At 72.0% G+C, this 56,803-nt stretch carries 52 protein-coding genes, 1 tRNA gene and 2 pseudogenes (1 of these 55 only partly in view); 19 read left to right on the forward strand and 36 right to left on the reverse strand.

Annotated elements, in window-relative coordinates; all coding sequences use genetic code 11:
• The 17 genes and pseudogenes from ABD161_RS12750 to prmC all read right to left on the reverse strand — a co-directional run.
• Positions 1–786: pseudogene (locus ABD161_RS12750) on the reverse strand (FtsK/SpoIIIE domain-containing protein); the annotation flags it as partial.
• Between the two features lie 57 nt (positions 787–843).
• The gene (locus ABD161_RS12755; RefSeq protein ID WP_425560902.1) at positions 844–1,755 is read right to left on the reverse strand and encodes a PP2C family protein-serine/threonine phosphatase; all 912 of its coding nucleotides are present in this window, start codon (positions 1,753–1,755) and stop codon (positions 844–846) included.
• 127 nt (positions 1,756–1,882) lie between these two features.
• Entirely contained in the window at positions 1,883–2,860 is a 978-nt protein-coding gene (locus tag ABD161_RS12760) for an aldo/keto reductase (protein WP_344003532.1), read from the reverse strand.
• A gap of 65 nt (positions 2,861–2,925) precedes the next feature.
• Positions 2,926–3,618, reverse strand: a complete 693-nt coding sequence (locus ABD161_RS12765) for a magnetosome magnetite crystal formation protein family (protein ID WP_344003535.1) — start codon at positions 3,616–3,618, stop codon at positions 2,926–2,928.
• Positions 3,619–3,716: 98 nt separating this feature from the next.
• Entirely contained in the window at positions 3,717–4,478 is a 762-nt protein-coding gene (locus ABD161_RS12770; RefSeq protein WP_344003538.1) for a YaaA family protein, read from the reverse strand.
• Positions 4,479–4,559: 81 nt separating this feature from the next.
• Positions 4,560–4,823, reverse strand: a complete 264-nt coding sequence (locus tag ABD161_RS12775) for a F0F1 ATP synthase subunit epsilon (protein ID WP_135114792.1) — start codon at positions 4,821–4,823, stop codon at positions 4,560–4,562.
• A 2-nt stretch (positions 4,824–4,825) separates the two neighbouring features.
• Complete coding sequence (gene atpD / locus ABD161_RS12780) at positions 4,826–6,262, reverse strand: F0F1 ATP synthase subunit beta (protein WP_344003542.1); 1,437 nt, start codon at positions 6,260–6,262, stop codon at positions 4,826–4,828.
• A 28-nt stretch (positions 6,263–6,290) separates the two neighbouring features.
• Positions 6,291–7,187: a F0F1 ATP synthase subunit gamma gene (locus tag ABD161_RS12785; RefSeq protein WP_135114794.1), complete on the reverse strand. Its 897-nt coding sequence runs from the start codon at positions 7,185–7,187 to the stop codon at positions 6,291–6,293.
• 21 nt (positions 7,188–7,208) lie between these two features.
• Positions 7,209–8,846, reverse strand: coding sequence for a F0F1 ATP synthase subunit alpha (atpA, locus tag ABD161_RS12790; protein ID WP_344003547.1), 1,638 nt, complete (start codon positions 8,844–8,846; stop codon positions 7,209–7,211).
• A gap of 84 nt (positions 8,847–8,930) precedes the next feature.
• Entirely contained in the window at positions 8,931–9,713 is a 783-nt protein-coding gene (locus ABD161_RS12795; RefSeq protein ID WP_344003550.1) for a F0F1 ATP synthase subunit delta, read from the reverse strand.
• Positions 9,713–10,270 (reverse strand): F0F1 ATP synthase subunit B, encoded by a 558-nt coding sequence (locus ABD161_RS12800; RefSeq protein ID WP_135114797.1) that lies wholly within the window; start codon positions 10,268–10,270, stop codon positions 9,713–9,715. Before ABD161_RS12800 ends, ABD161_RS12795 begins: the two co-directional genes overlap by 1 nt.
• Before the next feature lie 27 nt (positions 10,271–10,297).
• Positions 10,298–10,546 (reverse strand): ATP synthase F0 subunit C, encoded by a 249-nt coding sequence (atpE, locus tag ABD161_RS12805; RefSeq protein ID WP_344003555.1) that lies wholly within the window; start codon positions 10,544–10,546, stop codon positions 10,298–10,300.
• 43 nt (positions 10,547–10,589) lie between these two features.
• On the reverse strand, positions 10,590–11,384 hold the full coding sequence (atpB, locus tag ABD161_RS12810) for a F0F1 ATP synthase subunit A (protein ID WP_344003558.1): 795 nt from the start codon (positions 11,382–11,384) through the stop codon (positions 10,590–10,592).
• Between the two features lie 175 nt (positions 11,385–11,559).
• Positions 11,560–12,045: a Cg1360 family ATP-synthase-associated protein gene (locus tag ABD161_RS12815; protein ID WP_344003560.1), complete on the reverse strand. Its 486-nt coding sequence runs from the start codon at positions 12,043–12,045 to the stop codon at positions 11,560–11,562.
• Positions 12,046–13,212, reverse strand: a complete 1,167-nt coding sequence (locus tag ABD161_RS12820; protein WP_344003563.1) for an MraY family glycosyltransferase — start codon at positions 13,210–13,212, stop codon at positions 12,046–12,048.
• Positions 13,209–13,952: an L-threonylcarbamoyladenylate synthase gene (locus ABD161_RS12825; protein WP_344003565.1), complete on the reverse strand. Its 744-nt coding sequence runs from the start codon at positions 13,950–13,952 to the stop codon at positions 13,209–13,211. The genes ABD161_RS12820 and ABD161_RS12825 overlap by 4 nt, the downstream gene beginning before the upstream one ends.
• A gap of 517 nt (positions 13,953–14,469) precedes the next feature.
• Entirely contained in the window at positions 14,470–15,339 is an 870-nt protein-coding gene (prmC, locus tag ABD161_RS12830; protein ID WP_344003794.1) for a peptide chain release factor N(5)-glutamine methyltransferase, read from the reverse strand.
• Between the two features lie 292 nt (positions 15,340–15,631).
• Here prmC and cysK point away from each other — a divergent pair, with 292 nt between their 5' ends.
• From cysK to ABD161_RS16000, 5 genes and pseudogenes are all read left to right on the forward strand, one after another.
• Positions 15,632–16,570: a cysteine synthase A gene (gene cysK / locus ABD161_RS12835; protein WP_135114804.1), complete on the forward strand. Its 939-nt coding sequence runs from the start codon at positions 15,632–15,634 to the stop codon at positions 16,568–16,570.
• Between the two features lie 30 nt (positions 16,571–16,600).
• Positions 16,601–17,164, forward strand: coding sequence for a serine O-acetyltransferase EpsC (gene epsC / locus ABD161_RS12840; RefSeq protein WP_344003570.1), 564 nt, complete (start codon positions 16,601–16,603; stop codon positions 17,162–17,164).
• Positions 17,165–17,239: 75 nt separating this feature from the next.
• Positions 17,240–18,640 (forward strand): amidase, encoded by a 1,401-nt coding sequence (locus ABD161_RS12845; RefSeq protein WP_344003573.1) that lies wholly within the window; start codon positions 17,240–17,242, stop codon positions 18,638–18,640.
• 88 nt (positions 18,641–18,728) lie between these two features.
• A complete protein-coding gene (locus tag ABD161_RS12850; protein WP_344003576.1) occupies positions 18,729–19,556 on the forward strand; it encodes a WecB/TagA/CpsF family glycosyltransferase in 828 nt (275 codons plus the stop codon).
• Positions 19,549–19,980: pseudogene (locus ABD161_RS16000) on the forward strand (glycosyltransferase family 2 protein); the annotation flags it as partial. The gene ABD161_RS12850 and the pseudogene ABD161_RS16000, both read left to right, overlap by 8 nt.
• Before the next feature lie 305 nt (positions 19,981–20,285).
• On the opposite strand, the gene ABD161_RS12855 reads toward ABD161_RS16000, so the two are convergent.
• The 10 genes from ABD161_RS12855 to argS all read right to left on the reverse strand — a co-directional run bounded on the left by ABD161_RS12855 (position 20,286) and on the right by argS (position 33,674).
• Complete coding sequence (locus ABD161_RS12855) at positions 20,286–20,933, reverse strand: cell wall protein (RefSeq protein WP_344003579.1); 648 nt, start codon at positions 20,931–20,933, stop codon at positions 20,286–20,288.
• Between the two features lie 626 nt (positions 20,934–21,559).
• On the reverse strand, positions 21,560–22,627 hold the full coding sequence (prfA, locus tag ABD161_RS12860; protein ID WP_344003582.1) for a peptide chain release factor 1: 1,068 nt from the start codon (positions 22,625–22,627) through the stop codon (positions 21,560–21,562).
• Between the two features lie 20 nt (positions 22,628–22,647).
• Positions 22,648–24,633 (reverse strand): transcription termination factor Rho, encoded by a 1,986-nt coding sequence (gene rho, locus ABD161_RS12865; RefSeq protein ID WP_344003585.1) that lies wholly within the window; start codon positions 24,631–24,633, stop codon positions 22,648–22,650.
• A 170-nt stretch (positions 24,634–24,803) separates the two neighbouring features.
• Positions 24,804–26,255 carry a threonine synthase gene (gene thrC / locus ABD161_RS12870; RefSeq protein ID WP_344003588.1) on the reverse strand — a complete coding sequence of 484 codons (1,452 nt, stop codon included), beginning with the start codon at positions 26,253–26,255 and terminating at the stop codon, positions 24,804–24,806.
• A gap of 43 nt (positions 26,256–26,298) precedes the next feature.
• On the reverse strand, positions 26,299–27,252 hold the full coding sequence (gene thrB, locus ABD161_RS12875) for a homoserine kinase (protein WP_344003591.1): 954 nt from the start codon (positions 27,250–27,252) through the stop codon (positions 26,299–26,301).
• 2 nt (positions 27,253–27,254) lie between these two features.
• Complete coding sequence (locus ABD161_RS12880) at positions 27,255–28,559, reverse strand: homoserine dehydrogenase (protein ID WP_135114814.1); 1,305 nt, start codon at positions 28,557–28,559, stop codon at positions 27,255–27,257.
• Positions 28,556–30,043 (reverse strand): diaminopimelate decarboxylase, encoded by a 1,488-nt coding sequence (gene lysA, locus ABD161_RS12885; protein WP_344003595.1) that lies wholly within the window; start codon positions 30,041–30,043, stop codon positions 28,556–28,558. The genes ABD161_RS12880 and lysA overlap by 4 nt, the downstream gene beginning before the upstream one ends.
• A gap of 356 nt (positions 30,044–30,399) precedes the next feature.
• Positions 30,400–31,200, reverse strand: coding sequence for a hypothetical protein (locus ABD161_RS12890; protein WP_344003598.1), 801 nt, complete (start codon positions 31,198–31,200; stop codon positions 30,400–30,402).
• A gap of 27 nt (positions 31,201–31,227) precedes the next feature.
• Complete coding sequence (locus tag ABD161_RS12895) at positions 31,228–32,004, reverse strand: LmeA family phospholipid-binding protein (protein WP_135114816.1); 777 nt, start codon at positions 32,002–32,004, stop codon at positions 31,228–31,230.
• 2 nt (positions 32,005–32,006) lie between these two features.
• Complete coding sequence (gene argS, locus ABD161_RS12900) at positions 32,007–33,674, reverse strand: arginine--tRNA ligase (protein ID WP_135114817.1); 1,668 nt, start codon at positions 33,672–33,674, stop codon at positions 32,007–32,009.
• 120 nt (positions 33,675–33,794) lie between these two features.
• Here argS and ABD161_RS12905 point away from each other — a divergent pair, with 120 nt between their 5' ends.
• Together ABD161_RS12905 and ABD161_RS12910 are read left to right on the forward strand one after the other, a co-directional pair.
• The gene (locus ABD161_RS12905; protein ID WP_344003605.1) at positions 33,795–34,613 is read left to right on the forward strand and encodes an SGNH/GDSL hydrolase family protein; all 819 of its coding nucleotides are present in this window, start codon (positions 33,795–33,797) and stop codon (positions 34,611–34,613) included.
• Positions 34,614–34,661: 48 nt separating this feature from the next.
• Positions 34,662–34,734, forward strand: a tRNA-Arg gene (locus ABD161_RS12910).
• Positions 34,735–34,897: 163 nt separating this feature from the next.
• On the opposite strand, the gene ABD161_RS12915 is transcribed toward ABD161_RS12910, so the two are convergent.
• From ABD161_RS12915 to ABD161_RS12935, 5 genes are all read right to left on the reverse strand, one after another.
• Complete coding sequence (locus tag ABD161_RS12915) at positions 34,898–36,331, reverse strand: serine/threonine-protein kinase (RefSeq protein ID WP_344003608.1); 1,434 nt, start codon at positions 36,329–36,331, stop codon at positions 34,898–34,900.
• 100 nt (positions 36,332–36,431) lie between these two features.
• A complete protein-coding gene (locus tag ABD161_RS12920) occupies positions 36,432–38,240 on the reverse strand; it encodes a gamma-glutamyltransferase family protein (protein WP_344003612.1) in 1,809 nt (602 codons plus the stop codon).
• A gap of 33 nt (positions 38,241–38,273) precedes the next feature.
• Complete coding sequence (locus ABD161_RS12925; RefSeq protein ID WP_344003615.1) at positions 38,274–39,125, reverse strand: CPBP family intramembrane glutamic endopeptidase; 852 nt, start codon at positions 39,123–39,125, stop codon at positions 38,274–38,276.
• Position 39,126: 1 nt separating this feature from the next.
• The gene (trmB, locus tag ABD161_RS12930; RefSeq protein WP_344003618.1) at positions 39,127–39,867 is read right to left on the reverse strand and encodes a tRNA (guanosine(46)-N7)-methyltransferase TrmB; all 741 of its coding nucleotides are present in this window, start codon (positions 39,865–39,867) and stop codon (positions 39,127–39,129) included.
• A gap of 291 nt (positions 39,868–40,158) precedes the next feature.
• The gene (locus tag ABD161_RS12935; protein ID WP_344003623.1) at positions 40,159–40,992 is read right to left on the reverse strand and encodes a DUF3097 domain-containing protein; all 834 of its coding nucleotides are present in this window, start codon (positions 40,990–40,992) and stop codon (positions 40,159–40,161) included.
• A gap of 178 nt (positions 40,993–41,170) precedes the next feature.
• On the opposite strand from ABD161_RS12935, the gene ABD161_RS12940 reads away from it, so the two are divergent.
• From ABD161_RS12940 to ABD161_RS12960, 5 genes are all read left to right on the forward strand, one after another.
• Entirely contained in the window at positions 41,171–43,222 is a 2,052-nt protein-coding gene (locus tag ABD161_RS12940; protein WP_344003627.1) for a TPM domain-containing protein, read from the forward strand.
• Complete coding sequence (locus ABD161_RS12945) at positions 43,222–45,135, forward strand: TPM domain-containing protein (protein ID WP_344003630.1); 1,914 nt, start codon at positions 43,222–43,224, stop codon at positions 45,133–45,135. The genes ABD161_RS12940 and ABD161_RS12945 overlap by 1 nt, the downstream gene beginning before the upstream one ends.
• 56 nt (positions 45,136–45,191) lie before the next feature.
• Positions 45,192–45,929 (forward strand): PspA/IM30 family protein, encoded by a 738-nt coding sequence (locus ABD161_RS12950; protein WP_344003634.1) that lies wholly within the window; start codon positions 45,192–45,194, stop codon positions 45,927–45,929.
• 91 nt (positions 45,930–46,020) lie between these two features.
• Positions 46,021–46,845: an arginase family protein gene (locus tag ABD161_RS12955; RefSeq protein WP_344003637.1), complete on the forward strand. Its 825-nt coding sequence runs from the start codon at positions 46,021–46,023 to the stop codon at positions 46,843–46,845.
• 83 nt (positions 46,846–46,928) lie between these two features.
• Positions 46,929–47,327, forward strand: a complete 399-nt coding sequence (locus ABD161_RS12960) for a Fe-S oxidoreductase (RefSeq protein WP_344003797.1) — start codon at positions 46,929–46,931, stop codon at positions 47,325–47,327.
• A gap of 22 nt (positions 47,328–47,349) precedes the next feature.
• Here ABD161_RS12960 and ABD161_RS12965 read toward each other — a convergent pair whose 3' ends face one another.
• The 3 genes from ABD161_RS12965 to ABD161_RS12975 are packed head-to-tail and all read right to left on the reverse strand — an operon-like array spanning position 47,350 to position 49,104.
• Positions 47,350–47,838 carry an SIP domain-containing protein gene (locus tag ABD161_RS12965; RefSeq protein ID WP_344003640.1) on the reverse strand — a complete coding sequence of 163 codons (489 nt, stop codon included), beginning with the start codon at positions 47,836–47,838 and terminating at the stop codon, positions 47,350–47,352.
• Between the two features lie 59 nt (positions 47,839–47,897).
• Positions 47,898–48,602, reverse strand: coding sequence for a tyrosine-protein phosphatase (locus ABD161_RS12970; RefSeq protein ID WP_344003643.1), 705 nt, complete (start codon positions 48,600–48,602; stop codon positions 47,898–47,900).
• Positions 48,603–48,612: 10 nt separating this feature from the next.
• A complete protein-coding gene (locus ABD161_RS12975) occupies positions 48,613–49,104 on the reverse strand; it encodes a carboxymuconolactone decarboxylase family protein (protein ID WP_135114281.1) in 492 nt (163 codons plus the stop codon).
• A 214-nt stretch (positions 49,105–49,318) separates the two neighbouring features.
• Here ABD161_RS12975 and ABD161_RS12980 point away from each other — a divergent pair, with 214 nt between their 5' ends.
• From ABD161_RS12980 to ABD161_RS13005, 6 genes are read left to right on the forward strand one after another with little or no spacing between them, the layout of a single operon-like run.
• A complete protein-coding gene (locus ABD161_RS12980) occupies positions 49,319–50,326 on the forward strand; it encodes an alpha/beta fold hydrolase (RefSeq protein ID WP_344003647.1) in 1,008 nt (335 codons plus the stop codon).
• 50 nt (positions 50,327–50,376) lie between these two features.
• Positions 50,377–51,897, forward strand: coding sequence for an ABC transporter substrate-binding protein (locus tag ABD161_RS12985; RefSeq protein ID WP_344003650.1), 1,521 nt, complete (start codon positions 50,377–50,379; stop codon positions 51,895–51,897).
• A 38-nt stretch (positions 51,898–51,935) separates the two neighbouring features.
• On the forward strand, positions 51,936–52,886 hold the full coding sequence (locus tag ABD161_RS12990; RefSeq protein ID WP_344003653.1) for an ABC transporter permease: 951 nt from the start codon (positions 51,936–51,938) through the stop codon (positions 52,884–52,886).
• Positions 52,883–53,770, forward strand: coding sequence for an ABC transporter permease (locus ABD161_RS12995; protein WP_344003656.1), 888 nt, complete (start codon positions 52,883–52,885; stop codon positions 53,768–53,770). The genes ABD161_RS12990 and ABD161_RS12995 overlap by 4 nt, the downstream gene beginning before the upstream one ends.
• Before the next feature lie 58 nt (positions 53,771–53,828).
• Entirely contained in the window at positions 53,829–54,626 is a 798-nt protein-coding gene (locus tag ABD161_RS13000; RefSeq protein WP_135114285.1) for an ABC transporter ATP-binding protein, read from the forward strand.
• Positions 54,623–55,411, forward strand: coding sequence for an ABC transporter ATP-binding protein (locus ABD161_RS13005; RefSeq protein WP_135114286.1), 789 nt, complete (start codon positions 54,623–54,625; stop codon positions 55,409–55,411). The genes ABD161_RS13000 and ABD161_RS13005 overlap by 4 nt, the downstream gene beginning before the upstream one ends.
• Positions 55,412–55,428: 17 nt before the next feature.
• Here ABD161_RS13005 and ABD161_RS13010 read toward each other — a convergent pair whose 3' ends face one another.
• Positions 55,429–56,397: an aldo/keto reductase gene (locus ABD161_RS13010; RefSeq protein WP_344003663.1), complete on the reverse strand. Its 969-nt coding sequence runs from the start codon at positions 56,395–56,397 to the stop codon at positions 55,429–55,431.
• Between the two features lie 105 nt (positions 56,398–56,502).
• Here ABD161_RS13010 and pdxR point away from each other — a divergent pair, with 105 nt between their 5' ends.
• Positions 56,503–56,803, forward strand: partial view of a MocR-like pyridoxine biosynthesis transcription factor PdxR gene (pdxR, locus tag ABD161_RS13015; RefSeq protein ID WP_344003666.1) — the 5' end (the start) only. It continues 1,085 nt past the right edge of the window; 301 of the gene's 1,386 nt are visible here — the first part of the coding sequence; its start codon is at positions 56,503–56,505; the stop codon falls past the right edge of the window.

The following is a 56,803-nucleotide window of genomic DNA, read 5'->3' on the forward strand; positions in this document are numbered from 1 at the left end:
GAGCAGGGCACCGCAGGCCGTGGGCACCTCACCCCCTGGCGCGGGCACCGCGATCACAACGTCGACGGCCGGCGCCGGCTCATCCGGACCGAGCAGAGCCACCCGCACCGGGGCGTCGCCCGTCGGAGCCCAGTGAGGAAGCGACTCGGCCCACGCCCGCTCCCCCTCGGGCGCGGCCACCAGCGCGAGCTCGCCGACGGGCCTCGCGAGGCACAGCTGCAGCACAAGCGCCCGGGCCACCGCCCGCGCGGCGACGGGGTCGCCGAGCACCGCGACTCCCGCGCGCAGCGGCACGGTCAGCGGTGCGTCCTCCAGCGCCGCGGCATGGGCGCGCAGCGCCCGTCCCTCGTCGTCCTCGCCTCCCGTGACCCGGACGGCGCTCGGCACCCGCCCGCGGCCGACCACCAGCTCGTCGGCGCCGCTGCGCCACTGCCGCCGCACGTCGGCGACCAGCGCGGCGGCGTCCGGCCGCTCACGCCACCGGGTGGCGCGCTCCGCCTCGTGCCGACGGTCGATCTGCTCGCGCGCGTGGAGCAGGGCCTCCGCGCGTTCGCGCTGATCCTCCCGCCGTCGCCGGCGGCCGCCGCGCGCGCCGTCGACGAGGGAGGCGACGGCCATCAGCGGGCCGAGGGCGGCGAAGCACAGGGCGATGAGCGATCCGGTGACCGCCCAGATCGCCACCGCGGCGCTCACCGGGATGATCGACGCGACGATGGGGAACGGCCCGCGCCGGGGTGGGGGCTGCGGTGTGGGAAGCGTGATGGGCTCGTCGAGCAGCGTGCGCATTCCCCGAGTCCAGCGCACGGCAGGACCCGGCGGACGCCCGAACCGGGCGTCCCGGCACTACTCGCGCGCGGCGTCCCCTGTGGACGAGTCTTCGGCCGGCTCCTCGTCGTCGACGATCGGCTCCTCGGCCGTCACGGGGGCAGCGTCCCGGCTCGCCGGTGCCGCATCGGCGGCGTCATCCTGCGGCCCCTGGCCGGGAACCGCCACGTTCAGCACAACGATCGTGATGTTGTCGCGGCCGCCGTTCTCCAGCGCTGCCTCGAGCATCGCCTCGACCGCGTCCTGCGGGTCGTCGTGCAGGCGCAGGAAGTGAAGGATGCCGTAGTCGGTGAGCTCCTTGGTGAGACCGTCGGAGCAGATCACGAACCGGTCGCCGTCGCGCACATCCAGGCGCACGTAGTCGGGCACCGCGCCCTCGCTGGGCCCGACGGCGCGCGTGATCACGTTGCCGTAGGGGTGATTCTCGGCCTCCTCGGGGCTCAGCCGACCCGCGGCCACGAGCTCCTGCACGAGCGAGTGGTCGGTCGTGACCTGCGCGAGGGCGTCGTCGCGCTGGATGTACACCCGCGAGTCGCCGATGTTCAGCGCGACCCAGGTCGCATCCTCTTCCGTGATGTCGAGGTAGACGCCGGTCACCGTCGTGCCGGTGCCCTCGTCGGTCGTCTCGGGGTGCTCGCCGATGTCGCGGACGGCCTTGATCAGCGCCTTCTCGATCGCCTCCGGCGACACCGGGCCCTTGCCGACCATCCGCTGCAGGCGGTCGATGGTGCTCGCGCTGGCGATCTCGCCGCCGATGTGTCCGCCCATGCCGTCGGCGACGACGAACAGCGGGTAGGCGGTCAGCAGCGCGTCCTGGTTGATGTCGCGCTTGCGTCCGCGGTGCGTCACTCCCGCCCAGGTGAGGATCGCGTCGAGACCTGTGGGCAGGGCCACAGTCTGCGACTGCGTCTTCGTGGGGGCATCGGACACGGGCGGGACCTCCGGATCGGGGGAAGCGACGGGTACGCGAACGGCTCGGGCGGGTTGCGTCGCAGGCACTCACATCCTAGCCGGAGGGCCCGTCATCGCCGGGCCACGGCACCCGTGCCCTCGGCGGTCAGATCGCCGGGCGCTCGGGGCCCGGGAAGAACTCGTCGATGCGCGCGAGCTCGTCCTCCGTCGGGCGCCACGCGCCACCCGCGGCGGCGTTCGACGCCACCTGCTCGGGTGACGTCGCCCCGGCGATCACGCTCGCTACTCCCGGCTGGGCGAGCAGCCATCCGAAGGTGGCCTCGAGCATGGTGATGCCGCGCTCGTCACAGAACGCGCGGTAGGCGTCCAGCTCGTCCCACGGCGCCGTCTCCCACAGGTGCGAGCGCTGCGACATGATCCGACTCTCCGCGGGCCCGCCCTCGCGGGTGAACTTGCCGGTGAGCAGCCCGTTGTAGAGCGGGAAGTAGGGGAAGAACCCGAGCCCGAAGCGGCGCACCGCCGGCAGCACCTCGCGCTCGGCGTCGCGACGCAGCAGCGAGTACTCGTTCTGGGAGGACACGAAGCCGGACCGCATCCGGCCGCGCGCGGTCAGGTGCGCCTCGGCGATCTGCCACCCCGTCAGGTTCGAATGCCCGTAGTAGCGGATCTTCCCCTCGCGCACGAGGTCGTCGAGCGCGTCGATCGTCTCCTCGATCGGGGTCTCCGGATCCGGGGTGTGCAGCTGGTAGAGGTCGATCCAGTCGGTCTGCAGGCGGGTGAGCGACTCCTCCACCGCGCGCCGGATGTATCCGCGGGATCCCTTTGCGCCGGCGGGGCCGTATCCGAAGTCGATCGCGTGGTGCCCGAACTTGGTGGCGAGCACAACCCGGTCGCGACGCCCGGAGAGGGCCTCGCCCATCAGGGTCTCGCTGCGTCCCTGGCCGCCGTACATGTCGGCGGTGTCGAGGAACACAACGCCCTGCTCGATCGCCGCATCCAGCACCGCCCGCGTTCCGTCGAGCGTCTCGGTCTTCGTCCCCGGCCTTCCGAAGTTGTTGCAGCCGAGGCCGACCTCCGACACCAGCAGACCCGACTCTCCGACCCGACGCATCGCGACACTCATGCCCCCACGCTACGCCGAACGCCCCCGCCTCGACGGATCGAGACGGGGGCGTGTGCGCGTGAGGTCTACTTCACCCAGTCGGGCGCGAGGTAGAACTTGCCCTCCTGGCCGGCCTGCAGCTGCGGCGGCACGTTCACCGCGTGGATGATGCCGATGATCAGCTGGGCGATCGGGAGCAGGAAGTACAGGATCGACGCGAAGCCGAACGTCACGACCGTGAGGACACCGACCGCCGCGTAGGCGATGACGACGATCAGCTGGTAGTTGAGGTTCTTCGCGTTCGCCCGCTGGTAGTTCGGGGCGACCTTGTCCTTCTCCATGAAGTAGAAGATCAGCGCCGGCACCCAGCTGAAGAAGACCGACAGCCACAGGTTCAGCGTGATGTTGCTCTGCACCTGCTGGCCGTAGCCGTAGGCGGGAGCGCCGTACGGCTGGCCCGCGGGTTGACCGTAACCGGGCTGCGGATAACCGGGCTGGCCGGCGGGCTGGCCGTAGCCGGGGGCGCCGTAGGGCTGCTGGCCCGGGGCGGGCTGTCCCCAGGGCTGCTCGGTGGACGGCTGGCCGGCGGGAGGCTGCTGGCCGTAGGGCTGGTCCGCGGACGGTGCGGCCGCAGCGGGCTCGCCGCCGAAGGAGGGCTGCTCGGGTGCAGCCGGGGTCGCGGGCTCGGCCGGCGGCTCGGGGGCCGACGGCGGGACGGGCGGGGTGCCGGGCACGTCCGGCGTGTTCGGGTCGGCGGGGCCGGTCGAGTCGTTCGACATGAGATGTCCTTCCTCGTCGAGGATCGGCCGAAGCTCGGAATCCTCTGTGTGCCCTCACTCTCCCACACAGCGAGGCTCCCGAGCGAGAGGCGGAGGCCTCACACCACGAGATTCACGCGGGCTTCGCCATCGATCACGAGCGCCTGCCCGTGCGCGTGTCCCCAGTCGACGACCGCCTCCAGCGTCGCATCCCGGGGAGGCGGATCCAGCGCGAGCGCGCGCACGAACTCGCCCTTCGCCTTCTTGTTGAAGTGGTTGAGCGCACGCTGGTGGCCGTCGGCGCCGCGGGTGACGACGTGCACGTACGCCGACGTGATGCCTGACGGCAGCGGCGCGAGGGCGACATACGCCTGCGAGCGCAGGTCGAGCACAAGCTCGGAGCGCACCGCCGGATCGTCCGCGAGCGCGGCGCTCGTCGCATCCGCCCAGTGGCGCCGCAGCGGCGGCACCCCGGGAAGGGCGGTGCCGGCGGCGAGGCGGTATGACGGGATCGGATCGGCCGCGCCGATCGGACCCAGCGGCGCGGTCTGGATGAGCGCGTGCTCGGCGAGCCATCCCCGTGCCTGCGTGGGCAGTGTCTCCGCGGCGAGGGCGTCGAACAGGACGCCTGTGTAGCGATCCATCGCCGGCATCGTCGCGGCCTGGCGGATCGCCGCGTTCGCCCGGATCTCGGGGCGCTGCCGCTCGCTCAGCTTCAGCACCCGCATCGCGGCCGCCTCATCGCCCGACAGCGCGACGAGCGCGTCCAGCAGGGCCTCGCGCTGCGGCCGCAGCCCGGGAAGACGCAGCGCCCCCAGATCGAGCGGTGCGCCATCGCCGCCGGGGTGCTTCGTCTCGGACGGAGGCAGGAGCAGCTGCACGGAGGGCCTTTCGGGACGTGAGGGAATGCAAAAGGAGCGGGGCGCCGGATCCGTGGATCCGCCGCCCCGCTCCGAGAGACGTCAGGAGACGAGCGTCGCGTGGCCGGCGACGATGGTGAGCGTCTGGCCCTCCATCGAGACGAAGCCGTCACGGGCGTCGGCGATGACCTTGGTGCCGGAGGGCTCTGTGATGCGCACCTGACCCTCGGCCGCGAGGATGGCCAGCACGGGCTCGTGCCCCTGCATAAAGCCGATCTCACCCTCGGTGGTCTTGGCGACCACGAGGCTCGCCTCGCCCGTCCAGACCTCCTCCTCGGCGGAGACCAGGGTGACCTGCAGACCCATGGTCAGCTGTTCTCCTTCTGGATCTGCGCCCACTTGGCCTCGACGTCGCCGATGCCGCCGACGTTGAAGAACGCCTGCTCGGCGACGTGGTCGAACTCGCCCTTGACGATCGCGTCGAACGACTCGATGGTCTCCTTGATCGGCACGGTCGAGCCCTCGACACCGGTGAACTTCTTCGCCATGTAGGTGTTCTGCGAGAGGAACTGCTGGATGCGGCGCGCGCGGGCGACGACGATCTTGTCCTCTTCCGAGAGCTCGTCGACACCGAGGATCGCGATGATCTCCTGCAGCTCCTTGTTCTTCTGCAGGATCTGCTTCACGGCGGTGGCCACGCGGTAGTGGTCCTCACCGATGTAGCGCGGGTCCAGGATGCGGCTGGTCGAGGTCAGCGGGTCGACGGCCGGGTACAGACCCTTCGACGCGATCTCACGCGAGAGCTCGGTCGTGGCGTCGAGGTGCGCGAACGTGGTCGCCGGGGCCGGGTCGGTGTAGTCATCGGCCGGGACGTAGATCGCCTGCAGCGAGGTGATCGAGTGACCGCGCGTCGAGGTGATGCGCTCCTGGAGCACACCCATCTCGTCGGCGAGGTTCGGCTGGTAACCCACGGCCGAGGGCATGCGGCCCAGCAGCGTCGACACCTCGGAGCCCGCCTGCGTGAAGCGGAAGATGTTGTCGATGAAGAGCAGCACGTCCTGCTTCTGCACGTCGCGGAAGTACTCCGCCATCGTCAGGGCCGACAGGGCGACGCGAAGACGCGTCCCCGGCGGCTCGTCCATCTGACCGAAGACGAGGGCGGTCTTGTCGAAGACGCCCGCCTCCTCCATCTCGTGGATGAGGTCGTTGCCCTCACGGGTGCGCTCGCCGACACCGGCGAACACCGACACACCACCGTGGTCCTGCGCGACGCGCTGGATCATCTCCTGGATGAGGACGGTCTTGCCGACGCCCGCACCACCGAACAGGCCGATCTTTCCACCCAGCACGTACGGGGTGAGCAGGTCGATGACCTTGATGCCCGTCTCGAACATCTGGGTCTTCGACTCGAGCTGGTCGAAGTTCGGCGCCTTGCGGTGGATCGGCCAGCGCTCGGTGACCTCGATGGTCTCGCCCTCGGCGAGGTTGAGGACGTCGCCGGTGACGTTGAACACCTTGCCCTTGGTCACGTCGCCGACCGGAACCGAGATCGGCTCGCCGGTGTCGCGGACCTCCTGGCCGCGGACCATGCCGTCCGTCGGCTTCAGGGAGATGGCGCGCACCATGTCGTCGCCGAGGTGCTGGGCGACCTCGAGCGTGATCTCGGTCGACTCCCCGCCCATGACGATGGTCGTCTTGAGCGCGTTGTAGACCTCGGGGATCGCGTCGTGCGGGAACTCGATGTCGACGACGGGACCCGTGACCCGGGCGACCCGTCCGACGACCGCGGTCTCAGTGACAGTCATTTCGTCTCTCTCTTTTTCAGGACGTCTTTCAGGACGCCAGTGCGTCGGCGCCGCCGACGATCTCGGCGATCTGCTGCGTGATCTCGGCCTGACGCGCGTTGTTGCGCAGGCGGGTGTAGTCGGTGATGAGCTTGTCGGCGTTGTCGCTGGCCGACTTCATCGCCTTCTGCGTCGCTGCCTGCTTGGCGGCGGCCGACTGCAGCAGCGCGTTGAAGATGCGGCTCTGGATGTAGACCGGCAGCAGCTTGTCGAGCACCTCGGTGGCGTCGGGCTCGAACTCGTACAGCGGGTAGACCTCGCTGCTCGTGCTCTCCTCCGCGACTCCCTCGACGACCTCGAGCGGCAGCAGGCGCACCTGCACCGCCTCCTGGGTCATCATGCTGACGAAGCGGTTGTACACGACGTGGATCTCGTCCACGCCGCCGTCGGCGTGCTCGTTCTCGTACGCCTCGAGCAGCGCCAGCGACATCTCCTCGGCGGTCGAGAAGCTCGGCACATCCGCGTCACCCGTCCACTCCCCCGCCGTGGCGATGCCACGGAACTGGAAGTAGCCGACCGCCTTGCGGCCGAACAGGTAGAACACGACTTCCTTGCCCTGCGAGCGAAGCAGCTCGGCGAGCTCCATGCCCTCGCGGATGACCTGCGAGTTGAACGCACCCGCCAGTCCCCGGTCAGAGCTGAGGATCAGGATCGCCGAACGCTTCACCGTCTCGGCCTCCCGCGTGAGCGGGTGGTCGATGTCGGTGTGCGTGGCGACCGCCGAGACCGCCCGCGTCACCGCGCGGGAGAAGGGCTCCGACGCGCGCACGCGCGTCATCGCCTTCTGGATGCGCGAAGCCGCGATGAGCTCCATCGCCTTCGTGATCTTCTTGGTCGTCTGAGCAGAAGAGATCTTCTGCTTGTACTCCCTGAGCTTTGCTCCCATGATGCGTCTTCCCCGGCGGGCTTACGCCCGGCGGCCCTTGACGATCTTCTCCTGGTCGACATCCGCGACCGCCGCGAACTCCTCGTGACCGGGCGCAGTGAGGTGCTGGCCCTTGCCACCCTGGAACTCGAGCAGGAAGGCGTCGATCGCCTTCTCCATCTCGGCGACCGTGTCGTCCTCGAGCTTGCCCGAGTCGCGGAGGGTGTCGAGGACGGTCGTGTTGCGACGCAGGTGGTCGAGCAGCTCGGCCTCGAAGCGCAGCACGTCCTCGACCTCGATCGTGTCGAGCTTGCCGTTGGTGCCGGCCCAGATCGAGACGACCTGCTCCTCGGCCGGGTACGGCGAGTACTGCGGCTGCTTGAGCAGCTCAGTCAGGCGCGCACCGCGGGCGAGCTGACGACGCGAGGCCGCGTCGAGGTCGGACGCGAACATCGCGAACGCCTGCAGCGAGCGGTACTGGGCGAGCTCGAGCTTGAGCGTGCCGGAGACCTTCTTGATGTGCTTCAGCTGCGCGTCGCCACCGACTCGCGAGACCGAGATACCCACGTCGACCGCGGGACGCTGGTTCGCGTTGAACAGGTCGGACTGCAGGAAGATCTGGCCGTCGGTGATCGAGATCACGTTGGTCGGGATGTACGCCGACACGTCGTTCGCCTTGGTCTCGATGATCGGCAGACCCGTCATCGAACCGGCGCCGAGCTCGTCGGACAGCTTCGCGCAGCGCTCGAGCAGACGCGAGTGCAGGTAGAAGACGTCACCGGGGTACGCCTCGCGGCCCGGCGGGCGACGCAGCAGCAGCGATACGGCGCGGTAGGCCTCGGCCTGCTTCGACAGGTCATCGAACACGATGAGGACGTGCTTGCCGTCGTACATCCAGTGCTGGCCGATGGCCGAACCCGTGTAGGGCGCGAGGTACTTGAAGCCGGCGGGGTCGGACGCGGGGGCCGCGACGATGGTGGTGTACTCCATCGCGCCGGCCTCCTCGAGGGCGCCCTTCACCGAGGCGATGGTCGAGCCCTTCTGACCGATGGCGACGTAGATGCAGCGCACCTGCTTCGTCGGGTCGCCCGACTCCCAGTTCGACTTCTGGTTGATGATCGTGTCGATCGCGATCGCGGTCTTGCCGGTCTGGCGGTCGCCGATGATCAGCTGACGCTGGCCGCGGCCGACCGGGATCATGGCGTCGATCGCCTTGATGCCCGTCTGCATCGGCTCGTGGACCGACTTGCGGGCCATAACGCCGGGAGCCTGGAGCTCGAGGGCGCGGCGGCCCTCGATGCCCGTGATCTCGCCGAGGCCGTCGATCGGGTTGCCGAGCGGGTCGACGACGCGGCCGAGGTAGCCCTCGCCGACGGGGACCGAGAGAACCTCGCCCGTGCGGGTGACCTGCTGGCCCTCTTCGATGCCGGCGAACTCGCCGAGCACGACGACGCCGATCTCGTCCTGGTCGAGGTTCTGGGCGAGGCCCAGAACGCCGTTGCCGAAGCGGACGAGCTCGTTGGCCATGACGCCAGGCAGGCCCTCGACGTGGGCGATGCCGTCTGCCGCGTCGATGACGGTGCCGACCTCGGTCGCCGCGTCGCCGGTGGGCTCGTAGGCGGCGACGAAGTCCTTCAGCGCGTCACGGATGACGTCGGGGCTGATCGTGATGTCTGCCATTGTCTTCCTCTGTCTTTGATGGAGATCGTGTTGTGGGATCCGCGATCCCCAAGTGAGTCCGCCCTGCGGCGGGAAAGTATCGGGTCAGCCGGCGAGCTTCTGGCGCACGTTCGCGAGGCGCGAGGCGATGCTGCCGTCGATGACGTCATCCGCGATCTGCACGCGCACCCCGCCGACGACCGAGGGGTCGACGACCTGGCTGATCGTGATCTCGCCGCCGTAGCTGCGCGAGAGCGCGGTGGCCAGACGCTCGGTCTGGGCCGCGGACAGCGGCGCCGCCGTGGTCACCGTCGCGACCGTTCGGCCGCGCTGGGCCGCGACGATCCGGATCGCACGGGCGAGGATGCCGCGCACGCGACGCCCGCGAGGCGACTGCACGAGCGACGACACCACGAGCGAGGTGGCCTCGCTCGTGCGACCGCCGAGCAGCGTCTGCATGAGAGCGCCCTTCGCGGATCCGTCGCCGAGGCGACTGCCGAGCGCGAGCTCGAGCTCGGAGTTCTCCGCGACGATGCGGGAGACCCGGAACAGCTCGCCCTCGAGGTCGCCCTGGTCGGCCTTGGCGGCCGCCCGGATGGCGAGCTCCTCGATGCCGTCGACCAGCTCGCCCTGCGACGACCACCGCTCGGCGATGGCCGTCGTCAGGAGCGACTGCGTGGTCTGCGACAGGCTGCCGAAGACGCGGGTGACGAGCGCACGGCGCGTCTCGGGCGCGGCAGACGGATCGGCCAGCGCGCCGCTCAGCGCGTGCGAGCCGGCGACGGCACGGGCGGCGGCGAAGAGCTCGCGAGCCGTGTCGAGGTCGACCGTCGCCGCGCCGAGCGCGGAGACGCTCGTCGCGAGCGCCTGAGTGGTCGCGCTGCCCATCAGTTCTTCGCCTTCTCGGAGGCCTCGAGGTCGGCCAGGAAGCGGTCGACGACAGCCGCCGCCTTCTGGTCGTCGCTGAGGGTCTCGCCGATGACGTTGCCCGCGAGGTCGATCGCGAGCGTGCCGACCTCGCTGCGCAGCGTGACGAGCGCGGACTGGCGCTCGGCCTCGATCTGCGTGTGCGCGGTCGCGGTGATGCGCTCGGCCTCGGTGGCGGCGTTGGCCTTCGCCTCGGCCACGATGCGCTTGCCGTCCTCGCGGGCGGCCTCGCGGATGTCACCGGCCTCCTTGCGGGCGTCGGCGAGCTGCTTCGTGTACTCCTCGAGCGCAGCCTCGGCCTGGCGCTGGGCCTCGTCGGCCTTCGCGATGTTGCCCTCGATGGCGGCGGAGCGCTCGTCGAGCATCGCGGTCAGGCGCGGCAGGGCGACCTTCCACACCACGAACAGGATGACGAGGAAGCAAACCGCCGACCAGATGATGTCGTACGCCGCCGGCACCAGCGGATTCGGAGTCTCGTGAGACTCCTCCGCGGCAAGCGTGACAAGAGCGTTCAGCATCCTGTCTCCTTACGTGTCAGCAGTGAATTACTGGATGGGGGCGTAGCCGAAGATGAAGCCGGTCGCGATGCCGATGAACGCGAGGGCCTCGGTGAAGGCGATACCGATCCACATGAGGACCTGCAGACGACCGGCGAGCTCGGGCTGGCGTGCAACCGACTCGATGGTCTTGCCGACGACGATGCCCACGCCGATGGCCGGGCCGATGGCGGCGAGACCGTAGCCGACCGTCGCGATCGAGCCGTACACGTTGGCGAGAACCGTAGTAGCGTCCACGGATTTTTCCTTTCGGTAAGGCGGTGCGCCGTGTGGCGGACCGTCAGTGCTCTTCCGCAACCGCGAGCTGGATGTAGACCGCGGTGAGGATCGTGAAGACGTAGGCCTGGAGGAATGCCACCAGGACCTCGAACAGGGTGAAGGCGAGACCGAAGGCGAGGGTGCCGACGCCCAGGGGCGTCCACCATCCGCCGGCGGTGAAGAAGAAGAAGTGCGTGGCCGAGAAGAACAGCACGAGCATGAGGTGGCCGACGATCATGTTCATCAGCAGTCGCAGCGTCAGCGTCACGGGGCGGATGATGAACGTCGACAGGAACTCGAGCGGCGTGACGATGATGTACAGCGCCGCGGGCACGCCCGCCGGGAACAGCGAGTTCTTGAAGAAGTTGCCGGGGCTCTTCTTGATTCCCGCGTAGATGAACGTGACGTACGAGATCACTGCCAGCAGCAGCGGGACCGCGATGACGCTCGTGCCGGCGATGTTGATGCCGGGGATGATTCCCGTCAGGTTCATGAACAGGATCATGAAGAACATCGTGGTCAGCAGCGGCAGGAACCGGTTGCCGTCCTTGCGGCCCAGGATGTCGTGCGCGATGTTGACGCGGACGAAGTCGAGGCCCATCTCGACGATGCTCTGCAGGCGCCCCGGCACGATGCGCATGTTGCGCGTGCCGACGATCAGCAGGATGACCAGGATGGCGGTCGCGAGCAGCTGCGCGGCGTTGATGCGCGTGAACTCGAAGATCGTCCCCTCGCCGAAGATGGCCGGAGGGAAGAAGTCGGTGATCGACGGCGGGTGGAACCCGCCTTCGGCGTCTTCGGCGGTGGCGACGATCATCGCGGCATGAGTCAACGTGTGGCTCCGGCTTCGTTGCACCGGTGCAGGCACCGGGGAGGGAAGGAAGTCGTCATCTGCCAGGCCCCGGCGTCACCATCGGCTCCGTGGGGCACTCGGCAGGAACCCTGTCAGCCTATCAAAGAATCGCGCGCTTCTACGCCGCGTCGAAACGGCTTCAGCGCGAGGCCGCGTCGCCCTCGTCCGTGCTCGTCTCGCCCGGAAGGGTGACGTCGACGTAGGGCTGGCGCGAGCGGAACATCGCGATCCCGTCGATCGCGAGCGAGGCGAGGACGCTGACCACGAGCGCGACGAAGAAGACGCCCGGGACGATCCACGGCTGGCCGCGCAGCAGCACCAGCGCGACGATGAACAGCACGAGCTTCAGCAGCCAGCCGCCGAGCACAACGCCGAAGAAGATCGGCACATACAGCGGATCGGCGAACCAGCGGTTGGCGACGAGGATGCTCACCGCGGTCAGCAGCATGAACACCGCGGCGATCGCGGCGCCGGCGAAGGCGCTGAGCATGCCGTTCGCGCCGGCGATCGCGAAGCCGATCGCGCCGCCTGCCACCGCGACGACCGCCGTGGCGATGCCGCCCCAGAGAAGGGCGGTGCGCAGCACCGGCGTGCTGGAGATGGGTCCGGGCTCCGGACGGGACATTCAGGCCTCCTGAGTGGCAGGGGTCGGGTCGGTGGGCGCGTGGGGTGGGCGCCGCGTGGGCATCAGGGTGAGCACGAGGCACGCGGCGATGCCGATCACGCCGAAGATCACGCCGAGCCAGTACTCCCCGGGCCAGTTCTCCCGGGTCGCGAGGTACATGATGAGCACGGCGAGCGAGATTACCGCCGTCCACGCGTAGAAGATCAGCACGGCGTCGCGGTCGGAGTGGCCGAGGTCGAGCATCCGGTGATGAAGGTGCTTTCGATCGGGCGAGAAGGGCGACTTGCCCGCGCCCATGCGGCGGATGACGGCGAGCCCGAAGTCGACGAGCGGCAGCAGCACGACCACGATGGGCACGAGGATCGGCAGGAACGCACCGAGCAGCTGCGAGCGGCCGAGGCCGTCGACCGGGTCGAGCACGGACGGCGGGATCTGCCCGGAGGCGGCGATCGCGCTCGTCGCCATGAGCAGCCCCAGCAGCAGCGCACCGGAGTCGCCCATGAACATCTTCGCCGGCCGCCAGTTCAGCGGCAGGAATCCCGCGCACGCGCCGATCATCGCGGCCGCGAGGAACGTCGCGAGGGTCGAGTTCGTCGTCAGGGTGTCGCGGCTCAGGATGTAGGAGTAGACGAAGAAGACGCCGTTCGCGATCAGGCAGACGCCCGCGACGAGCGCATCCAGGCCGTCGATGAAGTTGACCGCGTTCATCACGATGACGATCGAGAACATCGTCAGCGTGATGCTCACCCAGCTGGAGACAAGCGTCATCCCGCCGAAGGGAAGCGTGTAGACCTGCAGCCCGCCGCCGACCGCGATGATCCCCGCCGCGAGGAACTGCGCGCCGAGCTTGATCGTCCAGTCGAGATCCCACAGGTCGTCGGCGACGCCGACCAGGACGATCAGCACCGCGGCGCCGAGAACGGCCCACACGGGGCGCGGATCGACCCAGAAGATCTGGAAGAACGGGTTGGATCCCGACACCAGGATCGCCGCGACGATCCCGAGGAACATCGCCACCCCACCGAGGCGCGGCGTCGGCGTCTTGTGCACGTCGCGCTCGCGGATGCCCGGATAGAGCTTGTACCGCATGCTGAGGCGCCACACCATCCAGGCGAGCGCCGTGGTGAGCGCCGCCGTCAGCAGGATCGTGAAGAGGTACTGCCTCACGCGGGCTCGCCGTCGGGCGTCGCGGTGTCGGCGGTGTTGTGGTCGTGGTGGTCGGCGTCGCCGGCCTCCTGCTCGAGCAGGTCGCCGAGCACCTCGCGCAGGTCGTCGCGCGAGATCGCGCCGTCGCGCAGCACCCGCACGCGCGGCTCGTCGTCACGCGGGCCGACGAGGGCGGTCGCGTCGATGATGGTCGACGCCACCCCGGTGCGGGACGGGCCGTCGTCGAGATAGACCGCGACGCTGTCGCCGAGCATCGCGCGGGCGTCGTCGCCGACCACGGCCGCCGGCTGCCCGGTCAGATTCGCGCTCGAGACCGCGAGCGGGCCGGTCTCGGACAGCAGCTCGAGGGCGATCCGGTGATCCGGCATGCGCACGGCGACGGTGCCCTTCGTCTCCCCCAGATCCCACGACAGCGACGGCTGGGCCGGCAGGACGATCGTCAGTCCGCCGGGCCAGAAGCGCTCGACGAGCCGCTCGACCGGCTCCGGGACCTCCTCGACCAGCGCGCGCATCGCATCGACGCCCGACACCAGGACGGGCGGCGGCTGCTGCCGACCGCGCCCCTTGGCGTCGAGCAGACGCTGCACCGCCTGGGCGCTGAACGCATCCGCCGCGACGCCGTACACCGTGTCGGTGGGCATCACGATGAGGTGGCCGCGGCCGATCGCCTGGCGCGCCTGGCGCATGCCGGTCAGCAGCTGGGCCTCGTCACGGCAGTCGAAGAGGGGGGAGGTTGACATGTCTCCTCAATAGTAGAGAGTCCGGTCGATCACTCGCCCGACGCTTCGCGCCGGGACTCGCGATCGAGGGCTGTCGCTTCGCTCCATCCGAACGCAGGGAGCTCGCCTCGGCGAGATGGTCGGCAGTCGCTGCGCTCCACGCTCGCTGCGCTCGCACGTGGGGTGCGGGTCCGCTTCCCGCTTCGCGGGTAGTGCAGGGAACGTGCGCGATCACTCGCCCGACGCTTCGCGCCGGGACTCGGGATCGCGGGCTGTCGCTGCGCTCCATCCGTCGACGGGCGTCGCGTTCTCCAGATGGTTGGCAGTCGCTTCGCTCCACGCTCGCTTCGCTCGCACGCGGGGTGCACGGGGGCTTAATTCCCCCCCCCGGGGGCTCGCACCCCTCACTGTTCGTTGAGCGAGCGAAGCGAGTCGAAACGTGCCGGACTTCCCGCGGCGACAAGCCGTGCACCGTCCGGGCCGTTTCGACTCGTCGCTTCGCTCCTCGCTCAACGAGCGGGGTTCCGCGGCGAGGGGGTTACGGGCGAATTGCCGTGGTGGTGCGGTCGCGGAGCGTGAGGTCGGGGTGGGTGGCGGCGGCGCGCCATCCTGCCGCCGTCAGGAGGTCGCGGATGGCGCGGCCCTGCAGCTCGCCGTGCTCGATCACGAGCAGGCCGCCGGGGCGGAGCAGGCGCATTCCCACGTGGCTCAGTTCGCGCACGACGTCGAGGCCGTCCGGTCCGCCGTAGAGGGCGGCGTGCGGGTCGTGCAGGCGCACCTCCGGGTCGCGCGGGACGGCGTCATCCGGCACGTAGGGAGGGTTCGAGATCACCACGTCGACCGTGCCGTCCAGCTCGGGGAACGCGACCGCGAGGTCGGCGAAGACAAGCCGCAGGTTGTCGGCGCCGATGCGGCGGGCGTTCTCCTTCGTCCACACGAACGCGTAGGGCGAGTTCTCGGCCGCGTGGATGCGCGCGTGCGGCACCTCGGTCGCCATCGCGAGCGCGATTGCGCCGCTGCCGGTGCCGAGATCCACGCCGATCGGCTCGGGGACCGGGGCCGCGCGGAGGGCGTCGATCGCGAACTGCGCGACCGACTCGGTCTCGGGGCGGGGAACGAAGACCCCCGGCCCCACGGCCAGCTCGAGGTGGCGGAAGTACGCGACGCCCGTGATGTGCTGAAGCGGCTCGCGGGCCGCGCGCCGTGCGACGAGGTCGTCGAAGGCCGCCACCTCGTCCGCCGTGAGCTCGTCGCCGCGGATCACGCCCACCTGGACCTCGCCCCGGCTGAGGCCACGCAGGTGCGCGAGCAGCAGCTCGGCGTCGACCTGCGGATCGGGCACGCCCGCGTCGGCGAGGCGGCCCGCCGCGACCTGGAGCACGTCGCGCAGCGCGCGGGAGCCGTGCAGCTCTCCGGCAGGGTGCAGGGTCGTCACGTCGTCTCCGTCCGGCCGCTCGTTACGGCGCATAGCGAGACAGCCTAATCCGCCCGGGATTCCGCCACCGGGATGCGTCTTTGCCCCGCAGGATGCTCGATCCGGAATACCACGCGACCTCCGGACATCCGCTCATGTTTCGGCATGCGACATCCGCGGTCCGGATCGCGGCCGTGCGCAATACGCTGGTGAACGGCGGGGAGGATCCGCCGTCGTCCGGCTCGCCCGCAGCAGCGGGGCCCACCCACGAACCAGGAGAACCGCCATGACCGGTGTCCACGCAGACATCACCACCGCGTTCGGAAACACGCCGCTCGTCAAGCTGAACCGCGTCACGGAGGACGCGGCGGCCGAGGTGTACGCGAAGCTCGAGTACTTCAACCCCGGGTCGTCCGTGAAGGACCGCCTCGGCATCGCGATCATCAACGCGGCCGAGGAGTCGGGCGAGCTGAAGCCCGGCGGCACGATCGTCGAGTCGACGAGCGGCAACACCGGCATCGCGCTCGCGCTCGTCGGCGCCGCGCGCGGCTACAAGGTCATCCTCACGATGCCCGCCTCGATGTCGAAGGAGCGTCGGGTGCTGCTGAAGGCCTTCGGCGCCGAGCTTGTGCTCACCGACCCGACCGGCGGCATGAAGCTCGCCCTCGCCGAGGCCGAGAAGATCGTCGCCGAGACGCCTGGCGCCATCCTCGCGAAGCAGTTCGCGAACGAGGCGAACCCCGAGATCCACCGCAGGACCACCGCCGAGGAGATCTGGCGCGACACCGACGGCGAGGTCGACATCTTCGTCGCCGGCATCGGCACGGGCGGCACCATCACCGGCGTCGGTCAGGCCCTCAAGGCGAAGAAGCCCGGCGTGCAGGTCGTCGCCGTCGAGCCCTCCGCCTCTCCGCTGCTGTCGACCGGCACCCCCGGACCCGCCAAGATCCAGGGCATCGGGCCGAACTTCGTGCCGCCGATCCTCGACACCGAGGTCTACGACGAGGTCGTCACGGTCGAGTTCGACGACGCCATCTCCACCTCCCGCGCTCTCGCCGCGGGCGAGGGAATCCTCGCCGGCATCTCGGCGGGCGCGGCCGTGTGGGCCGCCGTCCAGGTCGCCAAGCGTCCCGAGAACGCCGGGAAGAAGGTCGTTGTGATCGTGCCCGACACGGGCGAGCGCTACGTCTCCACGGCCCTGTTCGAGGACCTGCGCGAGGACTGAGCTCACCGGGCACTCGGTAAGCTCATCCCCATGAGACTGAACATCCGCGAGGATGTCGAGGCCGCGCGTCGCCGGGATCCGGCGGCGCGCGGTTTCGTTGAGATCGCCGCGCTGTACCCGGGCCTTCACGCGATCTGGGCGCACCGCGTCAACCACGCGCTGTGGCAGCGCGGCTTCCGCTTCGTCGCCCGCGCCGGCTCGCAGTTCACGCGCTGGCTGACCGGGATCGAGATCCATCCCGGCGCGACGATCGGGCGGCGCTTCTTCATCGATCACGGCATGGGCGTTGTGATCGGCGAGACCGCCGAGATCGGCGACGACGTGATGCTCTATCACGGCGTCACACTCGGCGGCACCGCCCTGTCGAAGGGCAAGCGGCATCCGACGCTCGGTGACGGCGTCGCGGTCGGTGCGGGGGCGAAGATCCTCGGGCCCGTCACCGTCGGCGCGCACAGCGCAGTCGGCGCGAACGCCGTCGTGACGAAGGATGCGCCGCCGTACAGCGTCGTCGTCGGCGTGCCCGCGAAGGCGCGGCCGCGCGGCGACGGCGAGGACACCCGCCGCATCCTGATGGCGCCTGAATTCTCGATCTGACGTGAGATCCGGTGCGCTCCGGCCCTTCCGCCGCGGCGAACGGGCCGCTTCGCACCGATCCGGAGGAGGCAGCACATGACCGACCTGCACGAGCTCCCGCTGCGCGCCCTCGCGGCCGCACTGCGCGACCGCGAGGTCACGCCGGTCGAGGCGACCGCCTACTTCCTCTCCCGCATCGAGGCGCACGCCGACCTCGGCGCGTTCGCCGAGGTCACCGCCGACGCCGCGCGGGAGCGCGCGGCGTCCCTCGGCACTCCCGAGACGGATCCGCCCGACCTGTGGGGCGTGCCGCTTGCCGACAAGGACCTCACCGCCCGCGCCGGTGTGCCGACCCGGTACGGATCGCGCGTGCACGCGGACAACGTGCCGGATCGCTCGGATCCGCTCGCCCTCGTCCTGGATGACGCGGGCGCGATCAGCCTCGGCAAGACGAGCACGCCGGAGTTCGGGCTGACCGGCTTCACGGAGACGCGGATCGGCCCTCCCGCGCGCGATCCGTGGGACCCCGCCAACGGCGCGGGCGGGTCGAGCGGAGGCGCCGCCGTGGCGGTCGCCGCCGGGCTGCTTCCGGCCGCGCCCGCGTCGGACGGCGGCGGATCGATCCGGATCCCCGCCGCCACCGTGGGCGTCGTGGGCCTGAAGCCCTCCCGCGGGCGCGTGCCCGCGGGGTCGGGCCTCGACTCCCCCGGCGGGCTGGCCGTCGCCGGCGCGATCGGGCGCTCGGCCGATGACACCGCGATGCTGCTCGACGTGCTCGCCGCGGGCCCGCACCCGTACGCCACCAGGGCGCCGGGCGACGGTCCCTTCTCCGAGGCGTCCCGCGTGCTGCCGGGGCAGCTGAAGCTGGGCGTCACGACCACCTCTCCGTGGGCGGAGACCATGGACATTCGCCTCGATCCCGGTCAGAAGGCCGCGCTGGATGAGGCCATCCGGGTCCTGGACGGCGCGGGTCACGCGATCGAGGACGTCCCCTGGGAGCCCACCGGCTACGGCGAGATGTTCATGACCCTGTGGCGCGCGTCGGCGGCGCGCATCGCCGTGCCGGACGAGCGGCTCGGCGAGGTCGAGCCGCTCACGGCGTGGCTGATCCGCGAGGGAAGGGCGCTGTCCGCCGACCGACTGCTCACCGCCTACGGCGCCGCCACGGCGTTCGAGCGGCAGACGATCACGGCTTTCGGCGACTTCGACGCGGTGCTCACGCCCGCGCTCGCGCTGCCGCCCCGGCCGATCGGCTGGTTCGCGCAGGACGACCCCGAGCGCAGCTTCGCGCGGCAGTGCGAGTACGCGCCGTACAGCAGCTTCGTCAACGTCGCCGGGCTCCCGGCGATCACGGTGCCGGTGCTGACCGACGGCCATCCGGTCAGCGTGCAGATCATCGGCCGCCCCGGTGGCGAGGCGCTCATCCTGCACCTCGCGGCCCACCTCGAGCGGGCGCGCGGGCCGCTGCCATGGCCGCCGCTCGAACGCGCCCGCTGACCGAATCTGCGAATCACGACTACCCGGGCAGTCGGGGGCGGCGGGCGCGGACGTGCATCACAGCGGGGGTTCGCGTCTCTGACACTGCATGAGCACCATGGAGACCCTCACGGGAGCGATCCCGACGCTCGACACCGACGGCATCCCCGTCCACCTCGTCACGGCTGAGCCCGCGCTGCAGGTGATCGCCGAGGCCGCGGCGCACAACTCTCGCCGCCCGCTCGCCGTCGCGTCGATCAACCTCGACCACCTTCACCACTTCGGGCGGCACACGCATCACGACGGCGCCCCCACCGAGGGTCCGGTCGAGTGGCTGAACCTCATCGACGGCGCCCCGATCGCCGCGCATGCGAAGCGCGAGACCGGGCGTGAGTACCCCAAACTGTCGGGAAGCGACCTCATCGTCGAGGTCCTCGAGCTGGCGGCACAGCGGGGCCTGTCGGTCGCGGTGCTGGGCGGCGACGCCGCGCTCACCGAGCCGCTCCGCGAGCGCCTCGCGACCGGATGGCCGAACGCGAGCTTCGCCGGGCACTGGACGCCGCCGCGCGAGCTGCTGTCATCGCCGGAGGGCGCCGACGCGATCGCGGCGGACATCCGCCGGGCACGCCCCGACATCCTGCTCGTCTGCCTCGGAAAGCCGCGCCAGGAGCAGTGGATCGAGCAGTACGGTCCCCAGACCGGAGCGGGCGTGCTGCTGGCGTTCGGCGCCGTCGTTGACTTCCTCGCGGGGCGCGTCTCTCGGGCCCCGCAATGGATCTCGCGCGCCGGCTTCGAGTGGGCGTGGCGCCTGCTGCTCGAGCCGCGTCGCCTCGCGAACCGCTACCTCGTACAGGGCCCGCCGGCGTACCTCGCTCTGCGCCGACCCGCCCCGCCTGTCGCGCGACAGCCGATCCTCGGCGTTCCGCGCCATGCCTGACCGCGGCCGCTTCGCCACGACCGGAAGGGCCGAGATCGCGGCGATCGTCGTGACCTACGGCAGCGCCGCGCACCTCGAGACGCTGCTGGCGGGTCTCCGCGAGGAGGCCCGGGATGTCGCGCTGCGGGTGATCGTGGCCGACAACTCCCCCGACGACACGACGCTGCGCGTGGCGCGGGCGCATCCGGATGTCCTCGCCGTCGCCACCGGCGGGAACCTCGGCTACGCCGGCGGCATCAACTGCGCGCTCGAGCACATCGGCGATGCCGAGGCGGTGCTCATCCTGAACCCGGATCTGCGGGTGCACGCGGGAGCGCTCCGCACCATGCTCGGTCGACTGCGGGAGGACCCCCGCCGCGGCGCGGTGGTGCCGCGCATCGTCGACGAGCGGGGCGAACTCGGCGAGACGCCACACGGGATCGGACGTCAGCGATGCGAGGGTCTGCGCGTGCCCGGCGAGCGCCTCCGTGTCGTCCGACAGCCGATCCGCGAATGCGGGGGCGGACGCGGCGTCGGCCGCCGCGGCGTCGAGCGTCGTCTCGAAGCGCTCCGCCGCCGCGCGCAGGGCGAGCACCTCGCCGACCGCGAGCGCGCCGCGCACGCCGAGCCAGACGACGCACAGCACGATGAGCGCGGCAAGACCGACCGCCACACGACCCACGATCCGGCGCCATGGCTTCGGCGGCGGCCCGGCCGCCGCGGGAGTGCTGTCCGTCGTCAGGCGCCGGTTCACATTCGGGGTCGCCGTCGAGCGGTGGCGAATGCGAGTCCGCCCGTGAGCAGCGTCGCGCCCAGGAGGAAGGGCGCCAGGATCTCGGCGCCGGTCGCGGCGAGCCCCGCACGGCTCACCGGGGGCGCGGGGGGATCGTCGGTCAGGCGCGGCCCGACGACGCAGTACGGTGTGGCCGGCGGGTACGAGACGGCGACGCCGGCCTCGGGGTTGACCTCGATCGCCACGGTCGCGCCCTCGCGCGTCCAGCCGAGGTCGTCCTCGCCGAGGTCGACCCATTCGCCGTCCTGCTGGACCCAGCCGGGCCAGTCGATCCCCGCTCCGGAGGAATCGGTCGCGGCGCCGGGCCACAGGATCCTGCCCGAGAGCGCGTCGTCTTCCCCGAGCGACCCGAGCGGCACCTCGAGGCGCTGCCCGCCCTTTGTGAACACCAGCGACACGTCGCGTGACGTCGACTGATCGTCCGGATCGACGAGGGTGACGTCGTAGACGATCCACGGCGCATCCTGGACGCACTCCGCGTACGCGCTCGTGCTCAGCGAGGGCTCGGCCGGCTGATCGGGTGGATACAGCTCGTCCACCCCCGTCACGGTCGACCCGCTCACGGCAAGCATCAGCGCCGCTCCCGCCACCATCGTCTGCAGCATGACCACTCCGTCCTTTTCCCTCCCCCGTAACGAGAGCCCGCCCCGCCTCCTGATACACAGAAGCCGCAGCGGCGGAAAGAACGGAGAAGAACGGGATCGCGCGCGGCGAGCGAAGCGAGCTACGGAAAGCCCCCATGTGGGAGCGAAGCGACCGTGCCGCGGATGCGGCCAACCAGCGCGCCCCGGACGGAGCGCCAGCGACGTCACATCGAGCGCGAGTGCCGGCGCGAAGCGTCGGTCGAGCGATCGATCAGCGCGCGGCGCGAGCGAAGCGAGCTAAGAGAAAGCCCCCATGTGCGAACAAAGTGAGCGTGCCGCGGATGCGGCCCACCAGCGCGCCCCGGACGGAGCGCCAGCGACGTCACATCGAGCGCGAGCGCCGGCGCGAAGCGTCGGCCGAGCGATCGATCCGCGCGCGGCGCGAGCGAAGCGAGCCAAGAGAAAGCCCCCCATGTGCGAACGGAGTGAGCGTGCCGCGGATGCGGCCAACCAGCGCGCCCCCGGATGGAGCGGAGCGACAGCCCATCGAGCGCGAGTGCCGGCGCGAAGCGTCGGCCGAGCGATCGATCAGCGCGCGGCGCGAGCGCAGCGAGCCAAAGGAACGCGCGCGGCGCGAGCGAAGCGAGCTAGAGGGACGCCAGCCGCTCCGCCTCGTCTGCCTCGATGCAGGACTGCAGGATGGGCTCGAGGGCGCCGTCCATGACCTGGTCGAGGTTGTACGCCTTGTATCCGGTGCGGTGATCCGCGATGCGGTTCTCGGGGAAGTTGTATGTGCGGATCCGCTCGGAGCGGTCCATTCCCCGGATCTGCGACTTGCGCGCGTCGGAGGCTGCGGCGTCGAGCTCCTCCTGCTGCCTCGCCAGGAGGCGGGCGCGCAGGACGCGCAGGGCCGCCTCGCGGTTCTGCAGCTGCGACTTCTCGTTCTGCATCGAGACGACGATGCCGGTCGGCACGTGGGTGATGCGCACCGCCGAGTCGGTCGTGTTGACCGACTGGCCGCCGGGGCCGGAGGAGCGGAAGACGTCGATCTTCAGATCGTTCTGGTCGATCTGGATCTCCTCGGGCTCGTCGACCTCGGGGAAGACAAGCACGCCGGTTGTGGACGTGTGGATGCGGCCCTGCGACTCGGTCGCGGGCACGCGCTGCACGCGGTGGACGCCGCCCTCGTACTTCAGGTGCGCCCACACTCCCTGCGCGGGGTCGGAGGAAGATCCCTTGATCGCGACCTGCACGTCCTTGTAGCCGCCGAGGTCTGACTCGTTGCGGTCGAGCAGCTCGACCTTCCAGCCCTTCGAGGCGGCGTACTGCGTGTACATGCGGAGCAGGTCGGCGGCGAACAGGGCGCTCTCGGCGCCGCCCTCGCCGGCCTTGATCTCCATGATCACGTCGCGCGCGTCATCCGGATCCCGCGGGATCAGCAGGCGGCGCAGTTTCTCCTGCGCCTGCGCCAGCTTCTCCTCGAGCGCGGGGACCTCGGCGGCGAACGCCTCGTCCTCGCGCGCGAGCTCGCGGGCCGCGGCGAGGTCATCCCCCGCCGCGGTCCACGCCTCGTGCGCCTGGACGATGCGGTTCAGCTCGGCGTAGCGCCGGTTGACGCGCCTCGCGCGCGAGGCATCGGCGTGCACGGCGGGGTCGGAGAGCTCCTCCTGCACCCGCCGGTGCTCGTCGATCAGCGCGTCGACGGACTCGAACATCCTGTCCCCGGGAGCGAGGATCAGCGGATGTCGTTCTCGTGGCCGGACGAACGACCACCCACCGACATCTGGGCGTTCTTCATCTGCACGAGGAACTCGACGTTCGAGGACGTCTCCTTGAGCTTGTCGAGCACCGTGCCGAGCGCCTGCTCGGGCGAGAGGCCCGCGAGGGCGCGACGCAGCTTCCAGGTGATCTTGACCTCGTCGGCCGAGAGCAGCATCTCCTCGCGGCGGGTGGACGACGCGTTGACGTCGACGGCCGGGAAGATGCGCTTGTCGGCGAGCTGGCGCGACAGGCGCAGCTCCATGTTGCCGGTGCCCTTGAACTCCTCGAAGATGACCTCGTCCATCTTGGATCCGGTCTCGACGAGCGCGGTCGCGAGGATCGTGAGCGATCCGCCGTTCTCGATGTTGCGCGCGGCGCCGAAGAAGCGCTTCGGCGGGTACAGCGCCGAGGCGTCCACGCCGCCCGAGAGCACACGACCCGAGGTCGGCGCCGACACGTTGTAGGCGCGGCCGAGGCGGGTGATCGAGTCGAGCAGCACAACGACGTCGCGGCCGAGCTCGACGAGGCGCTTCGCACGCTCGATCGCCAGCTCGGCGACCGTGGTGTGGTCCTCGGCGGGGCGGTCGAAGGTCGAGGCGATGACCTCGCCCTTCACCGTGCGCTGCATGTCGGTGACCTCTTCGGGACGCTCGTCCACGAGCACGACCATAAGGTGCGCCTCGGGGTTGTTCTGCGCGATCGCGTTGGCGATCTGCTGCAGGACGATCGTCTTGCCGGCCTTCGGGGGCGCGACGATGAGGCCGCGCTGGCCCTTGCCGATGGGAGCGACGAGGTCGATGATGCGCTGCGTCAGCTTCTCGGGGGCCGTCTCGAGGCGCAGGCGCTCCTGCGGGTACAGCGGCGTGAGCTTCGAGAACTCGACGCGGTTGGCGGCGTCCTCGACGGACAGGCCGTTGACCGAGTCGACCTTGACCAGCGCGTTGTACTTCTGGCGGCCCTGCGACTCGTTCTCGCGGGGCTGCTTGATGGCGCCGACGACCGCGTCGCCCTTGCGCAGGTTGTACTTCTTCACCTGGCCGAGCGAGACGTACACGTCCTGCTGGCCGGGGAGGTAGCCCGTGGTGCGCACGAACGCGTAGTTGTCGAGCACGTCGAGGATGCCCGCGATCGGGATGAGGACGTCGTCCTCGTTGATCTCGGTGTCGAACTCGTCGGTCGTCTGGTTGCCGCGCCGCTTGTTGCGGTTGCCGCGGGCGTTGCGGCCACCCTGTGCGTCGTCGTCGGCGTCCTGCGCCTGGGGCTGAACCTGTGCGGGGGCCTGCGCCTGGCTGTCGCTCTGCGCCTTGCCGCCCTGAGCCTGGCCGCCCTGGCCGCCGTTCTCGGCGCGGTCGCCCTTGTTGCGGTTCCGGCTGCGGCTGCGGCTGCGGCTGCGGCGGCCGGTGCCCTCCTGGGTGCCGGCCTCCTGGCCCGCGGCATCCTGCGAGGCGGCGTACTGCGAGGCGGCGTCACCCTCCGTGGCGGCCTCGGCGGCCTCGCCCTCGGCGGGCGCCTCCGGCGTCTCGGACTCGGTGGCCTCGGCCTCGGCGGGCGCGGCGTCCTCGGCCGGTGCCTCGGTCGGCTCGGCCTCGGCGGGCGCCTCGGTCTCGGCGGCGGCGGGCTGCTCCTCGGCGGCGGGCTCCTCGACGGGGGCCTCGACCTTCGCGGCACGCGGGGTGCGCTTGCGGGGGGCGCGCTTGGGCTTCTCGGCGGGCGCCTCGGCCTGCTCGGCCGCGGCCTCCTCGGCCGGCGCCTCTTCCGCCGGCGCGTCCGCTGCCGGAGCCTCGGCGGCCGGGGTGTCGGTCGACTTCGCGCGGCGCGGGGCGCGCTTGCGCGGCGCCTTCGCCGGCGCCGCGGCCTGCGCCTCAGTGGTCTCGGTGACCGCCTCTGCGGCGGTCGTGTCGGTGGCCTCGTCGCCGCTCTGGGCGGCGGCGTCGGGCTGGATCTCGGAGATGGTCTCCACGAGTGCTCCTCCAGTGGAACGTGTCGGTTTCGCCCCCATGCACATGCGACCGCGTGTCAGAACGCGCGTCGGTCGCCCAGGCGCTCGAGAACAGAGTGCTCAGGTGAACAAGCTGCTGGGAGAGCTGGTCGGGGGACCTGTGCGGGGCTTCGCAGATTGCGAAATGGTGGTCAAGAATCGTGCCGATCGGCACCCACCGGGGTTTCCCTCACTGTATCACCTTTGAGGGAGGCGGCCTCGATGAACGACCTCAGCGCGTGCGCGTCGTCGGCCATCTCGGTCACCCGCTGCAGCGCATCCAGCATCGCGCGCAGCTCCGGCGAGTACTCGAGTTCGAGGCCGAGCGCCTCGCGGATCGTCTCCGCGAACTTCTCCGGCTTCGCCGTCTCCAGCACGAGCATCGGCACGCCGGGCTCGACGTGCTCGCGCGCGACCTTCACGCCGTCCGCGGTGTGCGGATCGATCAGCTCGCCCGTGCCCGCGTGCACCGCGCGGATCGTCGCGATGCGGTCGGTGTGCGTGGAGGTGCCGCTGACGAGGCCGAACTCCTCCTCGAAGCGCGGCTGGTCGGCCGAGAAGTCGAAGCTCCCCTCGGTCGCGAGCCCTCGCCACGCGTCGACGACGCCCGCGGCGTCGCGGCCGACGAGCTCGAAGATGAAGCGCTCGAGGTTCGACGCCTTGGAGATGTCCATCGACGGGCTCGAGGTCGCCAGGGTCTCGGCGGCCGACCGCGGGCGGTAGACGCCGGTGCGGAAGAACTCGTCGAGGACGTTGTTCTCGTTCGTCGCCAGCACGAGACGCCGGATCGGCAGCCCCATCTGCTTCGCGTAGAAGCCGGACAGGATGTTGCCGAAGTTACCCGACGGCACCGTGAACGACACCTCGGTCGCTCCCCCGGCATCCGTCTGACGCAGCCAGGCCCAGAAGTAGTAGACGACCTGCGCGGTGATGCGGGCGAGGTTGATGGAGTTGACGGCGCCGAGGTTCTGCGCGCGCTTGAACTCGAGATCGCCGGCGAGCTCCTTGACGAGGTTCTGGCAGTCGTCGAAGACCCCGTCGATCGCGATGTTGTGGATGTTCGCGTCGTCGAGCGAGAACATCTGCGCTCGCTGGAACGCGCTCATCCTGCCGCGCGGCGACAGCATGAACACCGAGATGCGCTCCTTGCCGCGCAGCGCGTGCTCGGCGGCCGATCCGGTGTCGCCCGAGGTCGCACCGAGCACGTTCAGCACGCGGCCCTCGCGCTCGAGGGCGTACTCGAGCACCTGGCCGAGGAACTGCATCGCCATGTCCTTGAACGCCAGCGTGGGGCCTTCGGACAGGCCGACGAGCGTCAGCCCGTCGCCGATCGGCCGCAGCGGCACGACCTCCGCGGGGAACGAGGAGTAGGCCGCGGCGGTCATCCGAGCGAGGTCCTCGCGCGGGATGTCGGTGGCGAACAGCCCCAGCACCTCGGTCGCGAGCTGCGGGTAGGTCAGGGCGCGCCAGCGCTCGAGCGTCTCGCCGTCGACCCGCGGCATGACCGCGGGAACGGCGAGCCCGCCGTCACGGGCGAGGCCCTCGAGCAGCGTCTCGCTGTACGACAGCGGCTCGCCGCCGCCTCGGGTGGAGATGTACTGCACGGCGCTCCTCGTCTCGGAACCGGTGGATGCGGGGCTCGTCGGATCAGGCGACGTCACGATCCGCCTCCAGTCTCACATCGGCGGCAGGTCGGACGGTGCCGCCCAGGAAGTCGACGGCGAGCATCAGCGCCTGCCAGGAGCCGTCGGACACCTCGGCCACCACGGCGGCGGCCTCGAGCCGGCGACCGGGGCCGTCGGCGAGCACCAGCACGGTCGGTCCGGCGCCCGAGACGACGGCGGGGAAGCCGCGCTCGCGCAGGGCGCTCACGAGCGCGAACGTCTCGGGCATGGCCTGGGCGCGGCGCTCCTGGTGGAGCTTGTCCTCGGTCGCCGACAGCAGCAGGTCGGGGCTCTGTGTGAGGGCCGCGATCAGCAGCGCCGAACGCGACACGTTGAACACGGCGTCCTCGCGGGACACCTCGGCCTCGAGCACGCTCCGCGCGGCGGAGGTGGACATCGTGCGATCCGGCACGAACACGACGGGCGCGACGCCGCGGTGGACGAGCAGCTTCTTGTGCCGGGGCGCGCCGTTCTCGGTCCACGCGATCGTCAGGCCGCCGAACAGGGCGGGGGCGACGTTGTCGGGGTGCCCCTCGACCTCGGTCGCGAGCCGCAGCAGCGCCGTGTCGTCGAGGTCGACGTCGCCCTCCAGCAGGCCCTTCGCCGCGAGCACTCCCGCCGCGACGGCGGCGCCCGACGAGCCCATCCCCTTGCCGTGCGGGATGCCGATGCGGGCGACGATCCGGAGGCCGGGAGCGGTGCGCCCGACGGCGTCGAAGCAGTGCCGGATGGTGCGGACGATCAGGTGCGAGTCGTCGCGCGGGATGTCGTCGGCGCCGGTGCCCGTGACCTCGATCTCGAGCTCGCCGGGGGCCAGCGCCGTGACGTCGAGCTCGTCGTAGACGCTGAGGGCGAGGCCGAGCGTGTCGAAGCCCGGGCCGAGGTTGGCGCTCGTCGCGGGGACCCGGACGTGGACGGATCGTCCCGCGGCGGCCACGCTCACTCGCCTTCCACGCGCAGGACCGAGACCACGCGCTCGACGACGTCGCTCTCGGCAAGGCGCGCGACGGTGTCGCTCAGCGCCTGCTCGCGGGCGCGGTGGGTGCCGATCACGATGTGGGCGCGGCCCTCGGCGTCGCTCGACGGGGTCTGCTCGACCGTGGCGACCGAGACGCCGGCCTCGCTCACGATGCCGGAGATCTGCGCGAGCACGCCCGGCTCGTCGGCCACCTCGAGGGTCACCTGGTAGCGCGTCATGATGCGGCCGATGGGCGCCGTGGGAAGGCTCTGGCGCGGCGACTCCCCCACGCCGACGCCGCCCGCGATGTGCCGGCGCGCGGCCGAGACCACGTCGCCCATGATCGCCGACGCGGTCTGGATGCCGCCGGCGCCCGCACCGTAGAACATCAGGTCGCCCGCGGCCGCGGCCTCGACGAACACGGCGTTGTTGCCGCCGTGCACGCTCGCCAGCGGGTGCTCGCGGCTGATCAGCGCCGGGTACACCCGCACCGAGATCGACTCGCCGTCCTCGCCCTCGAGCCGCTCGCACACGGCGAGCAGCTTGATCGTGAAGCCCGCGCGGCGCGCCCCGTCGATCATGTCGGCGGTGATGTTCTCGATCCCCTCGCGGTGCACGTCGTCGAGCGAGACGTGCGTGTGGAACGCGAGGCTCGCGAGGATGGCGGCCTTCTGCGCGGCGTCGTAGCCCTCGAGGTCGAGCGTGGGGTCCGCCTCGAGATAGCCGAGGTCCGTGGCGATGCGCTGCGCCTCCTCGGCCGACAGGCCCTCGCGATCCATCTTGTCCAGGATGAAGTTGGTGCTGCCGTTGACGATGCCGAAGATCCGCTGGATCCGGTCGCCCGCGAGCGAGTCCTTCAGCGGGCGGATGATCGGGATCGCCCCCGCGACGGCCGCCTCGTACGAGACGGACGCGCCGAGCTGGTCGGCCGCGTCGAAGATCTCGGCGCCGTGGGTCGCGAGCAGCGCCTTGTTGCCGGTGACGACATCCGCCCCCGAGTTCAGCGCCGCGAGGATGTGCGTGCGCGCCGGCTCGATGCCGCCCATCAGCTCGATGACGATGTCGGCGCCCACGATCAGGCTCTCGGCATCGGTCGTCAGCAGCTCGCGCGGCAGGTCGACATCCCGCGCCGCATCGACGTCGCGCACCGCGATGCCGGCGAGCTCGAGATCGGCGCCGGCGCGCTCGGAGAGCTCGGACGCCTGCGTGAGCAGCAGGTTCGCGACCTGCGATCCGACGGATCCGGCTCCCAGCAGCGCGACACGGAGTCGGCGGTGATCGATCATGCTTCTCCCTCATCGGCGCCGAGCGGCGCCCGATCGATACCGGCATCGCGCGCGAGCAGATCCTCGATCCGCTCTCCCCGCACGATGATCCGGGCTCGTCCCTGCGTGACCGCCACGACGGGCGGACGCGGCACGTGGTTGTAGTTGCTCGCGAGCGGCGCGCAGTACGCGCCGGTCGCCGGCACCGCGAGCAGGTCGCCCGGCGTGACGTCGGCGGGCAGGTACTCGTGGTCGACGACGATGTCGCCCGACTCGCAGTGGAGCCCGACGACGCGGCTCAGTGCGGGCTCGCCCGTCCCCTCGCGCGACGCGAGGCGCGCGGAGTACTGCGCGCCGTAGAGCGCGGGGCGGGCGTTGTCGCTCATGCCGCCGTCGACGCTCACGTAGCGCCGCTCGGCCGGCGCGTCCGCGTCTTCCGGCGCGGAACCCGTGTCCAGCGACACCGTCTTGACCGTGCCGACCTCGTAGAGCGTGACGCCGGCCGTGCCGACGATCGAGCGCCCGGGCTCGAACGCCAGCACCGGCAGGTCGATGCCGCGCACGGCGCACTCGTCGGCGACCGCGTCGACGATCCCGGCGGCCAGCTCCTCGAGCGGCGTCGGGGTGTCGGCGCGCGTGTAGGCGATGCCGAACCCGCCGCCGAGGTTCAGGATCGGCTCGGGCACGTCGAGCCAGCCGCGCTCGCTGAGCAGCGCGTGGAGCTCGAGCACGCGCGACGCCGACTCGCGGAAGCCGGCCGTGCCGAAGATCTGCGACCCGATGTGGCAGTGAAGGCCCGCGAGGTCGACGAGGGGAAGCTCGTGGATGCGCTCGGCCGCCCGCTCGGCGGCCTTGAGCGTGAAGCCGAACTTCTGGTCCTCGTGCGCCGTGGCGAGGAAGCTGTGCGTCTCGGCGTGCACGCCGCTGTTGACCCGGATGAGCACCGACTGCCGGCGATCCAGGCGCTCGGTGATCACCGCGAGCCGCTCGATCTCGATCTCGGAGTCGACGATGATCGTCCCGACGCCGACCTCGACGGCCCGCTCGAGCTCGAACACGCGCTTGTTGTTCCCGTGGAAGCCGATGCGCGCCGGCGGCACGTCGGCCGCGAGCGCGACGGCGAGCTCGCCGGCCGAGCAGACGTCGACGTTCAGGCCGGCGTCGATCATCCAGCGCGCGACCTCCGTGCTCAGGAACGCCTTGCCGGCATAGTACACGCGGGCCCGTCCGCCGTGGCGTGCCGCGGCGTCACCGAACGCGGCGAGGGCGCCGCGGGCGCGGGCGCGCACCTCGTCCTCGTCGAGCACGAGCACGGGCGTGCCGAACGTGCGCGTGAGCTCGGGGGCGGGGATCCCCGCCAGCACCAGCGCTCCCTCGTCGTCGCGCTGCGCGGAGGCGGGCCACACTCCGGGGGCGAGGTCGTTCGGGTCGTCCGGCACGGTGAGCCAGGCGGGCGCGAGGGTGGGCGTCACCTCACCGCGCGGGGCAGTTGCATCGTCGAGCACGGATCACCTTCGGGATGGGGTTTTCCGCTGCGCGGAATGCTCACGCGCCGCGGGTGACCCCGAGTCTAGGGCACCCGCGGGAGGCCTCCCGAACCGCCGTGACGCGGCGTGACGGCTCGCGCGAGGGGCCCGTTCGAGGAGACCTGGCGGATTGAGGAGCATCGGCGATCCGGATGTCCTCAGTTGCGGCGATCACCTCGGATCCGGTTGGCAGATTGCCCGGATGCGCGGCCCGTCCGCGACGCTGCCCCGCGAGTCCGAAGCGATCTGCGGTCCCGGAGACCGATCAGGATCCATCCGGCTTCGGATCCGCAGATCGGATCCGCAGACCTCCTTGCGTTCGCCGCGCGTGACGCTCAGAGCGGCAGGACGAACCGGCGCTCGCCGCCCACGCGACGGAAGCCGGCGCGCTTCAGGATGGGAGCCGACGTCGTGATCCGCCCCTTCACGAGGGCGAGCTCGGCGCTCGCCTCCGCCGCGCGGCGCAGCCGCTCGTCGAGCACCGCCCGGTAGAGACCCCGGCCGCGCTGGGACTCCACCGTCGCCGCGCCCCACAGCCGCGCCACGAGGCCAAGCCCGCGCGGGCCCGGCGCGAGCGTCACCCCGCCCGTTGCGGCGGGGACGCCATCGAGGGAGGCGAGGACCCGGAACCCCGTGCCCTCGTCCAGGATGCGGCGCAGCTCGGCGAACTCGGCGCCGAGGCGCTCGCCCAGGGGCGCGTCGCCCCAGACCGCGGCGTTGATGTCGCCGACGGCCGCGAGCTGCTCGCGCGCGTCCACCACCTCGGCCTGGACGCCGGGCGCCTGCGGCAGCTCGGGGCGTCCCGCCAGCGGCAGCCCGAGGATGTCCAGCACGTCGTCGACCACCGCGCCGCGCGCCTCGAGCTCGGCGGCGAGGTCGGGGGCGTCGTCGTCGCGGACCGCCCACTGCAGGGTCTCGGCCTCCCACCCGCGCGCGACCGACGACGCCTCGTCGATCAGCTCGGCGGCCGGCCGGTCGGAGCGGGTGCGCTCCACGGCGACGCGCCGGGCGAGCCAGGCCGGACGGCGCAGGATCGTCACGTCCCCGTCGACGACCTCGGTGCCATCCGGAAGCCAGAGCCATTCGGCCGCCGCCGCGAGCACGTCGTCATCGGTCCACGCGGAGCTCGTCTGCATACCGCGATGCTAGCCAGCGCGCGGGGCTCAGTCGCAGGTGCCCGGCTGCTGCAGCGCGGGATCGCTCAGCGTGCCCTCGGCGATGTCGGCATCCGCCTCGAGATGATCGCCGACCACGGCGACGGCGGTGATCTCGAAGCCCGCCGGGAGCCGATCGGCGATGCACACGCTCGTCGGCTCGGGAGTGACGCCGATCACGGCGGCGAGCTGGTCGAGCCCGAGGTCGAGCTCGCCGAGCCGCGCCCGGGCCGGCGTCAGCGTCAGCGCGCCCTCGGCGGCCCCCGGGGTGACCGCGAGCTCCACGGGAAGCGGCGTGCCGAGCACCTCGAACTCGTTCGACAGCACGACGTCGGGCTCGGCGAGCGCGACCGCCGCGCCGCTCAGCGCGGGCGGCAGCTCGGACTGAGCGAGCAGCTGCTCGACGGCGGCGTCGTCGAGGCGCAGGTGCGCCGCGCCCGCTCCCCCGGCGGCGCCGTCGCGCACCGGCACGCCCGTGAGCTCGACGTCCGCGTCCACGGTGAGCCCGGCCAGCGGCACGTCCTCGCTCGACAGGTGCACCTCGTCGAGGCGCCCCGCGACCAGCTGCGCCAGCACGATCCCGCCGAGGCCGACCTCGACCGGATGGTCGGCGGGAAGCCCGAGCGCCGCCACGGCGCGCTCGCGCACCTGGTCGCGGACGATCCCGCGCGCGGCGAACTCCCCCGCCACGGCGGCGAGGACGACGAGGATCAGGATGACGACGAGCGCGATCAGGCCGCGCCCGCGGCGCCGCCGAGGCGGGGTGTCGATCGTCGTGGTCGCCACCATCACATGCGCTCGGGCGCGCTCACCCCGAGCAGGTCGAGGCCGTTGCGCAGCACCTGGCCGGTGGCGTCGTTCAGCCACAGGCGGGTGCGGTGAACGGGCTCGACGGGCGCATCGCCCAGCGGCGTCACGCGGCAGTTGTCGTACCAGCGGTGATACAGGCCCGCGAGCTCCTCGAGGTAGCGCGCGACGCGGTGCGGCTCGCGCACCTCGGCGGCGAACGCCACGATGCGCGGGAACTCCTGCAGCGCACCGAGCAGCGCCGCCTCGGTCTCGTGCGTGAGCAGCTCGGGAGCGAACTCGGAGCGGTCGACGCCCGAATCGGCGGCGTTGCGCCCCACGTTGTGCGTGCGGGCGTGTGCGTACTGCACGTAGAACACCGGGTTGTCGTTTGTGCGCTTGCGCAGCAGCTCGGGGTCGAGGTCGAGCGGCGAGTCGGCCGGCGAGCGCTCGAGCGAGTAGCGCAGCGCATCCGTGCCGATCCACTCGATGATGTCGTCCATCTCGATGATGTTCCCCGCGCGCTTCGACAGGCGGGCGCCGTTGATCGAGACCATCTGGCCGATCAGCACCTCGATGTTCTTCTGCGGATCCTCGCCCGCCGCGCCGGCGAGGGCCTTCAGGCGGTGGACGTAGCCGTGGTGGTCGGCGCCCAGCAGGTAGATCTTGTCGGCCCAGCCGCGGTCGCTCTTGCTGAGGTAGTACGCGGCATCCGCGGCGAAGTACGTGTACTCGCCGTTCGAACGGCGGATGACGCGGTCCTTGTCGTCCCCGAAGTCGGTCGTGCGCACCCAGACCGCGCCCTCTTCGTCGAACACGTGGCCCTGCGCGCGGAGGCGGTCGACGGCCTGGTCGATCAGGCTCGGACCCCCGTCGGGGCCCGGGGCGTGCAGCGTGCGCTCGGAGAACCACTCGTCGAACGTCACGTTGAACGCCGCGAGCGAGGCCTTGATCTCGGCGAGCTGCAGCGGGTAGGCGACGTCGCGGGCGACCTCGACCTGCTCGTCGCGCGACAGCGAGAGGAGGTCGGGACGCTCGGCCAGCACCTTGCGGCCGAGCTCGTCGATGTACTCGCCCGAGTAGCCGCCCTCCGGCTTCTCCTCACCGTGGATCGACGCGACGATCGAGGCGCCGAAGCGCTCCATCTGGGCGCCGGCGTCGTTGATGTAGTACTCGCGGGCGACGGTGGCGCCGCTGAACGCGAGCAGGCGCGCGATCGCGTCCCCGAGGGCCGCCCAGCGCGTGTGCGCGATGTGAAGCGGGCCCGTGGGGTTCGCGCTGACGAACTCGACGTTGATCGTGTTGCCCGCCTGCGACTCGTTGCGGCCGTACTGGTCGCCCGCGTCGACGATGGTCTTCGCCAGCGCGCCGGCCGCCCCCGCCTCGAGGCGGATGTTGATGAAGCCGGGGCCCGCGACCTCGACGCTCGCGACGCCCTCGGCGATGGTCAGGCCGTCGGCGATCTCCTGCGCGAGCTCGCGCGGGTTCGTCCCGAGCGGCTTCGCGAGCTTCATCGCGAGGTTCGTCGCCCAGTCGCCGTGGTCGCGGTTGCGGGGGCGCTCGAGGGTCACGTCCGCTGCCGTCAGCTGCAGCGCCTCGTCGGGACGTCGGCGGGCCGCGATCGGCGTGACGACGGCGAGCAGGGCGGAGGCGAGGGCATCGGGAGTCATAGCCCGTCAATCCTACGGCTCGCGCATGGGGCCAACCCGCGAGCCCGCGACCGCCGCTGGGCGGGACGCCGCGCACGCTGCGCCATCGCCCGTTCAGCCGGATCCCTTACCCTACTTCGCATGGCGTCCGTGACCCGTCCCAGTCGCGCCGCCGTCGCCCTTCTCGTGACGGCGGTGGTCGCCGTCCTCGCAGCCGTGGCCGCCGGGGTCCTGCGTCCGTGGGCGGCCCCCGTCGCGGAGGTGCAGCAGGCGTCGGCCGAGCAGTCCGTCATCACTCCGGCAACGATCCGTCTTCCGGATCAGCCGAGGGTCCTCGTCTTCGGCGACTCCTGGACGTACGGGTCGGCGGCGACGCCCATCCATCGCGGCTACGCGTACGTGCTGGCGGAGCTGCTGGGCGGCACGACCGTCGTCGACGGCGGGCGCGGCAGCGGCTATCTCCGTCCCGGCATCGACCGGCCCGACTTCGCGACCCGCATCGCGGCGCTCGATCCGACCGCCGACTACGACCTCATCGTGATCCAGGGCTCGATCAACGACCGTCACTCACCGGCGCAGGGCTATCCGACCGCCGTGAACGCAGCGTGGGACGAGCTCGTGCGGATCTACCCCGACGCGCCCGTCGTGGTGCTGGGACCGGCGCCGCAGGTGCTGCCGGTGGAGCCGGCCACCGCGCGCATCGACCGTGATCTCGCCTCGCTCGCGGCCGACCGGCAGTGGTGGTACATCTCTCCCATCCGGGATCAGTGGATCACGCCCGAGAACTACGCGACGGTGATCGACACGAGCGAGCTCGGCCGCGACCACCCCTCCGTCGCGGGCCACGCCTATCTGGCGCAGCGGCTCGCGGAGGCCCTGCACGAGATCACGGATCCCGTCACGAGCGTCGAGGCATCCGACGGCGAGGCGGCCGAGCCGGTCGCTCCCGCCCTCCCCTGACGGGCACGGCAGGCGCAGCCGGATCCGGCTGATAACCTTGACCGGTACGCGCCCGTAGCTCAGTGGATAGAGCATTGGCTTCCGGTGCCAAGGGTCGGGGGTTCGAATCCCTTCGGGCGCACACACAGACGGGCCGTCCCCTCGGGACGGCCCGTCTCGCATCCCGGGACCGACGTGTCCGGGCCGGACACGGAAGAAGGGCCGCACCTGATCGGTGCGGCCCTTCTCGGTTTCAGCGGTCCGAGGCCCGATGCCCTTCTCCCGTCCCAAGGTGGGGCAGGCGCTCAGCCGCCGTCGCCGTTGCCCGGCGTCCCCACGCCGGATCTCCCATTCCCGTTCCCATTCCCATGGGTCTTGTCGCCCGATCCGGCGTGCGCGGGGACGTTTCCCTGCGACGATCCGTTCGGGCCTTGGTCCTGTGCCGCGCCCTGCGGGGCGACGGGCTGCTTCTTGTCGGCCGGCTGCGGCGCCGGGCCTTCGACGGCCGTCTCGGCCGTGACGTCGGCGTCCGCCGTCCGGTCGGGTGTCTCCAGCTGGCGCACGTGCGTCGTGGAGGGCTCGAGCATCGCGGTGACACCCCAGTGTCCGAGGCCGATCACTGCCACGCCGGCGCCCGCGAGGGCGAGGCGTCCGAGCATCGTGCGGCGCGCGTGGCGCCGGCGGCGGTCTCGTGTCCGGAAGGCCGCGGCCTCGATGGGCACGGGGCGCGTCGGCACATCCTCGACCTGCGCGACCGCGGTGGGCACGGGCTCGGCGACGGGCGCTGCGGCGGTGGGCGCTGCGGCGACCGGCACCGCGGCCTGGGCGGTCGCGTCCGCCTCGACCACCGCGGCATCCGCGGGGGTCAGCGCGCCAGCCCGCTCGGCGACCTCCAGGGCCGTCGGGCGCTCGGCCGGATCCGTCGCGGTCATCGCCGTCAGCAGCGAACGCCAGCCGTACCCGAACCCGGCGGGCACCTCGGGCGGCGTGTGAAGGCGCGCGATCGCCGCCTCGATCGGTGTGGTCTGCGGGAAGGCACGGCGGCCCGTGAGGGCCTCGATCAGCACGAGTCCCAGCGCGTAGATGTCGGAGGCGGGCGACGGCTGCGCGCCGCGCGCCTGCTCGGGCGAGAAATACGCGGCGGTGCCCACGGCCATGCCGGGGGTCGTCATGCGCGCGGCGTCGACCAGGTAGGCGATGCCGAAGTCGGCGAGCATCGCCTGGAAGGGACGTCCGTGCGCCGAGCGGAGCAGCACGTTCGGCGGCTTGATGTCGCGGTGGATGACGCCGGCGGCGTGGACGGCGTCGAGCCCCTCGGCGAGGTCGACTGCGATGTGAGCCACGTGGTGCGGCGCCATGGGCCCTCGGGCGATCGTGTCGGCGAGCGTGCCGCCGTCGACGTACTCGAGCACGAGGTAGCCGGATCCGTCGGGGAGCGTGTCGGCGTCGTAGAGCGTCACGAGAGAGGGGTGGCTGAGCGAGGCGAGAAGTCGCGTCTCCGAGTCGCGCCGCGCGCGATCCACCTGATCCGTCGCCGCGGCGGGGAACAGCTTGATCGCGACGGTGCGGCCGAGGAACTCGTCGGAGGCGCGGTAGACCCGTCCCATTCCGCCTTGTCCGACGAGCTCCTCGAGCCTGTAGCGACCCCCCAGAAGATCACCACCTGCGCCATGACCAGCGGGCACATCCATGGCGGGGATCGCCCCCGACCCCGCCTCGCAGATGTTCGCTGATGTCATGTCTCAAGGATGCCGTGCCCCGCGATTTCGCCCGAAAGGCTTGACACCTCGGGACTGGTCGTGCATGCGCGATCCGGGGCTGCGCGACGGTCCCGAGGGATCAGCGGCCGACGGCGTAGCCCTGCGCGCCGCGCGGGTTCGCGGCGGCGCCGAGCAGGCCCGATGCCGGATCGCGCGTCACGGCGGACAGGCGCCCGAGCGCCCAGTCGCCCGCGCGCGTGACGACGTGGCCACGAGACTCGAGCCCCGCGATCACCTCGGCGCCGAGTCGGTCCTCCACCACCGCGCCGCCCGGGGTCCAGGTGCGCGGCCAGAACGAGCCGTGCATCGACGTCGTGTGCAGCGCGGGCGCATCGATCGCCTGCTGCGGCGTGTACCCGCCGACGAGCACCCGCAGCAGCATCAGCAGCTGCCACTGATCCTGCTGGTCCCCGCCCGGCGATCCGAGTGCGATGACCGGCGCGCCGTCGCGCAGTACGAGCGTCGGCGTCAGAGTCGTGCGCGGGCGTCTCCCCGGCCGCAGGCGCGACGGCGACCGCTCGTCGAGCCAGGACATCTGCAGCCGTGTGCCGAGGCAGAAGCCGAGCTCCGGGATCTCGGGCGATGACTGCAGCCAGCCGCCAGACGGCGTCGCCGAGACGATGTTGCCCCAGCGATCGACGACGTCCAGATGGCAGGTGTCGCCGCGCGTGACGCCCCGCGCATCGGTCTCGAGTGCGTCGACCTTCAGCGTCGGCTCCCCCACCCCGCCCACTCCCGGCTCGTAGGTCTCGCGCAGCAGAGGAAGGTGCGGTTCCGGCCGACCCGGCACCGTCCCCGGACGCACCTCATGGGAGGCGGCGTCGCCGATCAGCGCCCGGCGCTCCGCCGCGTACTCCTCCGAGAGCAGATGGGCGAGCAGCTCCGGGTCGACGTCCTCGCCGTACCAGGCGTCGCGATCCGCGAGCGCGAGCTTCAACGCCTCGAGGATCGTGTGCGCGCCGATCTCGGTGGACGGGTCGAGCCGGGCGTCGTCGAAGCCGTCGAGGATCTGCAGAGCCTGCAGCAGCACCGGCCCCTGTCCCCACGGCCCGGTCTTCGCGATCGTGTGGCCGCGGAACTCGATCGAGACCGCCGGCTCACACGACGCCTCGAACGCGGCGACATCCTGTGCCGTGATCACGCCGGCGTGGTCCGCGCCGTCGGAGTGCCGGTGCGGGGTGCGCGCGAAGTCCTCGGCCGCGCGGCCCACGCGCTCGCGCCACAGCGCCCGCGCGGCATCGATCCCCGCCTCGCGGGCGAGACCCGCCGCGGCCGATGCAAGCTCGCGCAGCAGCCCGCCGTAAGTGCGCGAGAAGACGATCTCGCCCGGCTGCGGGATCCGGCCCTCCGGCATCCAGCGATCCGCCGACGTCGTCCAGTGCTCGCGGAACAGCTGCTCGACCTGGCCGATCGTCGTGCAGACGTTCCGCAGGACGGGATGCCCGCCGAGGGCATAGTCGATCGCGTACTCGAGGACGTCGCCGAGGGCCCAGGTGCCGTGGTCGCGCAGCAGCAGGAGCCAGGCGTCCACCGCTCCGGGCACGGCCGCGGCGAGCGCCCCGGCGCCGGGCACGAGGTCGAGACCCTCGGCACGGACGTGCGCGATCGTCGCCGCCGCGGGTGCCGGTCCCTGGCCCATCAGCACCACGGGGGTCGGGTCGTCGGCGGTGGCGAAGACCGCCGTCATGTCGCCGCCCGGCCCGTTCAGGTGCGGCTCGACCACGTGCAGCACGAACGCCGCCGCCGTTGCCGCGTCGAACGCGTTGCCGCCCCGCTCGAGCACCGCCTGGGCGCTCGAGCTCGCCAGCCAGTGCGTCGAGGCCACCATGCCGAAGCGACCGGACAGATCGGGGCGGGTGAGGTGCGTGGGCGGCGGCGGGAAGCTCATCCCCTCAGTCAACCAGGGACGCGTCGCCCCGGATCAGACCAGGAACAGGCCGTCGAGCAGGCCGGGATTGTGTCCGTGGACGAGCACGGCGAACACGACCGCGTCGAACAGCAGGTGCACGGTCACCACGTACGCGAGCGATCGCGTGCGCAGGAAGATCAGTCCCTGCAGCAGCGCGAACGGGATCGTGAGCAGGGGCCCCCACTCGCGATAGCCGAGCTCCCACAGGAACGAGACGAACACGATCGCCTGCAGCGGATTGGCCGCCACGTCGGGAAGGTGCCGCCGCAGCAGCGCGAACACCGTGCAGATGAAGAACAGCTCGTCCCAGATGCCGACGGCGCCGACGCCGACGAACAGCCGGGCGATGAGATCCGGGGTGTCGACGACCGGCCAGTTCAGGTAGACGCCGCTGGAGATGAAATAGAACGGCAGGATGAGCCACCCGAGCGCGAGCACCGCCACGAGCCAGCCCCACTGAAGCCGCCCCCAGCGCCCGCCGCCGCGCCACGGGAACCGGATCGCGTGATCCCGGTAGACGAAACGCGAGATCACATACGGCACCGCGACGGCCCCGCCGAGCACCAGACCGAAGCGCAGGATCGAGAGGTTGTCGAGCTTCGCCTCGAGCGACATGGAGCTGACGATCAGCAGCCCCGCAGCGATGAGCGACAGGTCGCGCGTGAGGCCGACCTCGCGACGGATGCCGTCCGGATCCCGGCGATCCGCGACGACCGCCACCGCGAGTCCGGCGACAAGGAGGATGGCCCCGAGCCACCAGATCCGCAGGACGTAGAACGCCGGCGCCGACAGGCACACGAGCAGCGCGCCGGCGAGGACGAGCGGATCGACGCGCGTCGCGTGGGTGCCGTGCGTGCGGGCCATGTCAGGCCCGGGCCACGCGGCGGTAGGCGAGGTCGCGGATCTCGCGCCCCTTGTTCAGGCCCTTGCGCTCGAACGCGGTCATGACGCGGCCGTCGAAACGCGGCGCCCAGTCGCCGTCGAAGGCGCGCTCGAATTCGGGCTCGGCGTCGAGCACCTCGCACATCTGCAGCGCGTAGTCCTCCCAGTCGGTCGCGAGGCGCAGCACGCCGCCGTCACGCAGGGCCCGGCCCGCGATCGCGCCGAACCCCTCCTTGACCAGGCGGCGCTTGTTGTGGCGGCTCTTGTGCCACGGGTCGGGGAAGAACACCCAGACCTCGTCCGCGGACGCCTCGGGCAGCAGGGTCTCGAGCACCTCGGGCGCGTTCGCCTCCACGAGGCGCAGGTTCCTCGCCCCGGCGCGGTCGGCGTCGAGCATCGTGCGCGCGAGGCCCGCCCGGAACACCTCGACGGCGAGGAAGTCCCGCTCGGGATGCGCCGTCGCGGCCGCGACGATCGCGTGTCCCTGGCCGGATCCGATCTCCACCGTCAGAGGGGCCTCGCGGCGGTACACGTCGGCGGGAACGAGGCGCGCGTCCGCGTGCACGGACGTCGAGGCGACATCCCGCGGCACGTCGAAGAGGTAGAAGGGGGCGAGCTCGCTCCACGCGCGCTCCTGGGCCTCCGACATCCGGCCGCTGCGCCGCACGAACGACACGGGCTTCGTGCGGAACGTCGGCGCGGGCTCGGGAAGGTCTTCGGGCATCCCTCAAGCGTAGGCGGCGCGGCTCCGGCACGCCCGCCGGGGCGCTGCCGGGTCGCGCTGCGCTCATCCTGTCCCGCGTTCAGGGGACGCGGGGCGGATGTCCTCTCGTGCGCCCGACACGCGCGCATCCGTCCCGCTCCCCCTGACGCCGGCACCGACCCCGAGCCCGGTGGTCGGTGGCGCCGCCCAGTCGCCGGGTGCGCCGGGGCGCGATGTCATTCGTGAGCCTCGCGTGCCCCACCCGCCCCGTGGATCCGACGACCGAGCGGCCGATCCGACGACTGGGTGCCGTCAGGGCGTCGTGACGAAGTCGATCAGCTCCTCGACGCGGCCGAGCAGCGTCGGCTCGATGTCGCGGAAGGTCGTGACCTTCGACAGGATGTGCTGCCACGCGCGGGCGGTGTCGGCCTGCTCGGCGTGCGGCCAGCCGAGGCGGCGGCAGACGCCCTTCTTCCAGTCCTCGCCCTTCGGCACCTCCGGCCAGGCCCTGATGCCGACCGAGGCCGGCTTGACGCACTGCCAGACGTCGATGAACGGATGCCCGACGATCCGCATGTGCGCGCCGTGCGGTCCCTGCTCGAGCGCGCGGGCGATCCGCTGCTCCTTCGACCCGGGCACGAGGTGATCGACGAGAACGCCGTAGCGGCGGCCCGGTCCGGGCGGCTCGTCGCGCAGCAGCTCGGGGAGCTTGTCGACGCCCTCGAGGAACTCGACCGCGACGCCCTCGACCCGCAGGTCCGCGCCCCACACCTTCTCGACGAGCTCGGCGTCGTGCTTTCCCTCGACGAGGATGCGGTGCGGCAGCGCGACGCGCGCCCGCTGGTCATCGACGACGAAGGATCCGGATGCCGTGCGTCGGCGGCCCTGCGGCTGCGCCTGCGGCACGACGAGCTCGACCGGCTCGCCGTCGATGAGGAAGCCGCGCCCCATCGGGAAGATGCGGCGACGCCCCTTGAAGTCCTCGAGCTCGACGGTGCCGGCCTCGCGCCGGGTGATCGCGCCGCAGAAGCCGTCGACCGCGACCTCGACGACGAGGTCGATCTCCGCCGGGACCTTCGGCACCTGCTTCGCGCCCCGGGTCTGCCAGCCCTTCGCCAGCACGTCGGTTCCGTATCGGTCGTCCATCCGTCCCAGCCTACGGAGCCGGCGGCGCCACGCCCTGAGCGACGGGGCGCGCCGCCTCGCTTCCGCGCAGCGCGAACAGCGCCGCGCCGAACTCCCCTTCTGCACATGCCGCCAGGTGCATAGGATCGTGACCGACGGCCGATCCGATCCCGAGGCTCGGCCTGGAGGGGGTTGCGCGATGCGAGCGCGGGGAACGATGGCGTTGCGCGGGTTCGCCGTGCTGGGGCTCGTGTCGGCGTCGATGCTCGGAGCGCTGCCCGCCTCCGCCGAGGAGCCCGTGGAGCTCGGCTCGGGCTACGTGTTCGACGGATCCGACGTCCTCAGCGACGCCGAGGAGGCCGCGGCACAGCAGCGGCTCGAGCAGCTCTCGGCCGACACGGGACTCGACCTGTGGGTCGTGTACGTCGACACCTTCGAGAACCCCACCGACCGGGTGGCGTGGGCGAACGACACCGCGGTCCTCAATCAGCTCGGCGAGGACCAGTACCTCCTTGCCATCTCGACCGAGGGGCGCGCGCTGTTCATCTCGGCACCGGAGGGCGGCCCCGTCTCGGATGCCCGCCTCGGCCAGATCGAGACGAGCGTCGGGGAGGCGATCGGCACCGACGACTGGGCGGCGGCAGTGGACGCCGCGGCGGAAGGTTTCAGTGACGGCGGAGCAGGCGGCTCGGCACTCCCCTGGGTCATCGGCGGCGCGGTCGGAGTCGCGGCCATCGGCGGCACCGCCTGGGCGCTGACCCGGCGCCGCAAGGGCGAGACCGCCGCGCCGGGCAGCGGGCCCGTGATCGCTCCCGAGCTGACGACCGAGGAGATCGCGCGACGCGCGGCGTCGGCGCTGGTCGCCACGGACGACGCGGTGCGCGCGAGCGAGCAGGAGCTCGGCTTCGCCGTCGCGCAGTTCGGGACCGAGGCGACGGGCGAGTTCGAGAAGGCGCTGCAGGACGCGAAGACGAACCTCGCGCAGGCGTTCGAGCTCAAGCAGCGCCTCGATGACCACGAGAAGGACTCCGAGCAGGATGTGCGCGCGTGGAACGCCGAGATCATCCGGCTCTGCGAGGCGGCGGCGACGACGCTGGATCAGAAGCAGGCGGCGTTCACCGAGCTGCGCCGCATCGAGCAGGACGCTCCGGCCGCCCTGGGCGAGGCGCAGCGCCGACGGGCGGCGGCCGACGGCACGGCGGCGCGCGCGGCGACCGCGCTCGCCGACCTGCAGGGCCGCTACGCGCCCGACGCCCTGGCGACCGTCGCCGACAACCCCGCGCAGATCGAGGCGCGGCTCGCCTTCGCGGACGAGCAGATCGCCCAGGCCGAGCAGCTCGTGGGTGCCGGGGACGGCGGTGAGGCGGCGGTCGCGATCCGCGCGGCCGAGCAGGCGATCGCGCAGTCCGCGGCGCTCGAGAAGGCACTGGCCGACCTCGGCGCGACGCTCGGGGCCGCCGAGCAGCAGGCGGCGGCGCTCGTCGCCGACCTGCAGCAGGACCTCGCGCGGGCGAGGACGCTGCCGGCGACCGGGGACGTCGCCGCCGCGATCGCCGCGACCGAGCAGGCCGTCGCGCGCGCCTCGGAGAACCTCTCGGGGTCGTCGCGCAGCCCGCAGGGCCTGCTCGCCGCCCTGCAGCAGGCGAACGAGCAGATCGACGGCGTCGTGGGCAACGCGCAGCGCGCGCAGCAGATGCTGGGGCAGACCCTGCTGCAGGCGCGCAGCCAGGTCACCGGGGCCGAGGAGTTCATCGCCTCCCGGCGAGGCGCGGTCGGCGCCGAGGCCCGCACGCGGCTCGCGGAGGCCGGCGCCGAGCTCGCCCGCGCGGAGGCGCTGCAGACGGGGGATCCTGCGCAGGCCCTGCAGCGGGCGCAGCGCGCCCTGCAGCTCGCGTCCGAGGCGAGCCGCCTCGCGCAGGCCGACGTGCAGTCGGCCGACTGGGGCGGCGGACTCGGCGGCGGCATGGGCGGAGGGATGCTCGGCGGCGGGATGCTCGGTGGCGGACGCAGCGGCGGCGGAATGGTCGACGGGCTCGTCGGCGGCCTCATCGGCGGTCTGATCAGCGGTGGCATGGGCGGTGGCTCGTCGCGCTCCGGATCCAGCGGCTGGGGCGGCGGGCTCGGGGGCGGACTCGGCGGAAGCCTCGGCGGCATGCTCGGCGGCGGGCGCGGACGCTCCTCCCGCGGCGGCGGCATGGGCGGCGGGTTCGGCGGCGGTCGCAGCGGTCGCCGGGGCGGCGGGCGCTTCTGATGCGACGGGCGACCTGTGCGGCGGTGCTCGCGGGCGCCCTCACGCTCGCGCCGCTCGCCGCTGCGGGCGCCGAGCCCGAAGAGCTCGAGTCCGACCACGTCACCGACCGCGCGGGCGTCCTGACCGCCACGGAGGAGCGCCGGCTCGAGGATCGCCTCGCCGCCCTCGCCGAGAAGGACGACCGGCCGGAGCTGTACGTCGTCTTCGTCGACGACTTCGAGGACCCGTCGAACGCGCTGCAGTGGGCCGATCGCACCGCGCAGCTCAACAATCTCGCCCCGGATCAGTACCTGCTCGCGGTCGCGACGGAGGGCCGCGCCGTCGCGATCTCGGCCGAGTACGAGGAGGACGGCGGCGGGCCGCTGTCCGAGGAGCGCGTGCTCGAGATCGAGGACGGCGTGGGCTCCGGCTACTTCGCCGACGAGGACTGGGCGGGCGGCGTCGACTACGCCGCGGCCGAGTTCGACGAGGTGCCCCTGCCGTGGTGGGTGTGGGCTCTCGGGCTCGCGGGGCTCGCGCTCGTGGTCTTCCTCATCGTGCAGTTTGTGCTGCTCGGCCGCCGCAAGGCCGCCCGCGCCCTCGAGCTGCGCACGCTCGAGGGTCAGAAGAAGCGCGCGTCGATCACCCTCGTGCGCACGGATGAGGCCCTGCGCACGAGCGAGCAGGAGCTCGGCTTCGTCACCGCCGAGTTCGGCGAGGAGGCGACCGCGGAGTTCTCCGCCGTGCTGGCCGAGGGGCGCACCAAGCTCGACCGCGCGTTCGAGCTGCAACGGCAGCTGGAGGATGCGACCGAGGACTCGGACGCCGACACACGCTCCTGGACCGACGAGATCCTCGCCCTGTGCGGTCAGGTCGACCGCTCGCTGAAGGAGCGCACGCGCAAGCTCGCAGAGCTGCGGGGGCTCGCGAAGGATGCCGCGACGACGCTCGAGCGCCTCACGAAGGCCCGCACGGACGCGAACTCCCTTGTGGCCGCGGCGGAGGCGAAGCTCGCCGGCCTGGGCACGCTGGTGCCTAGCGAGCGGCTGACGGCCATCGCGGACGACCCCCAGCAGATGCGCGATCAGCTGGAGCACGCCGACCAGTGGCTCGCCCGGCTTCATGAAGCCGCGGCCTCGCGGAAGGCGACCGCCATCTCCACCGCCGTGCACGAGGTCGAGCGCGACCTCGCCGAGGTGGCGGAGCTCCACGCGGCCGTCACCGCGTTCGCCGCGTCGGTCGCGGTCGACGCGCCCGCGGTCGGATCCGGCGCGCCGGCCATCGGCTCCCCTGCCCCGGCGCCGAGCACCCGCGACATCGACCGGGCGGATGCCGCGGTCCGCGCGGCCGAGGCGTCCGTCGCGGCACGTCCCGGTCAGCTGACGGTCGAGGGGCTGTCGACGCTCCGCTCTGCGCGGGAGGAGCTCGCCCTCGGCTGGAAGGCCGCGCGAGACTCCGCGGCGCAGGCGAACCACGCGCGCTCAGCCCTTGCCCTCGCGCAGAAGGTGCAGCGGCTCGCCGGTGAGGCGCGGGCCTTCGCGGCCTCCCGCACTCCGTCTCGTCCGCGTCCGTCCATCCGGTCGTACGCGACGGATCCCGACGAGTCGGGCACCGCGATGAAGGCCGGAATCGGCGCGCTCAGCGGCGGCGCGGCCGGGTTCTTCGCGGGGCTCGGCGTCCTGGGCGACGAGGACGGGTCGGGCGCCGGCCTCGTCGTGCTGTTCATCCTCGGCGGCGCCGTCGTCGGCGCGCTCTCGGGCGCGTTCGGCGGCGACGGCGATGGCGGCGGCGGGTCGTCGTCCGGATGGGGCGGATCGTCGTCCCGCTCCTCCTGGTCGTCGCGGTCGTCGTCCCGCTCCTCCTTCAGCGGAGGATCCTCCCGATCCTCGTCGAGCAGCAGATCGTCCGGGCGCTCCGGCGGCCGGCGCTTCTAGACTCACCATCGAGCCCTCGATCCAACGAACCACCCACGCCAGACGAAAGGCACATCATGGCAAAGCAGTCAATCTTCGGGCGCATCTCGACGCTCATGAAGGCGAACATCAACGCCATCCTCGACCAGGCCGAGGACCCGGAGAAGATGCTCGACCAGCTCGTGCGCGACTACACCAACAACATCGCCGACGCCGAGGCCGCGATCGCCGAGACCATCGGCAACCTGCGTCTGCTCGAGCGCGACCACGCCGAGGACAAGCAGGCAGCGGTCGAGTGGGGCAACAAGGCCATCGCCGCCAGCCGCAAGGCCGACGAGCTGCGCGCGTCGGGCGACACCGTCGACGCCGACAAGTTCGACGCCCTCGCCAAGGTGGCGCTGCAGCGTCAGATCTCGGCCGAGAACGAGGTCAAGGCCACCGCGCCGCAGCTCGAGGCCCAGAACGAGGTCGTCGAGAAGCTCAAGACCGGCCTCAACGGCATGAAGGTCAAGCTCGAGCAGCTGCGCGGCAAGCGCAGCGAGCTGCTGGCCCGCCAGAAGACCGCCGAGGCCCAGACCCGCGTCGTCGACGCGGTCAAGTCGATCGACGTGCTCGACCCGACAAGCGAGCTCGGCCGCTTCGAGGAGAAGGTGCGCCGCGTCGAGGCACGTGCCGCCGGCCAGCAGGAGCTCGCCGCGTCGAGCCTCGACGCCCAGTTCGAGAGCCTCGAGGACCTCGGCGAGCTCACCGAGGTGGAGGCGCGCCTTGCCCAGCTCAAGTCGGGCGGCCAGCCGCAGGGCCAGCTCGGCCAGTAATCCCGTCCCGCCGCAGAGGCCGCGCCCGCTCGGGGTGCGGCCTCTGCCGTTTCCCGCCACCTTTCCGACCGATCCACGGCAGGATGGGGTGATGGCTCGCTTCGTCGTTGTGCCGCAGTGGCAGGGGTCGCCGTCCTCGCGCGCGATGGCGCACATCGACGGCACGGACGCGATCGCGGGCGACCTGCCGCGGTCGGCCTGCACGTTCGTCGAGGTGCCCCTCGAGGCCGGTGAGCCGCTCGGCACCGGCGTGCTGCGGGCGAGCGCGCTCATCCGCACCCGCGAGGCGCTGACCGCCGCGCTGGACGACGTCCCCGCCCCCGCGATCGTGGTGGGCGGCGACTGCTCGGTCTCGGTCGCCGCGATCGGCCACGCGGCCGCGCGGGACGACGGGCCGCTCGCGGTGGTGTGGTTCGACGCGCACGCCGACCTCCACACGCCGGACACATCCCCGAGCGGCGCCTACGCCGGCATGGCGCTGCGCGCCGTGATCGGCCAGGGTCCGGCAGGGCTCACGCTTCCGGATGGCGCCGTGGCGCCCGGCGGCGTGGTGCTGGCGGGGGTGCGCATGCTCGATCCTGAGGAGGACGAGCTGCTCGCCGACTCCGCGATCACGACGCTCGCCCCGTCGGATCTCACCGACCCCAAGGCGCTCGTCGCCGCGGTCGCGGCGACCGGCGCGAGCCGGGTCTACATCCACGTCGATCTGGATGTGCTCGACCCCGCCGACATCGCCGGCGTCTCGTCCCCCGAGCCGTTCGGGGTGACCCCGGCCGCTCTCGTCGCGGCGATCGGCGCGGTGCGCGCACACCTGCCGCTCGCCGGCGCCACCGTCGCCGGCTTCACGCCGCAGACGCCGGCGGCGGCCGTCGAGGACATGGGCGCCATCCTGCGCATCATCGGGGCGCTCGCGTGATGCGCGTGGATCTCGCCGCACGGCACCCACATGCCGAGCTGGCGGCACTGCCGGAGGGCATCCGGACCCGCGCGGAACGCGCGCTGCGCACGGGCGACCGGATCGACCGGTTCATCCCCGGCTTCCTGCTCGACTCGCCGCTCAGCCTCGTCGGCTACTGGTGGGGCACGGCGATCGGCTGGATCTGGGGCACGCTGTGGAGCACGGGGCCCGTCGAGCGCCGCGCCGGCCTGTGGGTGTTCCGCGGTCTTCCGGCGTGGGCCTTCCCGCGCGGCGGGGTGTGCGTCGGCGGCTGTTTCCTCACCGGCGATGCCCCGGTGACCGACCGGCTGCTCGCCCACGAGGCGGTCCACCGCGCGCAGTGGCGTCGGTATGGCTTCCTGATGCCGCTGCTCTACCTGCTCGCGGGTCGCGACGCCCTGCGCAACCGGTTCGAGATCGCCGCGGGCCTCCGCGCCGGCGGCTACGTGCGCACGCGCTGATCCCGAAGGTCCGCGCGAGGGCTCAGCGGTCGGCGAAGATCCCGAAGCGCTGAGGCGTGCGGATGCGCTCGGGCGCGACGCCGAGGCGCTCGGTCAGGTGATCGGCGATGTCGGCCGTGCCGAGGAACCCGCCGAGCAGATCGACCTGGGTCCGGTCGTCCTCGTCGCACATCATCTCGTCGGCCCACGCCGTAACGGCGCGCGTGAGGGCGGCGCCGGCAGCGCACGAGCGGCCGGTGCCGGGCGCTCCCGAGCGCGCGGAGCGGTCGAGCCAGGTGACGACCATGCGCGGCGGCGCCTCGACCTCGGCGATCCAGCCGGCGTCGGGGACCTCGATGAAGATCCGGCCGGTGGCGCAGAACGGCAGCGTCGTCAGCAGGAGCTCGAGGTCGCCGAGCGAGTGCTCGTCGGCCGTCACGAGGTGCTGCACGCGCGTGTGACGCGAGGCCCGGCAGGCGGAGGCGCTGTGCTCGCCGCGGGTACCCGGGAGGCGCTGGTCGACGGAGGTCATGATGCCCCCAGTCTACGCCCTTTTGAGGGTTGCCTTACCTCACCCTCGGAGGGCGGGAGTCACGCCTCGATGAGGGTCCGGCGCAGCTGGGCGAGCTCGTCGTCGGTCATGCCGTGCGCGCGCAGGTAGTCGCCGGCGGAGCCGTGCTCGGCCCGCACCTGCGCGAGCACGTCGCGCATCACCGGCGCCGGCGACTTCGTGGCGAGCTCCTCGAGGTGCTTCGCGTCGGGGTAGGCCTCGCGGATCCGCGCGAGCATCCTGTCGCCGCGCCAGGCGGGGAGGTTCTGCTCGGTGAGCGCGTAGTCGGCGACGACCGCGTCCTCGTCCACCCCGGCCGCGGCGAGCGCGAGCGCGACCGTGATGCCGGTGCGATCCTTGCCGACCGTGCAGTGGATGACGACGGGCTCGGCCCCGAGGATGCCCCGGATGGCCGTGACGAGGCGATCGCCCGAGCGCTCGAGCAGCGCGCGGTACATCTGCGCGAGCGAGATGTCCTCGACGAAGAACGAGGTGACGGAGCCGAGGAACAGCGGCACGCGGAGGGTCTCCACATCCCCCACCCGGCTCGGCGCGTGCGCGACCTCGTCGTCGGAGCGCAGATCGATGACCCGCCGCACCCCGAGCTCCCGGAAGGCCACTCCGCCGACCTCGTCGACGCCGGCGAGGTTGCCCGAGCGGTAGAGGACGCCCGAGCGCGTGCGCGATCCGCCCGCCGGCAGACCGCCGATGTCGCGGAAGTTGACCGCGCCGGGCACAAGACTCATCGCCCGCCCCTCACGCCTGCGTCGCGGGAGCGGCCGCGCCGCCCTCGCGCGGCGGCACCGGGTAGCGTCCCGCGATGACGACCCGGTTGAACGCGTTGATCGAGATGGCGAGCCAGCTGACCCCGAGGTACTCCTTCTCGCTCAGCACGGCGCCCACGCGGTCGTACACGTCGTCGGGGATGCCGCCGCGGTGGATGAACGTGTAGGCCTCGGCGAGCTCGAGCGCCGCGCGCTCGCGCTCGGTGAACACCCCCGACTCGCGCCACACGGGAAGCTGGGCGAGATCGTCGTAGCCGATGCCGGCGGCGAGGCCGCGGTCGGAGTGGATGCGCGTGCAGTACGCGCAGGAGTTCAGCTGCGAGCAGTGAAGCAGCACCAGCTCCTTCAGCCGATCGTCGACGCCGTTCTCCTTGGCGATGCGGCCGACCTCGCGCGAGAAGGCATCGAGTGCCTTGTACGCGGTCGGCTCCGACTTCGAAAGATGCACGCGCGGCTGGGCCATGCTGACACCCTATCGAGCAGGATGGACCCTGGCACGAAAGCGCCTCCGGATCAGAGTGCACGCTCTTCTTTCGAACGAAAGGCGGATCTGCTCAGATTTCCGCCGCGCATTTGCGCACATCGATCCGCGATTTCCCCGTGTCGCCGAATCGGCGGCACAATGGGACCCGCGCGGCGCATCCGGCGTCGCCCTCCTCCGACCGGAAGCCGCCCTCGTGACCGAGACTCCCGCCGCCGCCATGGCGGATGACGCGCGCGATGAGTTCTCCTATCTGCCGGGTCAGGCCGCCCACCTGGGAACGGCCGTCCCCGCCGCGGAGCGCCTCCGGCTCGATCTGCCGGATGGACGCGCGCTCAGCGCGGTGCGCCTCGGCACGCAGCGGCCGCGGATCGTGCTGCTGCACGGTGCGGGTCTGAACGCCCACACCTGGGACACCACCTCCCTCTCCCTCGGAGAGGCCGTGCTGGCGGTCGACCTCCCCGGGCATGGCGACTCCTCCTGGCGGGACGACGCGGACTACCGGCCCCGCACCCTCGCCCCCGACGTCATCCGCGGCATCGAGGCCTGGACGGCCGGGCCCGTGGTGCTCGTCGGTCACTCGCTCGGCGGCCTCACCGCGGCCGCGGTCGCCGCTCAGCGCCCCGACCTCGTCGCGGCGCTGCTGCTCATCGACATCACGCCGGGCGCGGCGGGCGGCAGCGGCTCGGCCGAGCTGCGCCGCTTCTACGAGGAGACGGTGTTCGACTCGCGCGAGGCGGTCGTCGAGCGCGCCACGGCATTCGGGCTCGGCGGCACGCTCGAGGACACCCGCCGCGGCGTCTTCCACAACACCCGCGTGCGCGCGGATGGACGCGTCGAGTGGAAGCACCACTTCGCACGCCTCGCCCAGCAGGCCCTCGCGGCCCCCGCGGAGGGCTCGCCGGCCCCGCTCGTCGACGACAGCTCGTGGGACGACCTCGCGTCGGTCGCCGCGCCCCTCACGCTCGTGCGCGCCACGCGCGGCTACATCGACGACGAGGCGGCGGCCGAGTTCGCGCACCGGCTCCCGGGCGCCGCCGTGGTCGAGCTGGATGCCCCGCACAACGTGCAGGAGGTCGCCCCGGGCGCCCTCGCAGCACTGATCTCGTCGGCGCTGCGCGCCGCCGGCCCCTCGCTTCCCCCGACCACCGTCGCAGCGCCCCTCGGCGCCGCCGCGGCTGACCCCACCGCGGATCCGGCCTGACCGGCGATCCGCACGGCGCACCCGAGCGCCGCCCGCTCCGAGAGGACACAATGCACAGCTTCTTCACCCGCCGCCCCCGCCGCCTCGCGGTCGCGGGCCTCGCCGTCGTCGCGGCGGCCCTCGCTGGCTGCACGACGGCCCCGACGACCGTCGGCCCCACGGGCGAGCCCGAGCCCCAGGCGACCCTGCGCCTGGGCATCCCGCTGACCCCCGAGAACATGGACATCCGCCACACGGCGGGCGTCGCGCTCGAGCAGATCCTGATCGACAACGTCTACGAGGGTCTCGTCGCCCGCACCGCCGAGAACGAGATCGTGCCGTCGCTCGCGACCGAGTACGAGGTCTCCCCCGACGGCCTGCAGTACACGTTCACGCTGAACCAGGGTGTGAAGTTCCACGGGGGCGGCGACCTCACCGCCTCCGACGTCGTCTCCAGCTACAACGCCGTGCGCGAGGACGAGGCGCTGCGCGGTCACGCCGAGCTGGCGCACGTCGTCTCGGTCGAGGCCCCGGACGAGCACACCGTCGTGCTGACGCTCGATGCCCCCGACCAGAACCTCCTCTTCTGGCTCACGGGGCCCGCGGGTCTGGTCTTCGACGAGGGCGACGAGACCGACCTTCGCACCGCCGCCAACGGCACCGGGCCCTTCCGCCTCGACGACTTCACCAAGGGCGTGGGCGCGACCCTGACGCGCTTCGACGAGTACTGGGGCGAGGCTAGCGGTGTCGCGGCCGTCGAGGTCTCGTACATCCCCGACCCCACCGCGGCCCTGAACGCGGTGCTCGACGGCAGCGTCGATGTCTTCAACCGGATCCTTCCCGAGTTCGCGCCCGAGATCGAGGGCGTGAACGGGTTCTCGGTCACGCGCGGCCGCTCCACCTCCGAGGGCACGCTCGCGTTCAACAACGCCGTGGCGCCCTTCGACGACGTGCGCGTGCGCGAGGCGCTGCGCCGCGCGATCGACCACAACGCGCTCGTGGAGGCCCTCGGCGGCGGCACCGTCCTCTACGGCCCGGTGCCCGAGCTCGACCCCGGCTACGAGGATCTCGCCGGTGTCGCCGACTACGACCCCGAGGCGGCCCGCCAGCTGCTCGCCGACGCCGGCCAGGACGACCTGACGCTCGAGCTGACGATCCCGAACCACTACAGCACAACGATCGCGACTTACCTCGTCTCGGCGTTCCACGACATCGGCGTGGAGCTGAAGGTCAACACCGTCGAGTTCTCCACGTGGATCGACGACGTGTACACGAACAAGGACTACCAGCTGAGCTTCGTCGAGCACGCCGAGCCCCGCGACTTCGCCAACTACGCGAACCCTGGCTACTACTTCGGGTACGACAACCCCGAGGTGCAGGAGCTGTACGCCGAGGCGATCGCCGCCGTCGACCCGGCCGAATCGGCCGAGCTCATCGCGCAGGCGGCCCGCATCGTGTCCGAGGACCACGCGGCAGACTGGCTGTATGTGGCGGACGAGATCACGGCCGTGGGCCCCGGCGTCGAGGGCTTCCCCGTCGACTCGACCACGTCGCGCATCGACCTCTCGGCCGTCACGCTGGCGACCGAGTGACGCGGAACCGGTGACGCGCTCCGCATGACCCGCATCGCATGATCCGCTACCTGCTCACGCGGCTGGTCCTCCTCGCGGTGGGCCTGCTCGTGGCGAGCGCGCTGATCTTCACGGTGCTCCGCGTGCTTCCGGGCGACGTCGCACAGCTCATCGCGGGGACGCAGGGATCCGCCGCGCAGGTCGCCGCCATCCGGGAGCAGCTGGGCCTCGACCGGCCGCTTCCGGAGCAGTACCTGTCCTGGATCGGCGGCGTGCTGACCGGTGACCTGGGCTCGTCCCTCCTGACGGGTGCCCCGGTCGCCGATCAGCTGTGGCAGAAGGCCCAGGTCACGGTGCCGCTCGGCATCCTGTCGATGCTCGTCGCGCTGCTGATTGCGGTGCCCTTCGGCGTGCTCTCGGCCGTGCGCCGGGGCCGCGCCGACGGCACCGCCCTCAGCGTCGCCTCGCAGGCGCTCGCCGCGGTGCCGGTGGTGTGGGCGGGGATGATGCTCGCCGTGCTGTTCGCGGTCGTGCTGGGCTGGCTTCCCGCGCAGGGGTTCCCGCGATCCGGCTGGCGCACCCCTGACCTCGCGCTGCGCTCGCTCATCCTTCCCGCACTGACGATCGGCATCGTCGAGGGTGCGATGCTGATGCGGTTCGTCCGCAGCGCGACGCTGCAGGCCATCGGGCAGGACTTCGTCCGCACGGGAGCCGCGAAGGGGCTCACCCGCACCCAGTCGCTCATCCGGCACGGTCTTCCCTCGGTCGGCCTGTCCATCGTCACGGTCCTGGGGCTTCAGGTGGCGGGAATCGTGGTCGGCGCGGTCGTGATCGAGCAGGTGTTCAACCTGCCGGGGATCGGCCGGATGCTGGCGACGGACGTCGGAGCCCGGGATCTGATGATGGTGCAGGGCGAGCTGCTCGTGCTCACCGGCCTCGTGCTGCTCATCGGCTTCGTCGTCGACCTCGTCCACCACGCGATCGACCCCCGGCAGCGGGAGGCGGCATGAACACGCTCTCCCGCCTGTGGCGCCTGTCGACCGGCCGGTTCGGCCTGATCGCCGTCGCCGTCATCGGCATCACCGCGATCGCCTCCCTGTTCTGGACGCCCTTCGATCCGAGGAGCGTCGACATCGCCGCGCGCTGGGGGATGCCCGGCTGGCCCCACCTGCTCGGCACCGACGGAACGGGTCGCGACATCCTGAGCCTGCTGATGGTCGGCGCGCGCACGACGATCCTCGTCGCGGTCGGCGCCGGGCTCGTCGCGACGGCCGTCGGCATCCTGCTCGCCGCGCTCGGCGCGCTGACCCCGCGATGGACGCGCGAGGCGGTCGCCGTGCTCATCGACATCCTGATCGCCTTCCCCGTCCTGCTGATCGCCATGATGATCTCCTCGGTCTGGGGCGGATCGCTCTGGGTCGTCGTGTGGTCGGTCGGCATCGGGTTCGGCGTCAGCATCGCGCGCGTGACGCGCCCCGAGCTGCGGCGCGTGCGCGGCAGCGACTACGTGCTCGCGGGGCAGGCGTCCGGGCTGACCGCGCTGCAGAACCTTCGCACCCATTTGCTCCCCAACGTGGCGCCCGTGTTCATCGTGCAGCTGTCGTGGTCGATGGCGGTCGCCGTGCTCGCCGAGGCCGGGCTGTCCTACCTCGGCTTCGGCGCATCCGTGACGTCGCCGTCCTGGGGGCTGCTGCTCGCCGAGCTGCAGCAGTACCTGCAGATCCACCCGCTCTCGGTGGTGTGGCCGGGCCTGGCGATCACGCTCACCGTGCTCGCCCTCAACCTGCTCGGCGACGCGCTGCGGGAGGCGACGGATCCGACCCTCCGCGGCCGCGACGCGGCCTCGCACGGCCCCCGCGCGATCCCCCACACGACGCCGGGGGTGGTCGCATGATGCGGTGCCGGAGGCTCCTCATTGCATGCGATGTACTGAGCGAGCGGAGCGAGTCGAAGTGACGCTCGAGGTGCAGGATCTCGCGATCGAGATCGGCGGCCGCCGCGTCGTCGACGGGATCTCCTTCGCCGTGCCGGACGGAGCCCGCGTCGGGCTGATCGGCGAGTCGGGATCGGGCAAGTCCCTCACCGCGCTCGCGATCCTCGGCCTCCTCCCCGACGGCGCGACCGCGCACGGAAGCATCCGGTGGAACGGGCGCGAGCTGATCGGATTGCGCGACCGCGAGCTCGCGACCCTCCGCGGCGACGAGCTCGGCATCGTGTTCCAGGAGCCGCAGACCGCGCTCAACCCGATCCGGACGGTCGGCCGTCAGATCGCCGAGTCGGTGCGGATCCACCGCGACGTCTCCCGCGCGGAGGCGCGCCGCATCGCCGTGACGGAGGCCCGGCGGGTGCGGCTTCCCGACCCCGAGACGATCGTGCGACGCTACCCGCACCAGCTCTCGGGCGGGCAGCGTCAGCGCGTCGCGATCGCGATGGCCCTCGCCTGCGAGCCCCGCCTGCTGATCGCGGACGAGCCGACGACGGCGCTCGACGTCACCATCCAGGCCGAGATCCTGCAGCTGCTGCTGGGGCTCGTCGCCGACAGCGGGATGTCGCTGGTCTTCATCACGCACGACCTCGCCGTGCTGTCGCAGGTCGCGACGCACGGGGTCGTGCTGGAACACGGTCGCGTCGTCGAGGAGGGACCGGTCGCGCAGCTGCTGTCGGCACCCGCCCATCCCGTGACGCAGGGCCTGCTGCGCGACGCGACCGCGACGCTCTGGCGGCCGTCGTCGGGAGGGGCTCCGTCATGAGCGAACCGCTGATCCGCGCGCGCGGGGTGAGCCGCCGCTACCTGCTCCCCCGCGAGACGCTGTTCTCGCCGCGCCGCGAGAACGTCGCCCTCACCCCGACCGACCTCGACGTCGCCGAGGGGTCGGCGCTGGGCGTCATCGGCGAATCCGGATCGGGCAAGTCCACGCTCATCCGGCTGCTGCTGGGCCTCGACCGGCCCACCACCGGCACCGTCGAGTTCGACGGGCGGTCGGTGGACGCGGCGGCGTCGGCCCGCTCGCTTCACTGGCTGCGGCGCGAGACCGGCATCGTGTTCCAGGATCCGTACGCCTCGCTGGATCCGCGGATGACGGTCGAGCGGATCGTCGCCGAGCCGCTCTGGGCCCTCGGCGTCGACGGCGACCACGCGGCGCGGGTGCGCGAGGTGCTCGCCGACGTGGGCCTCGAACCGGAGATGGCGTCGCGGTACCCGCACGAGTTCTCGGGCGGGCAGCGCCAGCGCATCGCGCTCGCGCGGGCGATCGCGCACCGCCCGCGCGTGCTCGTGGGCGACGAGCCCCTCTCGGCGCTCGACGTCACCGTGCGCGCCCAGATCCTCGAGCTGCTCGCCGGGCTCCGTGCGCGCGACGGGCTCACCCTCGTGCTCGTGTCGCACGACATCGGCGTGGTCCAGAGCCTGTGCGACACGGTCGCCGTCATGAAGGACGGCGCCGTCGTCGAACACGGCACGACCTCGGATGTGCTGCTGCGACCCCAGCACGACTACACGCGCCGCCTGCTCGCCGCGATTCCCACGATCGGCTGAGGCACGGGGCTTCCGGGTCAGACCCGGGCCCTCAGCCGCTCGATCGCGTCGAGCTCGTCCGCAGCAAGCGGACCACGCGCCTCCGCCGCGAGGCAGGCCTCGAGCTCGGCGCGGTTCTTGACGCCGAGCACGACCGTCGCGATCCCCGGCGCGGTGAGCGCCCAGCGGTGCGCGAGGTCCTCGGGCGTCTGCCCGAGCTCTGCGGCCAGCGCCCGGAAGCCCGCGGCGCGCGCGAAGTCCCGGACGACGGTGCTGTCCGGCTCGACGGCGCGATCGATGCCGCTCGTCAGCGCTCCCGCGGCGACCGCCCGGATGCCGATCACCGGCACGCCGGCCGCGCCGGCCGCCTCGACGGCCTCCTCCTGCGCCGGCCGCGGCTCGTCGCCGAACATCCACATGTCGCCCGCGAGATCCAGCGCGTTGACCGCGAGCTGCACCGCATCGGGCCGCTCCTGCGCGGCGAGCGCGGCCTGAACGGCATCCGGGTGGCCATGCCCGGTGATGCCCCAGGCTCGGATGGTGCCCGCGTCGCGCAGCCGGATGAGCTCGGGCACAACGAGCTCGGCGCACCGATCCCAGCCGATCATGTTGTTCGTCGGCTCGGAGGCCCCGGGGCGCCGCAGCTGGCTGTGCACAAGCAGCAGGTCGAGGTGTTCGAGGCCGAGGCGCTCGAGGCTGGCGGTGAGGCTCTCGCCGATGCGCGCCACCGGATCGGCCACCTCGTCGTCGGGAACCTGCACCTTGGTTGTGACGAGCGGGGGCGAGCCGCGCCACGTGCGCAGGGCCTCGCCCACCACCACCTCGGATTCGCTGCCGGGGCCGTAGCTCGGCGCGACGTCGAGGTGGGTGATGCCGCCGTCGAGCGCGGCGTGCACGGTGGCGATCGCCTCGGCGCGATCCGTCGCGCCCCAGACGCCGCCGATCCCGCCGCCGCCGAGCGACAGCGCGCTGACCGTTCCCAACCGTCCGAACGGGCGTGTCTCCATAAGTCCTCCTGACCGTCCCGGCCCGCGACCGCGGGCCTCTGCGCATCCACTCTCGTCCGCCATGGACTGGGGCAACAGACCAATCGGGCCTCTATAATCCGGACCATGAGCACGGCGGGCCAGGTGGATATCGGCCTGTTCCTGGACCTGGAGAGCCGGAACGGGCCGCGTCACCAGCGCGCCGCGGCCGCGGTTCGCGACGCCATCCGCGCCGGCCGCCTTGCCCCCGGCGAACGACTGCCCGCCTCCCGCGCGCTCGCCGCCGACCTCGGCGTCTCGCGATGGGTCGTGGTCGAGGCATATGAGCAGCTCACGGCAGAGGGCTACCTCGAGGCGAGGCGCGGTGCCGGCACCACGGTCGCGCGCGCGGCCGCGGCGCAGGCGGGACCACGGGATGACCTCCCCT

The sequence above is a fragment of the Microbacterium paludicola genome (assembly GCF_039529675.1).
GTDB classification, from domain to species: domain Bacteria; phylum Actinomycetota; class Actinomycetes; order Actinomycetales; family Microbacteriaceae; genus Microbacterium; species Microbacterium paludicola.

Excerpts from the sequence above, each read along its gene's own strand:
- ABD161_RS12760 (WP_344003532.1), bottom strand. The coding sequence starts at position 2,860 with ATGAGTGTCGCGATGCGTCGGGTCGGAGAGTCGGGTCTGCTGGTGTCG.
- ABD161_RS12765 (WP_344003535.1), bottom strand. The coding sequence starts at position 3,618 with ATGTCGAACGACTCGACCGGCCCCGCCGACCCGAACACGCCGGACGTG.
- ABD161_RS12775 (WP_135114792.1), bottom strand. The coding sequence starts at position 4,823 with ATGGGTCTGCAGGTCACCCTGGTCTCCGCCGAGGAGGAGGTCTGGACG.
- atpD (WP_344003542.1), bottom strand. The coding sequence starts at position 6,262 with ATGACTGTCACTGAGACCGCGGTCGTCGGACGGGTCGCCCGGGTCACG.
- ABD161_RS12785 (WP_135114794.1), bottom strand. The coding sequence starts at position 7,187 with ATGGGAGCAAAGCTCAGGGAGTACAAGCAGAAGATCTCTTCTGCTCAG.
- atpA (WP_344003547.1), bottom strand. The coding sequence starts at position 8,846 with ATGGCAGACATCACGATCAGCCCCGACGTCATCCGTGACGCGCTGAAG.
- ABD161_RS12795 (WP_344003550.1), bottom strand. The coding sequence starts at position 9,713 with ATGGGCAGCGCGACCACTCAGGCGCTCGCGACGAGCGTCTCCGCGCTC.
- ABD161_RS12800 (WP_135114797.1), bottom strand. The coding sequence starts at position 10,270 with ATGCTGAACGCTCTTGTCACGCTTGCCGCGGAGGAGTCTCACGAGACT.
- atpB (WP_344003558.1), bottom strand. The coding sequence starts at position 11,384 with ATGATCGTCGCCACCGCCGAAGACGCCGAAGGCGGGTTCCACCCGCCG.
- ABD161_RS12815 (WP_344003560.1), bottom strand. The coding sequence starts at position 12,045 with ATGTCCCGTCCGGAGCCCGGACCCATCTCCAGCACGCCGGTGCTGCGC.
- ABD161_RS12825 (WP_344003565.1), bottom strand. The coding sequence starts at position 13,952 with ATGTCAACCTCCCCCCTCTTCGACTGCCGTGACGAGGCCCAGCTGCTG.
- cysK (WP_135114804.1), top strand. The coding sequence starts at position 15,632 with ATGACCGGTGTCCACGCAGACATCACCACCGCGTTCGGAAACACGCCG.
- epsC (WP_344003570.1), top strand. The coding sequence starts at position 16,601 with ATGAGACTGAACATCCGCGAGGATGTCGAGGCCGCGCGTCGCCGGGAT.
- ABD161_RS12845 (WP_344003573.1), top strand. The coding sequence starts at position 17,240 with ATGACCGACCTGCACGAGCTCCCGCTGCGCGCCCTCGCGGCCGCACTG.
- ABD161_RS12850 (WP_344003576.1), top strand. The coding sequence starts at position 18,729 with ATGAGCACCATGGAGACCCTCACGGGAGCGATCCCGACGCTCGACACC.
- ABD161_RS12855 (WP_344003579.1), bottom strand. The coding sequence starts at position 20,933 with ATGCTGCAGACGATGGTGGCGGGAGCGGCGCTGATGCTTGCCGTGAGC.
- prfA (WP_344003582.1), bottom strand. The coding sequence starts at position 22,627 with ATGTTCGAGTCCGTCGACGCGCTGATCGACGAGCACCGGCGGGTGCAG.
- ABD161_RS12880 (WP_135114814.1), bottom strand. The coding sequence starts at position 28,559 with ATGATCGATCACCGCCGACTCCGTGTCGCGCTGCTGGGAGCCGGATCC.
- ABD161_RS12890 (WP_344003598.1), bottom strand. The coding sequence starts at position 31,200 with ATGCAGACGAGCTCCGCGTGGACCGATGACGACGTGCTCGCGGCGGCG.
- argS (WP_135114817.1), bottom strand. The coding sequence starts at position 33,674 with ATGACTCCCGATGCCCTCGCCTCCGCCCTGCTCGCCGTCGTCACGCCG.
- ABD161_RS12905 (WP_344003605.1), top strand. The coding sequence starts at position 33,795 with ATGGCGTCCGTGACCCGTCCCAGTCGCGCCGCCGTCGCCCTTCTCGTG.
- ABD161_RS12915 (WP_344003608.1), bottom strand. The coding sequence starts at position 36,331 with ATGACATCAGCGAACATCTGCGAGGCGGGGTCGGGGGCGATCCCCGCC.
- ABD161_RS12920 (WP_344003612.1), bottom strand. The coding sequence starts at position 38,240 with ATGAGCTTCCCGCCGCCGCCCACGCACCTCACCCGCCCCGATCTGTCC.
- ABD161_RS12925 (WP_344003615.1), bottom strand. The coding sequence starts at position 39,125 with ATGGCCCGCACGCACGGCACCCACGCGACGCGCGTCGATCCGCTCGTC.
- trmB (WP_344003618.1), bottom strand. The coding sequence starts at position 39,867 with ATGCCCGAAGACCTTCCCGAGCCCGCGCCGACGTTCCGCACGAAGCCC.
- ABD161_RS12935 (WP_344003623.1), bottom strand. The coding sequence starts at position 40,992 with ATGGACGACCGATACGGAACCGACGTGCTGGCGAAGGGCTGGCAGACC.
- ABD161_RS12940 (WP_344003627.1), top strand. The coding sequence starts at position 41,171 with ATGCGAGCGCGGGGAACGATGGCGTTGCGCGGGTTCGCCGTGCTGGGG.
- ABD161_RS12945 (WP_344003630.1), top strand. The coding sequence starts at position 43,222 with ATGCGACGGGCGACCTGTGCGGCGGTGCTCGCGGGCGCCCTCACGCTC.
- ABD161_RS12950 (WP_344003634.1), top strand. The coding sequence starts at position 45,192 with ATGGCAAAGCAGTCAATCTTCGGGCGCATCTCGACGCTCATGAAGGCG.
- ABD161_RS12955 (WP_344003637.1), top strand. The coding sequence starts at position 46,021 with ATGGCTCGCTTCGTCGTTGTGCCGCAGTGGCAGGGGTCGCCGTCCTCG.
- ABD161_RS12965 (WP_344003640.1), bottom strand. The coding sequence starts at position 47,838 with ATGACCTCCGTCGACCAGCGCCTCCCGGGTACCCGCGGCGAGCACAGC.
- ABD161_RS12970 (WP_344003643.1), bottom strand. The coding sequence starts at position 48,602 with ATGAGTCTTGTGCCCGGCGCGGTCAACTTCCGCGACATCGGCGGTCTG.
- ABD161_RS12975 (WP_135114281.1), bottom strand. The coding sequence starts at position 49,104 with ATGGCCCAGCCGCGCGTGCATCTTTCGAAGTCGGAGCCGACCGCGTAC.
- ABD161_RS12985 (WP_344003650.1), top strand. The coding sequence starts at position 50,377 with ATGCACAGCTTCTTCACCCGCCGCCCCCGCCGCCTCGCGGTCGCGGGC.
- ABD161_RS12990 (WP_344003653.1), top strand. The coding sequence starts at position 51,936 with ATGATCCGCTACCTGCTCACGCGGCTGGTCCTCCTCGCGGTGGGCCTG.
- ABD161_RS12995 (WP_344003656.1), top strand. The coding sequence starts at position 52,883 with ATGAACACGCTCTCCCGCCTGTGGCGCCTGTCGACCGGCCGGTTCGGC.
- ABD161_RS13005 (WP_135114286.1), top strand. The coding sequence starts at position 54,623 with ATGAGCGAACCGCTGATCCGCGCGCGCGGGGTGAGCCGCCGCTACCTG.
- ABD161_RS13010 (WP_344003663.1), bottom strand. The coding sequence starts at position 56,397 with ATGGAGACACGCCCGTTCGGACGGTTGGGAACGGTCAGCGCGCTGTCG.